The organism is Acinetobacter sp. MF4640 (assembly GCF_002018895.1).
GTDB classification, from domain to species: domain Bacteria; phylum Pseudomonadota; class Gammaproteobacteria; order Pseudomonadales; family Moraxellaceae; genus Acinetobacter; species Acinetobacter johnsonii.
In genome coordinates this window covers 1-57,671 of sequence record NZ_MVOM01000017.1, presented here as the reverse complement: position 1 = coordinate 57,671, position 57,671 = coordinate 1, and the positions used below count along the sequence as shown (strand labels likewise).

Below are 57,671 nucleotides of genomic sequence, written 5' to 3'. Positions count from 1 at the left end.
GCCTTATCTCTCCCTTATGCAACTTTACCGACTTTTTACAAACGTCTCGGTTTTGGTCAGCGTTCTGCGGTTAAATTCCCCGGTGAAAGTGGTGGTTTAATTCTTCCACCAAGTAAATGGAATGTATCGGAAGTCGCGACCATGGCATATGGCTACGGCTTAAATGCGACTGTGCTGCAAATGGTGGATGCTTATGCCATGTTGGCTAACAAAGGTGTGAAAATGCCTTTGAGTTTGTATAAGTTAGATGCGCCGCCCCGTGGTGAACAAATGATTGATCCAAAAATTGCGGATCAAGTTTTGTTGATGATGGAAACGGCAACTTTACCGGGTGGTACCGCGACTCGTGCAACCATTCCGGGTTACCGTGTGGGGGGTAAAACAGGAACCGCACATAAATTACGTGCTGACCGTAAAGGCTACTCAACCAATGAATATCGTGCACTTTTTGCTGGTGTAGCACCAGTCAGCGACCCGCGTTTAGCGATGGTGGTTGTGGTCGAAAACCCGCAAGGGACCTACTATGGTGGTACGGTGTCTGCGCCTGTATTTGCCCGTGTTATGCAAGAATCCTTACGTTTAATGAACGTGCCTTTAGATAAACCTTTAGATGCTCCTGTAATCAAGAAATAGGTGATGAATGTCCATTACATTTCAACAACTCTACACCGCTAACCAAAACGCTGAATGGATGGCACAGCCATTTCAAGGTTTTGTTCTTGATAGTCGTAAAGTACAGGCAGGGCAAATTTTTATTGCGCTGACATCACTTTCACAACCTGAGAAAACAGAGCAGTTTGCACAAATAGGCTTGGACAAAGGGGCTTTAGCGGTGGTGAGTGAAACTGAGCTTGGGCTTGAAAACAGTATAGTGGTGCCGAATGTACGCCACTTGATGGGGGGCTGGCAAAAGCAATTTTTGTTGGCCACTAGCCAAGTACAGCCTGCTCGTATTTTAGCGGTGACAGGAACCAATGGTAAAACCACGATTTCTCGTTTGGTTGCTGAGCTGTTGATGTTGCAAGGTCAGTCTTGTGCTGTGATGGGCACGACAGGTAATGGCATTTTACCCAATTTAGAAGCATCGTCGCATACCACTTTGGATGCGCTACATTTACAAAATGCATTACATAGCTATGCCAAGCAAGGTGCTGAATTTGCATCGATTGAAGCCTCTTCACATGGTTTGGAACAAGGCCGTTTAGCGGGTAGTGAAATTGAAATTGCTGCATATAGCAACTTAAGTCGTGACCATTTGGACTACCATGGCACGCTTGAGTCCTATGCCGAAGCTAAATCTCGCTTGTTTCAATTTCCATCATTGAAAGTTGCAGTCATCAATCTGGATGATGAGCATGCTGGAGTCATGATTCAAGCGGCACAAAATAATCCAGCTCGACCGAAAATTTTAACCTATTCAACCACGCAGCCTGCAGACTATCAGGTGAAGAATATTCAATATAGCCTGACGGGTGCGAACTTTAGCCTGTGTACGGCACAGGCCGAATATCAGGTACAGAACCCATTATTGGGTCATTTTAATATTGAAAATTTGGTCGCAAGTTTAATTATGGTTGAACAAGCGGGTTTTGATTTAGCCGATGTGGTTACTACGACAGCACAGCTGAAGGGTGCACCAGGCCGTATGCAAGTGATTTGTGATGATGCGCGTTTGTTTGTGGTTGATTATGCGCATACGCCTGATGCTCTGGTGCAAGTCTTAAGTACGTTGAAGCGCCATGTGGAACAGCAACTCTGGGCAGTATTTGGCTGTGGCGGAGACCGCGACCGTGGCAAACGCCCACTCATGACCCAAGCTGCTTTAAATGGAGCGGATGTAGTGTTGTTGACTTCAGATAACCCACGTACAGAAAATCCTGAGCAAATTTTTGCCGATATGAAAGCGGGGATTGATTTCTCAAACCGTGTGGTTCATGAAATCCATGATCGTCGTGAAGCGATTAAATTTGCAGTCCAACAGGCCCAAGCGGGTGATATTGTCATGATTGCAGGCAAAGGTCATGAAAACTATCAAGAAATAGAGGGTGTTCGGCATTGGTTCGATGATGTCGTTGAAGTGCAATCCGCGATTGATGCACAGCACCACACTACTGATTCTGCTTATCCTGCACACTAAGGAAGTCGTATGCATACCTCAACAACCAGCACAGTGCCTTTAGTGTCATGGACCGCCGCACAGTTGCTCGAAGCTACCCAAGGTTATTGGCTAAATGATCAAGCGCCAAATACTGAAATTAAGCGTATTTTGACGGATTCGCGTGATGCAGAAGCAGGAGATGCTTTCTTGGCACTCAAAGGCGAACGTTTTGATGCACATGCTTTTATTACGCAAGTTGCTGAACAAGGTTGCCAAGTGGCCATTGTGAGTCAGCCTATTGATGCAGAGATTTGTCAGTTGGTGGTGCCTGATACACGTTTGGCATTGGGACAACTGGGGGCTTATCGCCGTGCACAAAACCCACAGCTAAAAGTGATTGCGCTGACGGGGAGTAGTGGTAAAACCACCACCAAAGAAATGTTAGGCAGTATTTTGTCACGTATAGCACCAACGTTGGTGACCCGTGGCAATCTGAATAACGACTTGGGTGTGCCAGTCATGTTATTGGAATTACGTCCTGAGCATCAATATGCAGTGATGGAATTGGGTGCAAGCCATCAAGGTGAAATTGACTATACCTCGAATTTGGTCCAGCCCTTGGTTGCAGGCATTATCAATATTGGTACAGCACACTTGGGTGAGTTTGGTGGACGTGATGGTATCTGCCGTGCCAAATCTGAGATTTATGCGCATATTGCTCCAAATGGCACATCAATTGTTCCTACAGCCGATGATTTTGCTGATAGCATTCGTCAAGCAGTGCAAACTGAACAGGTGCTCAGCTTTGGTGCGGGTGGTGAAATCTTTGCCACTGAGATTGAACTACAGGCGCAATCTGCAACATTTAAGTTGAATACCCCGCAAGGCGTGCGTCAGGTGAATTTACCATTTGCTGGGGAGCATAATGTTCAAAATGCAACCGCTGCGGCAGCTTTTGCTTTAGCGATTGGTATTAGCTTGGATGATATCGTGCTTGGCCTTGAGCAAGCGGTCGGTGCAAAAGGGCGTTTGAACTTTATTCAACAAGGCCGTCATTTGTTAATTGATGATACCTACAATGCCAACCCAACCTCTATGCGTGCCGCTGCTGAAGTGCTTACACAGCAAGAGGGGGTTCGGGTGATGGTGATGGGTGATATCGGTGAGCTAGGTAGCTCTGCTGCACAGCAGCACTATATGCTGGGGCGTGATTTGGTCTCAGTGAAAGGGCTGAACTTCGTGGTGGCTGTCGGTGAATTTGCACCTGCGGCACAAGAAGGCGCACGCAGCACCCAATATGGCAAAAAAATGCAGGCTTTTTTGAATCAAGAGCAGGCTTTGCCGTTCTTACTCAGTTTAATTGAAACACATCAACCCCAGTCTATGAGTTTCCTGTTTAAAGGTTCTCGTTATACCCATATGGAAACGTTGATGGCTGATTTGATGGAGAAACTCTAAATGTTGTTATGGTTATTTGAACAACTGGCGGGCTATCATAGTTCGTTTCAGGTGGTTCGTTATTTAACATTGCGTTCTTTGCTCAGTGTTTTAACCGCACTGACCATTGGTCTAGTGCTCGGTCCTGTGATGATTCGCAAGTTGCAAGCACTCAAATATGGTCAAGCCGTGAGTTCATATGCTCCTGAAAATCATGCCAAAAAAATGGGTACACCAACCATGGGTGGGGTGCTGATCTTACTCTCAATTGGTATCTCCACACTGTTGTGGGCAGACTTATCCAACCCTTATGTATGGATTGTCTTGGCAGTGATGGTGATTTTTGGTGCAGTGGGTTGGGCCGATGACTGGATCAAGATTCGCTATAAAGACAATGCAGGTTTACCTGCCCGTAAAAAGTTCTTTTGGACCTCGCTTGCATCATTGGGCGCAGGTATTGCGCTATATGTAATTGCACAGCAACAGACTAATCCTGTACATACCGCAAATATGCTGGATCTGCTAATTCCATTTTTTAAAGATTTAAGTATTCCTTTGTCGGTGATTCCGTTGGGTATTGGTTTTATTATTTTCACCTATTTGGTGATTAATGGTGCATCAAATGCCGTGAACCTGACCGATGGTTTGGACGGTTTAGCGATTATGCCTGTAGTACTGGTTGCTGCGGGTCTAGGTGTATTTGCATATCTGGCTGGTGATGTCCGTTTTGCCAATTATTTACATATTCCTTATGTACGATTTGCCTCTGAATTGGTGGTGATTTGTGCAGCCATGATTGGCGCAGGTTTGGCCTTCCTTTGGTTTAATGCACACCCAGCACAGGTCTTTATGGGTGATGTGGGTGCATTATCATTGGGCGCAATGCTTGGTACAATTGCGGTCATGGTTCGTCAGGAAATTGTCTTTGCCATTATGGCTGGTGTGTTCTTGGTCGAAGCGATTTCAGTCTTCTTGCAAATTGGCTCCCTCAGAATGCGCAATAAACGAGTGTTCTTGATGGCGCCATTACATCATCATTATGAGAAAAAAGGCTGGCGTGAAACCCAAGTGGTGATTCGTTTTTGGATTATCACAATTATGCTGGTAGTTTTAGGGCTAATGACTTTAAAATTGCGCTAAGCAAAAGTATGAAAAGAGTCGGTATTTGCCGGCTTTTTTTATGCGTGAGGTAATGTCTTGGAGAAAATAATGAATCTGCTCATGTGTCCTGTGTGTCGTGAGACTCTAACTTTAAACGAAAGAACATGGCGCTGTGCGAATTCACATAGTTATGATGTGGCGAAACAAGGCTACGTCAATCTGCATGTCGTCCAACATAAGCACAGCAAAAATCCGGGGGATACGCCTGAGTCGGTACAAGCCCGCCGTGCCTTCTTAAGTGCAGGTCATTACGCGCCTTTACAGCAAGCAGTTGTAAATAAGGTGCGTGATTTACGTATTGAAAATTTACTCGATATTGGCTGTGGTGAAGGCTATTACACAGACGCGATGCAGGCTGAAGTGCTGCAATGTGTTGGTGTCGATATTGCGAAAAATGCAGTGCAAGTGGCTGCGAAAATCAATAAAAAGATTACTTGGGTTGTGGGTACTGGAGCAACTTTACCTGTACTGGATCAGTCAATTGATTTATGTAGCAGTTTATTTAGCCCGATTCCAAAACAAGAGATTTTAAGGGTGCTCAAGCCGCAAGGATATTTATTTGTAGTGACGCCTGCGCCTCAGCATTTGTATGCCATGCGTGAAGCTCTGTTCGAAGAGGTGAAGCCGCATGAACCGAGCAAATTTGTAGAACAGTTGAATGATGCGTTTGATTTGGTGAGTGATGATGTTGTTGATGCTGAATTTAAGCTTAATCAGCAGGACTTAAAAAACCTGATTGCGATGACGCCTTATGCCTATAAAGCAAAACAAGAGCGCCGTGAAGCTTTAGAGGCTCAAACAGCTTTTGAACTACACGCCCAGTATCAAATTTTACTGTTTCAGAAAAAAGCATAAGTATAAAAAAGCCCGCAAATGCGGGCTTATATTATTGGACTTGATCAATCAAATGATCGAGCGCATCCGATTTAGGTTTCGGTTGTTCTTTGGGTGCTTGCATGGTGGGTGGGGTGCTATTCTTTGGAACCAACGTTTCCTCCTCACCCGGCAAATCATCAAAGTCACGCTCAGGAGCACGTGGAACCACCACTGGTGCAGGGCGATACAACGGCTGCGCCAAAGGTGGGGTTGGTCCTAAGTTGCTCTGAGGTGTTTCTTTCTGATGGCGTTGAATCGGTGCTTTGGCTTTAGCGTCGAGTTGAACCCAAGCCGAAGGCGTGCCTTGTAAGGCTTTGGCCATGAAGTCTGTCCAAATCGGGAGCGCAGCCACACCGCCGTATTCGCGGCGTCCCAAAGTTGTTGGTTGGTCGAAACCGACCCACGCTACGGTCACCAATTTGCCATTAAAGCCGGCAAACCAAGCATCTTTTGCATCATTGGTGGTTCCTGTTTTTCCGCCCAAGTCATCTCGTCCAATACGCAATGCAGCACGGCCTGTACCATGTTGAATCACGTCTTTTAAAATATTCGCCATATCATAAGCAGAGCTGGATTTTAAAATACGTTGCGCTTGACGATAGTCACTGTTGATCTCAACAGGATTTGCCGATTTTTCAGCAGGGTTTAGATCTTGGTTGGTGACTTCAATTACTTCATCATCAGGCGTGATGGTGTCAGCAGACTGAGGATTTGATTCTAATTGAGAGATACAACTGATACATGCATATTCAGGGTTGTTCTGATAAATGACTTTGCCATAGGCATCTTCAATACGATTGATGAAATGTGGTTGAATGCGATAACCGCCATTGGCAAAGGCTGAGTAACCTGTGGCCATTTGAATCGGTAAAACCTGAGGTGTTCCGAGGGCAATGGTGTAGTTACGCGGAATCTGTTCATCGGTTAAGCCAAAGTCCATGAACAATTGACGTGTACGTTCAATGCCCACGGTTTGCAGGAGTCGAACTGACACGGTGTTGCGCGATAAATATAGTGCACGACGCAGGGGAATCATACCTAAATAGCGACCATCGGCATTACGTGGTGACCATTTCCCAATGGTGATCGGGCTGTCATTGACCATGCTATACGGTGTCATACCGCGCTCTAAAGCGAGTGCATAGACAAAGGGTTTAATAATCGAACCTGGTTGGCGCCAGCCTTGTGTGGTTCGGTTAAATTTAGATTGATAAAAATTATAACCACCAACCAATGCTTCTACAGCGCCATTGTTTGGGTTAAGTGCAATCAGCTGACCCTGAACTTTAGGCAGTTGCACCAAAGCCCATGAGGTTTTGTTGTCATTGGGGCGCAGACGTACAATGTCTTTTACTTTAACAATCTGAGATGCTCTTGATGGTGCACCGCCTACGGCATTCGCGTTGCGATAAGGACGTGTCCAAGACATGCCAGACCATGGTACGGTTACCGTTGAGCCATCTTGCATTAAGGCATCAAAACTATTTTGATTGACACGGGTAACTTCGGCAGGGAAGGTGTTGGCAAATGCACTAAAGCTACTTAAGGGTTTGTCATGAGCTTCCGCACCACGCCAACCATGACGACGGTCATAGGCTTCTAAACCATCTTGTACCGCTTGTTCGGCATAGGCTTGGCGTTCACTGTTGATGGTGGTGTAAACCTTATAACCAGAGTCAATCGCGTGCTCGCCGAACTTTTCAATCAGTTCGCTACGGACCATTTCACCGATGTAGGGAAATCGGTTGCTTACCCCGCGGTCAGGCATATCGAGGTTAATTGGTTCTGCAATGCCTTTTTCATATTGGCTTTGGTTAATGTAGCCTAGCTGGAGCATACGACCCAAAATCCAGTTACGACGTTCTAAAGCACGTTCGGGGTTGACCACTGGATTGTATTTAGAGGGCGCTTTAGGCAGACCTGCAATCATTGCCATTTGTGCAATGCTGAGTTCGTCTAAGCTTTTGTTGTAGTAAATTTTAGCTGCCGCTGCGATACCGTAGGCATTTTTACCCAAGAAAATCTTATTGACGTAGAGGGTTAAGATTTCCTCTTTCGTTAAATTTTGTTCAATTTTTCGGGCTAGAAAAACCTCAGTCAACTTACGTTTTAACGTACGCTCGGGACTGAGATAATAGTTTTTTGCCACTTGCATGGTGATGGTCGAGCCACCCGTTTGGACGTTTGACCCAGTAATACTTTCACTGACTGCACGTCCTAAACCTTTAAAACTGATACCACTATGCTCAAAAAAAGAAGAATCTTCCGCCGCTAAGAAGGCATGAATAAAACTTCGTGGGATCTGATCGTAATCTACGGGTACAGATAGCTTGCCACCGTATTCCGAAATGAGTTGGTTATCCGCACTATAAACTTGTAAAGGTTTTAGTAATGGCGCCTTTTTTAGAGTTGTCATTTGCGGCAAAGATGGGGCAATATAGAGATACATGCCATAAAAACCCATTGGAATTGAGACCAACATTATAATAATGATCAAAAAAAATGGATGAACACGGCCCGAACAAGATAGCTTTTTCATAACAAGTAAGTTTTAATAAGAGCTAATGGCAAACTAATTAGCGGTCAGTATATCCTGTACACATACGGAATGTTAGATGAGTTATTGTATCCGTATAAAATTATAGACGCGGACTAATTAGTGGGTTACTTTTTTTGGGGATAAAAAAATAATAGGAATGATACTGTGCTCAGGTTATATCGTAAGCCAAGTAAGGGGTTAATAGGAGTAGATATTAGTTCGACTTCTGTTAAGGTATTGGAACTTTCTGTTAAAAATAATCGGTATTGGGTGGAGAGCTATGCACTAGTCCCATTACCAGAAGGAAGTGTGGTCGAAAAAAATATATTGAATCCAGAAGCAGTTGGTGATGCCCTTGAGCGTGCGGTAAATTTGGCCAATGTTCAATCGACAGACGTAGCACTGGCAGTTCCGACTTCCATGGTGATTACTAAAATCATTGAAATGGATGCCGATATGAACGATGACGAACGTGAAATTCAGATTCGTGATGATGCTGAGCAATATATTCCATTCCCATTAGATGAAGCGAGTTTGGACTTTGAAGTCCTTCCAGACCGTTTAGCCAATCCCAATCGTGTCAATGTACTCCTCGTTGCAACCCGCATTGAAAATGTAGAGGCACGTGCCGAAGCATTGGAATTAGGTGGTTTAACGCCTAAGATTGCCGATGTTGAAAGTTTCGCCATTGAAAATGCATTCAAAGTCTTTTCAGATACGCTTCCAATGGGTGTAAACACCGTTGGGATTCTGGACATTGGTCACACCATGACGACCTTATCTGTCATGCAGAATAATAAAGTCATTTATACCCGTGAACAGGTGTTCGGTGGTAAACAACTGACGCAAGAAATTCAAAACCGTTATGGTTTGTCTTTTGAAGAAGCTGGACGTGCCAAAAAAAGCCGTACTTTGCCTGACGACTATGATATTGAAGTACTTGAACCTTTTCTTGAAGCTGTGGTGCAACAAGCAGCACGTTCTTTGCAGTTCTTTTTTTCGTCCTCTCAATTTAATGAGATCGACCATATTTTATTGGCAGGGGGGAATGCCAATATTCCAGGACTGGCGAAGTTATTACAACAAAAATTAGGTTATCGGGTCACCATTGCCAACCCATTTTTACAGATGGGCTTTTCTCCACAAATCGACATTAAAAAAATTGAAAATGATGCTTCATCACTCATGGTGGCATGTGGATTGGCATTGAGGAGTTTTGATTAATGGCAAAAATAAACCTACTCCCTTGGCGTGATGCGTTAAGAGAGAAACGAAAAAAAGAATTTATTGCCTATTGTGTTGGGGCTGCATTAGTTGGGGTTTTAGCTGTTGCTTTGGCTTGGTTCTTTTACAGTCAAAAACTTGAAGATCAAGAACAGGCCAATCAGTTGGTGGTGAGTACCAATCAAAACTTAGATGTTCAATTAAAGTCATTGGAAGGTCTGCAAGAACAGCGCAATGCGATTGTTGAACGGATGAAGTTGATCCAAGGTTTGCAAGGTCAACGTCCTGTAGCTGTGCGTTTGGTCGATGAAATGGTACGTGTCACACCAAGTAATATGTATATTACTAAGTTTGTGCGTACGGGTGATAAATTTACCATTGAAGGTAAAGCGGAAAGCCCGAATACAGTTGCGGAATTCTTACGTAATCTCGAAGCATCGGCATGGTATCGCAATGCCTTTATGAATTCATTCTTGGTTGCTGAAGAGAAAAAAGATAAAGCACCAAGTTCCATCGTGCCACGTGTTGAAGAAACCTATGGCACCTTTGTGGTCACGGCAGATTTAGATGAGATTGCTCAGCCAGTAGCGCCTGATGCGAGCACACCTGAAGCCGCAAGCACAGTTAATAATTCAACAGCGGGGGCAGCACAATGAGTCGCGATGAATTTGAAGAATTAACATCAGAAAACCATGCTGTAACTAAGAAGAAAATGACGGTTGATAAATTTTTTCAACAATTCAATACCTTAGATCCAAACAATTACGGCAGTTGGCCCTTTTCAGTCAAATTGACTTGTTGGATCTTTATCATTTTAGTGATTGCGGCATTGGGTTATTTTGTCGTGATTAAGCCGAAGCTTGATGCGATTTCAAATGCACATGCACAAGAACAAAATTTACTGAATGAGTTTCGTGAAAAAGATTCAAAATTACGTAACTTGCAGCAATATCAAGCGCAATTGCAAGAAATGGAAGCTAATTTCAATCAGCAGTTAGAGCAGTTGCCGAAAGAAACTGAAATTCCTGGTTTGGTTGAAGATATCAACGTGAGCGGCGTAAATTCTGGATTAAAGTTTAAAAATATTCGTTTAGAGCCAGAAATTCGCCAAGAGTTCTTTATCGAACAGCCGATTTCCATTGAAGCGACGGGTGATTATCATTCTTTTGGTTCATTTGTCAGTGGAATTGCAGCTTTGCCGCGTATTGTGACCTTGCATGACTTCGATATCTCAGCATCAAGTAATAATGAGAAAAAGACGGATATTCCGCAAATTTCATACAGTGTAAAGGCTAAAACTTACCGCTATGTCGGGGCGACAGCTGCTGCAAGTGTGGAAAATACAGCTAAAGCAGATGCAGGAGGTGCTCAGTAATGAAATATCAAAATCTCATGCTTAGTCTCTGCGTTGGACTATTCCTTGTCGGTTGTGATTCACGTATTGATGCGGTCAATATGCAAATGGCTGAAATTCGCAATCAGCCACCATTGCCGATTGAGCCTGCGCCAGATTTTCCACCTGTACCGACTTTTAATTATGCAGCGCATCAATTAAAGAGCCCGTTTATGCCAAGCTCGTTAGCCGCTGAACTGAAAATTATGGCTGGAAAGCGTGTCTATCCAAACTTATCTCGCCAATTACAACCTTTGGAAAGTTATGCGATTGAATCGCTTAACATGAAAGGTAGTATGCGCGGGCAAAATGGACAAATTTTGGCGTTAATTCAGACACCTGATGGTGAAATTGAACGCGTACAGCGCGGTAGTTATTTGGGGATGAATCATGGTCGTGTGATTAATATCACCGCCACACAAATTGATTTGGTTGAAATTATTCCGGATGGGCGTGAGGGCTATGTCGAGCGCCCGAGAAGCCTAGTATTAATTGGGCCGGCGCCTTAAAAAAGGAAAAGGAATAAAAATGAAAAATAGTGCTAAAGATTTTATATTTGGGGATGGCAATACGATGAACCATATGTTCCGTCAGTTTTCAATGGGCGCAATTGCAATGGCGGTGATGCAGGCTGCAAGTGCGCAAGTCAGTATTACGAATATTGTGCCGATGCAAATTCCGGGACAGGGAACAGAAATTCGTGTCATGTTCAACGGTTTGCCACCTCAGCCGCAGGCCTATCAGTTGGAACAGCCATCCCGTTTGGTTTTAGATTTTGATAAAGCACAGCAGAGCTTAAAACAAGGTAGTATTGCGGTTGCAACGGCTGAAGCAAGTACTGTGGATGTAACTTCAGATGCACAGCGTTCACGTTTAACTGTAAATTTGGCGGATGCAGGTGCATTTACTACACGTGTTGAAGGCAATACCTTTATTCTGAAAATTAACTCAGCGAATCCAGCGCTAGCAACACCTGTTGCTGCAGCGCGTTCAGAGCAAGGTATTTCAAATATTGGATTCCAACGTGGTTCAGACGGCGAAGGCCAAGTTGTCATTGATTTAAAAGGTAGCAATACCCCTGTTGATGTGAAACAGCAAGGCAGTAAAATTGTGGTTCGTGTTTTGGGAAATAAAATTCCTGTCCATTTATCACGTCGTCTAAATGTGAATGATTTCGCAACACCAGTCTCGACCATTGATGCACAAAACGATGGTAGTAACGGCCTGATTACGATTCAATCGAACGGCAGTTTTGAATATATGGCTTATCAGGCAGAAGATAAGCTCACCATTAGTTTAAAGCGTCCTGAAGATAAAAATCCAATGAAGCCTAAAGCACCAAGTGCTTATACGGGCAAAAAGATTTCTTTAGATTTCCAAGATATTGAAGTACGCCGTGTATTACAGCTCTTGGCTGATTTTACAGGCATTAACATGGTGGCTTCGGACACGGTACAAGGCAATATTACCTTGCGCCTGAAGGATGTTCCATGGGATCAGGCGCTTGATATCATTATGAAAACCAAGAACTTGGATAAACGACGTAATGGTAATGTAATTTGGATTGCTCCTGTGGCTGAACTGATCAAATCTGAGGATGATGAAGCTAAAGCCATTGCACAAAGTATTAAACTTGCACCGATTCAAACCGATTATATTCAGTTGAGCTATGCGAAAGCTGCTGATATTTTAAAATTGCTAGAAGATTCTCGAAATAGCAAAGGGGCGGCATCCAACGGTACGGCTGGCACAGATTCACTAGCTTTAGAAAGCTTATTGAGTTCACGCGGTAGTGTGGTTGCCGATTTACGAACCAATACTTTAATCGTAAACGACACATCGCAGAACATTGATAAGATCCGCCGGATGATTGACTTACTTGATGTTGCAGTGAAACAGGTGATGGTTGAAGCCCGTATTGTAACTGCACAAACAGATTTCTCTCGCGAATTGGGAATTCGTTGGAGTGCGCAAAAACTCAATAACAATCCTGTGTGGGGTGGGGATTTCCAACCGAGTTTTGATTTAGGAGTAGATTTGGCAACGGGTACGGCGGGAACGTTTAACTTTGGTTTGTTAAAAATCTCAGACTATATGTTGAATCTTGAGTTAACTGCGCTACAAGCAGATGGTCATGGTGAAGTTTTGTCGGCGCCTAAAGTACTTACTGGTGATAAACAGAAAGCCTATATTCTACGTGGAGATCAAATTCCTTATCAAACGTGGAGTGCGGATACAGGAACAACAACTAGTTTTGTTGATGCGAATTTAAAGTTGGAAGTCACGCCAAGTATTACACCTGATGGTCGCGTACAAATGTCGTTGAAAATTGAAAAAGATACAGTTGGTACACTAACATCAGCAGGATATTTAATTAATACCAATGAACTTGAAACTAATGTTTTGGTTGATGATGGTGAAACAGTCGTACTTGGCGGTATTTTTGATGACATTAAGCAAAATCAATATGAGAAAGTTCCATTTTTTGGGGATTTGCCTGTAGTGGGTGCTTTATTTAAAAATAACACCAGATCTAGTGCGCAAACTGAGTTATTGATTTTTGTGACACCACGAATTGTTAATGACAGTGTTTCAAGAAATCATTAATATATTTTTAATTTGAACAAATCTAAAAGGTGACTCCTTGCCAAGCAAAGAGTTTGAAACCCTACCAAATATTTATTTGGTAGGGCCTATGGGGGCTGGAAAAACAACGGTAGGACGACATTTAGCTGAACTGTTAGGACGTGAATTTCTTGATAGCGATCATGAGATTGAGCGTAAAACAGGGGCAACGATTCCATGGATCTTTGAAAAAGAGGGCGAGCTTGGATTTCGTAGTCGTGAAACGGTTGTGATTGATGAGTTAACCTCTCGACCCAACTTGGTCTTGGCCACAGGTGGTGGGGCGGTGACTCAGGCTCCAAATCGCGCATTTCTCAAACAACGTGGTATTGTTGTTTATCTTTATACTCCTGTAGAGATTCAACTACAGCGAACCTATCGTGATAAAAATCGCCCACTGCTTCAAGTGGAGAATCCTGAACAAAAGTTAACTGACTTGCTCAGCGTTCGAGATCCTTTATATCGTGAAGTTGCCCATTATATTATCGAGACCAATCAAGGGGCTGCACGTGATCTTGCGCAGCGTATCTTAAACTTGATTCTTTTAAAGTAGTTTTGATTCAGTTTTGAAGTGATTTGATCCATGCAAACCTTATATGTTGAACTTGGCGAACGCCGTTACCCGATCTTTATTGGTAGTGATTTAGATCCGAACGCTTTACTTGAGCCGTATATTCATGGTCGCCAAGTGATGATTGTGAGTAATGAAACGGTCGCGCCTTTGTATTTAGCGCGTTACGTGGCAGCAATTGAAGCGTTGGGAAAAACAGTTGCAACCTGTATTTTGCCTGATGGAGAAAAATATAAGAATATTGAGCACCTCAACCTGATTTTTGATGCATTGCTAGCGTCAGGCTTCAACCGTGATTGTACAGTTTTAGCTTTAGGTGGTGGTGTGATTGGAGATATGGCGGGCTTTGCTTCAGCATGCTTCCAGCGTGGGGTCTATTTTATTCAGGTGCCAACGACACTTCTTTCACAGGTTGATTCGAGTGTTGGTGGTAAAACAGGGATTAATCATCCGCTGGGTAAAAACATGATCGGGGCATTTCAACAACCGCAAGTGGTCTTGGCGGATATGTCTCAACTTAAAACGCTGCCAGCACGTGAGTTATCCGCAGGTTTGGCAGAAGTGATTAAGTACGCACTCTTGGGGGATACAGACTTTCTCACTTGGTTGGAACAACATATAGATGATTTGGTGCAGGGTGATGAAGCTGCACTGGCTGAAGCTGTGTATCGTTCTTGTGCCCATAAAGCGCGTATTGTTGCCAATGATGAAAAAGAGCAAGGTGAGCGTGCCTTATTGAATCTTGGGCATACCTTTGGACATGCGATTGAATCTTATCTAGGCTATGGTGAATGGCTCCATGGTGAAGCTGTGGCAACAGGTATGGTGATGGCAGCAGATTTATCGCAGCGTATGGGATGGATCAGTGCAGAAGATTTGGCGCGTACAAAAAATATCATTCAACGCGCGAATTTACCGATAGTATGTCCGCAGATTCCCCTCGATGACTTTTTGGCGTATATGGCTCATGATAAAAAAGTCTTGAACGGGCAACTGCGTTTGGTTTTGATGCAAGCGGTAGGACAGGCCATCATTACCAAAACATTTGATGTAGAATTGATGAAACAGGCGATTTTAGCCAACCAAGAGCAGGCATAACTTTATTATGGCAACAACCCTTCGAACCCAGTGGCAGACAAAGCAAAATTATATTTGGCTTGCATTCGGAGGGGTATGCTTGTTTGGCGCCTTAGTCTTTTGGGCCATTACAGATCAAGAGACTGTGGTTGAAGTTGAAAAAAAAGCTGAATCTGAAGTTGAGTTACAAATTCAGCCAGAAAAAGTCGCAACAACCGCACATTTAGGTTCATTCCTCGATGAAGTAAAACCTTTGGATATGACGACACGTGTTGTAGCAATCGCGCAGCATGAAGCTGAATTCCGTGGGACCAAATTTATTCAGGAAAATAAAAAGAACAGTGCAGTTGAGTTGTTTAGAGTTTCAGAAGAGGCGATTATTAAGCGCTTTTTGCAAAGACAATCTGATCGTCAAGCGTTTAGTTACTTAAGACTGACGGGTGAAAACCAAATTGAGCAATATGTGCTGATCTATGGTGTGTATAAAAATGCCAATGAGGCGCAAAAGGCATTGGCGGATTTAAAACTGACGTTGCCGAAGTCGGTGCAACCCAAAGTTGAAAAAATTGAAAGCTATGCTGAATATGTCAATGATCTCGGTTCTGATGAACTTGGACTTAGCAATAAGCTCTATGCCGTGCAGTTGAAACCAGCCGCTGTGCCTGTGATTGATGAAGCTACGCTTGCTGCGCGTCAACAAGCGGCACGTGCAGCAGTTGAACAAAATAAACAATCGACCACATCGACAACGGTTACTCGTCGTGATGCGGATGGAAATGTGGTTGATGTGCAAAAGTCACAAACGACCGTAGAGAATGCGCCACAAAATAAAACAAATGAACCTGAAGTGACCGACCCATTTAATTAAAATTGGATCATTATGGCGCATCAAAAAATGTAAATTCCATATGTGCACAGATATGGTGCAATAAATGGATTATCCTCGAACTAGTTTTTTACGTAAAAAACACAAACCTAATAAAACTAAAGCGCTTAACACACAAAATAAATAATTGGCATAAAACTTGCTTTAATGGTGCATGAATTGAGTTGATGTCACTGTTTTGGCGCAAAAAAGATTCGATTTATGAGCGAAATAGTAGCGGCCAAGTGCCTTATAAAAGTGCGTGACTGCTGCATACATTTTTTCAATTAAGACATGCATAAAGACGAAAATCAGTCTATCTTGGGTGTGAAGAAAAAATGCTGTACTTCAATCAGAATCTGAATATGAGTCAATTGAACGAATCGGCAAGAAGTAATTAGATTGTTAGACGCCCGACAGGGCCTGTAGAAAGAAGGGTACGCTATGCACATGCCATCGCCTAATACTGTAGCTCCCGCTCAAGGTTTATACCAACCGGATGAGTTTAAAGATAACTGTGGTTTTGGTTTAATCGCCCATATGCAGGGTGATGCAAGTCATGATCTTGTCAAGACTGCTATGCACAGTCTGAGCTGTATGACCCACCGCGGTGGTATTGCTGCAGATGGTAAGACAGGGGATGGTTGCGGTTTACTCTTAGCAATGCCAAAACAGTTTTTCCGTGAAGAAGCGAAAAAACTCAGTGATATTACACTCAGTGAAGTTTTTGCTGTCGGCACGGTGTTTTTAAGCCTCGATCCAGCAATTGCAGCACATGCAAAACAAATTCTAACTAAAGAAATTGAATCTGAAGGCTGTCGAGTATTGGCGTGGCGTGTGATTCCGACCAATAACGATGCTTTAGGTTCGATTGCGATGCAGTCACTTCCTGCATTTGAGCAAATTATTGTGAACTGCCCAATGGGTGTGTCTGAAGTTGAGTTTAACCGTAAACTCTTCTTGGCACGCCGCCGTGCAGAACAGCAGCTTACTAATGACCCTTCATTTTATGTAACCACATTATGTTCAACAGTGATTAGCTATAAAGGCTTGATGATGCCTGAAGCGATTGCTGACTTCTACACAGACTTGGCAGACCCACGTCTTGAGTCACATATTGTGGTGTTCCACCAACGTTTCTCGACCAATACATTGCCGCGTTGGCCTTTGGCTCAGCCATTCCGTTATCTTGCACACAATGGTGAAATTAATACCATTACTGCGAACCGTAACTGGGCGATGGCGCGTACGCCAAAGTTTGAAAACCCATTATTGCCTGGTTTAACTGAGCTCAATCCAATCGTGAACCGTACTGGCTCGGATTCTTCAAGCTTAGATAACATGCTTGAAATTCTTGTGGGCGGCGGTATGGACTTGTTCCGTGCATTGCGTATGTTGGTTCCTCCAGCATGGCAGAACGTGGAAACTTTAGATGCTGATTTACGTGCATTCTATGAGTTTAACTCGAAGCATATGGAAGCGTGGGATGGTCCTGCTGGTCTCGTGATTCAAGATGGTCGTCATGCGATTTGTATGTTGGACCGTAATGGTTTACGTCCAGCACGTTGGGTGATTACCAAAAATGGTTACATCACACTGGCGTCTGAAATTGGTGTATGGGGCTACGAGCCTGAAGATGTAATTTCTAAAGGTCGTGTCGGTCCAGGTCAAATCCTAGTGATTGATACCTTCACAGGTAAAATGCTCGACACTAAAGATGTCAGCACGCATTTGAAAAAAATGCGTCCTTACCGTGAATGGTTACGTGAAAACTCAGTTCGTGTACAAGGTAGTCCAGAGCTTGAAGAATATTTATGTGATCAAGGCTTAAAAGGCGACGACCTGAAAGCATCACAAAAAATGTTTATGGTGACCTTTGAAGAACGTGATCAATTGCTTCGTCCAATCGCTGAAAGTGGTCAGGAAGCAGTGGGTTCAATGGGTGATGATACGCCAATGGCAGTTTTGTCTCGCCAAGTACGTCATGTGTCGGATTACTTCCGTCAACAGTTTGCTCAGGTCACCAACCCACCAATCGACCCATTACGTGAATCGATTGTGATGTCATTGGAAACGTGTTTAGGTCGTGAGCAAAACGTTTTTGAACAAAGCCCTGAGCATGCGGATCGTTTGATCATTTCAAGCCCAGTGTTGTCAAATTCGAAAATGCATCAAATCCGTACGCTGGGTCGTAAGGGTTATGAGATTGCAGATATCGATTTAAATTATGCGGAAGATGAAGGTCTAGAAGCTGCAATTGCGCGTATCTGTGAAGAAGCAGCGCAAGCGATTCGTGACGGCAAAACCTTATTGGTGTTGTCTGATAAGAAAATTCGTCAAGGTTTCTTGCCTGCCAATGCATTGATGGCAACTGGTGCTGTGCACCATTATCTAATTAATGTCGGTTTACGTACCGATGCCAACATTATTGTTGAAACAGCACTGGCACGTGACCCGCACCAATTTGCGGTTATTCTCGGTTTTGGTGCAACTGCGATTTATCCATACCTTGCTTATGATGTGATCAATGACTTGGTTGCCAAAGGTGAGCTATTGGGTGACCCAATCCAAGCGCAAGTGAATTTCCGTAAAGGCATTGAAAAGGGCTTGTTGAAAGTGCTTTCAAAAATGGGGATTTCTACGGTCGCATCTTACCGTGGTGGTCAACTATTTGAAGCTGTGGGTCTGTCTGAAGAAGTGGTTTCAAAATGCTTCACTGGCGTACCGAGCCGTATCAAAGGTGCAACATTTGTTGATCTTGAAAATGATCAGAAGAAATTGGCCGATACCGCTTGGAAAACACGTAAACCAATCGATCAAGGTGGGTTGCTGAAATTTGTTTTCGACAAGGAATACCATGCATTCAACCCAGACGTGATCAATGCTTTGCATAAATCAGTGCGCTCTGGTCAATATGCAGACTTTAAAGAATATGCTGAGCTGGTGAATAACCGTCCAGTGGCAACAATTCGCGACCTATTAAAGTTAAAAACTGATAACTCGATTGCTCTAGATCAAGTGGAGTCTGTAGAAGCGATTTTACCGCGCTTCGACTCTGCAGGCATGTCTTTAGGTGCATTGTCTCCTGAAGCGCATGAGGCGATTGCGATTGCGATGAACACCATTGGTGGCCGTTCAAACTCTGGTGAGGGCGGTGAAGATCCAGCGCGTTATGGCACCATTCGTAACTCGAAAATCAAACAGATTGCATCAGGTCGTTTCGGTGTAACACCTGCGTATTTAACTTCTGCTGAAGTCTTGCAGATTAAAGTAGCGCAAGGGGCTAAACCGGGTGAAGGTGGTCAATTACCAGGTGGTAAAGTGAATGGCTTAATTGCACGTTTACGTTACTCAGTACCGGGCGTGACCTTAATTTCTCCGCCACCGCACCATGATATTTATTCAATTGAAGATTTATCACAATTGATCTTTGACTTAAAACAAGTCAATCCTCAAGCGATGGTTTCAGTAAAACTGGTGTCTGAGCCAGGTGTAGGTACCATTGCAGCAGGTGTGGCAAAAGCCTATGCTGACTTCATTACCATTTCAGGTTATGACGGTGGTACAGCAGCCTCTCCATTGTCTTCAATTCACCATGCAGGTTCGCCTTGGGAGTTGGGTCTTTCTGAAGCGCATCAAGCACTTCGTGTCAATGACCTGCGCGGTAAAGTTCGTGTTCAAACCGACGGTGGTTTGAAAACCGGTCTAGATGTGGTAAAAGCTGCGATTTTAGGTGCAGAAAGCTTTGGCTTTGGTTCTACACCAATGATTGCTTTAGGTTGTAAATACCTGCGTATTTGTCACCTGAATAACTGTGCAACGGGTGTTGCAACTCAACAAGATCATTTACGCCAAGAACATTATATTGGCGAGCCACAAATGCTCATCAACTTCTTCACCTTCATTGCTGAAGAAACACGTGAGTGGTTGGCAGCGTTGGGTGTTTCAAGCCTCAAAGACTTGATTGGTCGTACAGACTTGCTTGAAATGCTTCCAGGTGAAACGGAGAAACATGCACACCTTGATTTGAGTGCATTACTGGAGTCACATCCTTCTGCGCAAGGTAAGGCGCAGTACTGCGAAGTTGAAGGTAACGCACCGTTTGATAAAGGCTTGCTTGCTGAGAAAATGGTGGCAGAAATGTTGCCAGCAATTGAAGCTGGGACCACTGGTGAATATCACTTCACCATTGGCAACTGTGATCGTTCAATTGGAGCACGTATTTCAGGTGAGATTGCGCGTCGTTATGGCAACCTCAGCATGGAAGCGCACCCAGTGAAGATGAACTTAGTGGGTACTGCGGGTCAATCTCTCGGCGTTTGGAACGCAGGTGGTTTGCACATTCGTTTAGAGGGTGATGCGAACGACTACGTGGGTAAAGGTATGGCAGGTGGTCGTGTGTCGATCTTCCCGCCAAAAGGTTCACCTTTCCAAACCCAAGAAACTGCAATCATTGGTAACACCTGTTTATATGGTGCAACGGGTGGTAAATTGTTCGCAGCAGGTACAGCAGGTGAGCGTTTTGCAGTACGTAACTCGGGTGCTTTCGCTGTAATTGAAGGTGCGGGCGATCACTGCTGTGAATATATGACGGGTGGTATCGTGACTGTACTTGGTAAAGTGGGTCACAACTTCGGTGCAGGTATGACAGGCGGTTTTGCTTACGTTCTTGACCTTGATAATGACTTCGTTGATCATTACAACCACGAGCTGATTGAGCTGAATCGTATTTCTACAGAAGCAATGGAAGAACACAAAGAGTTCTTGAGCCGTATCTTAGATGAACACATTGCAGAAACTGGTAGTGCTTGGGCATACAAGATCCGTAACGAGTTTGATTTCTACAGTCGTAAATTCTGGTTGGTGAAACCGAAAGCAGCCAATTTACAGACCTTGTTGAAAACCACTCAAGCTGATCCACAATAATTCCACTACTGCTGATACATAGGCAGGTGCAGACGATAAATAAACGGTACTGCACCTACCCACGGAGAGAGACATGGCAGAGCGCCTAAACAATGACTTTCAATTTCTGGATGTAGCACGCCAAGATCCAGAGAAAAAAGAGATTCAGGTCCGCAAAGCAGAGTTTGTGGAAATTTATAAACCTTTTACAGCGGAAGTGGCAGCAAACCAAACCCACCGTTGTTTAGGGTGTGGTAACCCATACTGTGAATGGAAATGCCCAGTACATAACTACATTCCAAACTGGTTAAAGTTAATTGCTGAAGGCCGTATTTTCCAAGCTGCAGAATTGTGCCACCAAACTAACACGTTACCAGAAGTGTGTGGTCGCGTATGCCCACAAGACCGTTTATGTGAAGGGGCTTGTACCTTAAATGATGGTTTTGGCGCAGTAACGATTGGTAATGCTGAAAAATACATCAATGACACCGCTTTTGCACTCGGCTGGCGTCCAGATATGTCAAATGTAAAGTGGACTGATAAAAAAGTCGCGATCATTGGCGCGGGCCCCGCAGGTCTAGGCTGTGCTGATATTTTGGTGCGTAACGGGGTGAAACCTGTTGTATTCGACAAACGTCCTGAAATTGGTGGTCTATTAACCTTTGGTATTCCAGAATTTAAAATGGAAAAAGATGTAATGAAGCGTCGCCGTGAAATCTTCACTGGCATGGGCGTGGAATTCCGTTTAAATACTGAAATTGGGACAGATGTCACTATTGATCAACTGCTTGCAGAATACGATGCGGTGTTTATGGGTATGGGTACTTATACCTATATGAAAGGCGGCTTTGCAGGTGAAGACCTTAATGGTGTCTATGATGCATTGGATTTCTTGATTGCCAATGTCAACCGTACTCAAGGTTGGGAAAAAGACCCAAGTGAGTACATTAGTGTTGAAGGTAAAAAGGTGATTGTCCTAGGTGGTGGTGACACTGCAATGGACTGTAACCGTACTTCGATTCGTCAGGGTGCAGAAGTGGTGAGCTGTGCATACCGTCGTGATGAAGAAAATATGCCGGGTTCACGTCGTGAAGTGCAAAATGCCAAAGAAGAAGGTGTAAACTTTTTGTTTAACCGTCAACCGATTGAAATTGTAGGTGAAAATGGTAAAGTCACAGGCATAAAAGTGGTTACGACTCAACTTGGCGAGCCTGATAGCCGTGGTCGTCGCAGCCCAGAACCAATTCCGGGTTCAGAAGAAATTTTACCTGCAGATGCAGTTTTATTGGCATTTGGTTTCCGTACCAGCCCTGCGGATTGGTTTACAAATGTGAATATTAACCTTGATGGTTCAGGTCGTGTAGTTGCGGCTGAACAGCAAACCTATAAATTCCAAACCTCAAACCCGAAAATCTTTGCGGGTGGCGATATGGTTCGTGGTTCAGACCTTGTTGTCACAGCGATTTGGGAAGGCCGTCAAGCGGCTGAAGGTATTTTGGATTATTTAGACATTTAATCTAAATCGTTCAACACAAAAACCCGCTTCGGCGGGTTTTTTTATGATCACTATTTGACTGAGATGATATGAAAGAGGTGGATCGGGATAAATCGAAAAAGATCTGGTGGAGAGTCTGATAAAAATGGACGAATTTGCAAATGCACTAAGCATTTTTGCCATATGTGAATGGCCTCTAAATTCAGATACTGAAGATCGCTCGGTTAAATGTTAGGAAATGGACATGACTCAAGTGACGACAGAAAAACTATATCAACATCGTCCAAAAGCTCAGGATATTACGATTCGACGTTTGCAATTTAACCCCAAAGCCATCCGTCGGCATTATTTTGCCAATTCACCGGTCATGTCGCATTTACTGACGGCGTTGTCTTCGACTTTTCCCATCGGTGAGCAGTTCTTTGTGCATAGCGTGCGTAATGTACGTGACCAAGTGAAGGGTGAAAATCTTCAAGCGCAGATTGCGGCATTTATTGGTCAAGAGGCGATGCATTCTCAAGCACACACGGCATTTAATGCGGCATGGCGCCGTGATGATTATAATCTCGACCGTTTTCAGGCGTGGTTGGCGCGTAAAGATGATTATGTGAAAAACTTGCATCCTAAAATTCAGCTCGCAATCACCTGCGCTTTTGAGCATTTTACGGCACTGCTAGGCGGCTATATTTTAAGGCATCCTGAGGTATTGAGCACCTTGGATGATGATGCGGTTAAACTCTGGGTGTGGCATGCCATTGAAGAAATTGAGCATCGTGCGGTTGCCTTTGATGTTTATCAAAATGTGTATGGTGATGACAAGATTCGCCGTTTAATTATGCGCAGTGTAACGACAGGTTTCGCCAGTTTAACTTTTTACTCGGCCAGTCGATTATTTTTACAAGACCACAAAAAGAGCATACCTAAATTGGGCGGGAATCTGTTTGGATTGTATTTGCTGGCGAAGATGTTTGTGCAATTGCTGCCTGAATATCTGTCTTACTACAAAAGCAACTTTCATCCCTCAGATATTGATTACAGCCAACTGTTAAAATACTGGAAAACTCGTTTGGCAGAGGACTATCAACTCGAAGGTTTTCAGCAGGAATTGCAGGCGGTTGTTTAATGTTAAGTATAAGAAATGAGCAATAAAGACCGAGTGAAGATCACTCGGTTTTTTCACTTTTAGATGCTTTAACTAAAAGCAACAAAAGGATAATCAAATGTGTTTACAATCAGGTTATTGCAATAAATACAAAAGAAAGAGGATAGCTGAATGAATTTTATGAAAAAAACTGCTGTCGTTGTTACCCTTGCGAGCACTTTAACGCTATCGGGCTGTGGTTATAATACCTTGCAGGTTAAAGATGAGGCGGTTACAGCTGCGTGGTCGGAAGTACAAAACCAATATCAGCGCCGCGCAGATTTGGTGCCGAACTTGGTGAATGTGGTGAAGGGGTATGCTAAGCATGAAGAGCAAGTTCTAACCGAGGTCACACAGGCTCGTGCCAATGTGGCAGGTTTAAAAGTCGATAAAGACGTATTAGAAGACCCTGCATTATTCCAAAAATATCAAGAAGCTCAGGCGCAAATGACAGGTGCTTTGTCGCGTTTAATTGCGGTCTCAGAAAACTATCCAGATTTAAAAGCCAATGAGCAATTCCGTGATTTGCAGGTTCAGCTCGAAGGTACCGAAAACCGCATTGCGGTGGCGCGTAATCGCTATATTACTACGGTGCAAGACTTTAACTCCTATTCACGCCAGTTCCCACAAGTCATGACTGCCAAGGTGATTGGGATGGATACTAAACCGAACTTTAGTGCGGAGCAAAGTGCGCAAAAAGCACCAACAGTGTCATTTAACTAGCGGTGACTTAAAGTAATTGTAACCATAGGTGAATGAATGATAGGACAGCAGCAGTTCGTAGACTTTCCGTATAAATGGGTGCTTGCATTCGTTTTATCAGGACTGTTGTGTCTAAGTTCGTTAACATGGGCAGAGGTTGCTACAGCGACAGATAGTGCTGCGGAAACAGTCGTTGCTGGAAAAATTATTCAAGGTCAGCAAGCGGCAAGTTCGAATAATGTAAGCTCTACCAATGGTGATGCCGTGTCACAACCGCTCGTTGCTAATGATATGGCAGAAGGTGAATCGATACGGGTGTTACCAACCTTAAATGAACCTGTGATCGATCAAGCACATATTTTAAGTACTGAAGATAAGCAAGCCATTGGCCAAAAAATCCGTGCCTTGCATGACGCAGGAAAAGCCCAAATAGGCGTGGTGATTGTCCCGACCACAGGTCAAGAAGATATTTTTGGTTTTGCCATGCGTATTGCAGACCAATGGCAACTTGGTTCAGCAAAACAGGACAACGGTTTGCTGATAGCAATTGCCGTTAATGACCGACGTATGCAGATTCTTACGGGTTATGGTTTGGAAGGCGTCATCCCTGACATTGTTGCGAATCGCATTATTAACCAACAAATCACACCGTATTTTAAGCAAGCTCAGTATGCCCAAGGAATCGATGCGGGACTTGTTGAAATTGAACGTATTTTAAATCTTGATCCTGAAGTTGCAGCTCAAGCGGCGCAACAACTACAAGAACGCCAAGACCAAGCCATTCGTGAGCAGGAAGCCAAAAGTAAAACCTTTAGTACTGCTTTATTTATCTTAATTGCTGGCGCAATTGGCTCATTTGTGGTGGGCAAGCGTTTAAGTGCCTCGACTGCAGCAGTTGCAGGCATCGTGGCTGGTTTGGTGAATGGAGCAGGCTTAATCACCAGCTTACTGATTGGTGGTGGGATTTTCTTTTTACTCATCACGACCTTAGCCCAAACGATATTTCAGCTCTTTCTCTCTTCTGGCGGCGGAGGTGGGCGCGGAGGTCGTGGCGGCAGTGGTTTTGGTGGGGGGGGAGTGAGTGGCGGGGGCGGCGGCTTCGGCGGTGGAGGAGCATCAGGGTCATGGTAACAATAACTGAAACGACGGAAATCGTCACTAAACCAAAGCTAGATGAAGTTGTAGAGCCGAGTATTAAGCGTTGGCTAAAGCATTTACTGCATATGCCTGCGAGTAAACGCTTTTTTAATCAGCAAGATCAACATGCGATTGCACAAGCGGTAGCTGCTGCTGAGCATGGGCACATTGGGGAAATTCAAGTGGTGATTGAAGGGCATATGCCTGCTCGAGAAGCCTATTATTTAGATACTCGTGGACGTGCGAAACAACTGTTTGCTGAGCTCGGTGTGTGGGATACCGAGTGGAATAGCGGGATCTTGCTGTACTTAAACTTGTGTGAGCGTAAAGTCGAGATTGTGATTGACCGTGGGATACAGGATGCCACTACACAGCAAGTGTGGGATGAGGTTTGCCAAAATATCATTGCTAAAATGCAAGCTAAAGACTATCGCAATGCGCTGACGAATGGTGTTTTTGAAATAGGTTTAGTCTTGAATCAGTTTTATGCTGATAAAACGCAAGACCGTGTTAATGAAATAGCCAATTCGCCAATAATACTACGTTAATAAACAGGTTTAAAAGTGACACAAATCGTCACTTTTAAACACAAAAAGAGACGAAATGATTACAAAAAATAAAAATATTTTTTTAAAGTGCTGTTTTTTCTGTTAATTTTATTATAATCAGTTTTGGCACAATTAGTGCTAACTATAAATTAAGCTAAATTAGCTTTACAAAGCTTATAAATAAACAAAAAACATTTGTGGAGAATGTTATGAAATCTATACAAAAGGGTTTTACTCTTATTGAATTAATGATCGTTGTAGCGATTATTGGTATTTTGGCGGCAGTTGCACTTCCTGCATATCAAGACTACACCGTACGTTCTAAAGTGTCTGAAGGTATTCTTGCAGCGTCTTCTTGTCGTACAGCGGTAACTGAAGCAGTTGATTCAGGTTCTATTCCAACTGGTACAAATAAGTGGGGTTGTGAACAAGGTGATGGCTCAACTAAAGCAACAAAATATGTTCAAAGTATTGGAGTTTCTACCGCTGGTGCAACAATTGGACAAATTACAGTTACATTAGCTACAGATAGTTCTCTGAAAGCTGCATCTGGTCAAAAAATTATCATGACACCATACATTAATGATACAACACCATTGAATACCACTGCTGCATCTGGCACTACTGCTGCTACTGATGCAACAAGCGCATTAATTAAAGAATGGAAATGTGGTCCTGAAAAGTCTGCTGTTGATAAAATGCAAAAGTATTTACCAGCTACTTGCCGTACTGCACAATAATGTAAGAATGTAAAAAGCTGACTTCGGTCAGCTTTTTTTAGTCATGATAAATATGAAAATTATAATTGCTGCTATTTTAGTTTTTTTCTCTCTATCCTATTTTATAGGCATATCTCCATTTCCATGGACTTCATTTTCACAAGACTTGCTTTGGTTTTTAGGTCTTATATTATGCATTACACTTTTTTATAAAAAAAATGTGAATTTCCCAAAATTATTGTTCCCTCTATTCATTATTTGTTTAGTACCATTTGCACAATACTTATTTGGTCAAATTTATTATTTTTCGACAGCCTTTTTTAGTTTCTTATTTTTATTCGGTTTATTAGCTTCAGTTATCTATGGGTACAATAGTATTCAGATTGCTGAAAAGGAAAAAGTAATTAAATATACTGCATATTTTTTTATTTTGGTAGGATTTGGCAGTAGTGTATTTGCAATAGCGCAGTGGCTTCAAATCTCTCATCCTTATATTTTAAATTTAAGTCACAATCGCCCATATGCAAATTTAGGCCAGCCAAATCAATTGGCAACACTACTCATGCTTAGTATCTGCAGCATTTTGTTTTTGTATGAATATCAACGGTCTAAAAATATATTATTAATTTTGCTACTCCCCTTTGAGGTTTTAGCGCTTGTATTAACTCAATCACGAACGACATGGATTGTTTTATTTATATTATTTCTGATTTTCATCATTAAAAAAAATCACTTCGAAAAAAAATCGACGGTTTATATCGCTTTAATATTGGTATTTTCTTACGTATTTATTTTTATATTCAATACTGAAATTTCAGAATATTTAAATCTATTAAAGCCAATTTCAATAGAAGAGCGACTGAATGGTGGATTGGGTCGTATTGAAATTTGGAAGCATATGTTCTATGCATCAATGCAAAAACCTTGGTTGGGTTATGGTTGGTTTCAAACCACAATCGCACAATTAGAAGGGGTGGTTTTATTTAAAAATGAAGGTAATCTTACTAGTGCGCATAATATCATGATTGATTTAGTGTTATGGGTAGGTATTCCATTCGCAGTTCTTATTATTGGATATGGCTTATATCTTATAAAACTGGTTTTTCTAAGTATCCAAGGTTTGCCACAGCTTTACTTATTTATGATGGTAGCGTGTATATTAATACACGCCCAACTTGAGTACCCATTGTATTATAGCTATTTTTTATTTCCATTAGGTTTTTTTATTGGTATATTACTTATTGATTGTAACTGTAAATATTTTTTATTAAATGAAAAATTTAAGCATATAATTTTTCTTATTTCCATATGTTTTTACGCTTTAATATTTAAACAGTATGATCAGTGGCTCAGTGATTTGGGTTATGCATCTGGTATGGAAAATACAGGAAAATCAAAGCATAAAAAGTCTATATTGTTTTCTCAATTTTCAGATCGTGCAGATTTTATTGTTGCAAGGATAGATCAAAATTATACTCGATCAGAATTTGAGTTTTTTGAGTATTACGTGAAAACCCAACCTACTGAGTACAATTTATATAAAATGGCTCAAATTTTTTATTTTAATGAAGATATGAATAGAGCAAATTATTATCTCGAAGTACATAATTCTCTTTATAATAAAAAAGCATTGTTTAACGATTTGTCTAAAATTAATACGAATCAGGGTATTGGTATTTCATCACTATTTGAAAAAAATAGTAGTAAACCAAATCTAAATATGAAGTAACTACTTATGTCTAAACGTTTAAAATTTTTTATCAAACATTTAACTTTGTCATTAGTTTTTAGTATAATTTTACTAGGATTGTTATTAAGTTTTTGGTATCAAATGCCTCTTGCGAAAGCAGTTGGTGTGACGAGCATTATTTTAATATTGTTTTTCATTGATATTACGCTTGGTCCCTTATTAGGATTATTAGTATATAAAGAGCATAAAAAATGTTTGAAATTTGATCTTTCAATTATCATTATTATTCAAATTTTTGCTTTACTTTATGGTGTTTATACACTAGAACAAGGTAGACCAGTCTGGATTGCCTATAATGTTGATCGTTTTGAATTAGTAAGAAAAAATGAATTAATTATAGAAAATTTAGACCAAGCGAAAACTCAATTTCAAAAAACCTCATTTTTAAGACCTCAATATGTATCTGTTGAATTTTCTAAAGATAAATTACAACGCGAAAACGACATGTTCGCTGAAGCATTAGGTGGAATTTCAATTGCTCAAAAGCCTGAACGTTATGTGGATTTTATTCAAGCTATACCTCAAATTAAACAACAAGCAAAAAATGTAAAAGAGCTTGAGCAATATAATGATCAGATGCTTGTACAACAAATTTTAGAAAAATATCCTGAAGCTACAGGGTATATTCCACTAAAAGCCAATGCAGTTGATATGACGGTATTAGTCAATAAAGAAACTGGTGCGGTTATAAAAATTGTTGACCTTCGCCCATGGAAATAAATTGATTCAATAAAAAACCCGCATCTGCGGGTATTTTAATAAATCAATATTAAATCTGACTCTGAATATAATTCTCTATACCCACAGTCTCAACTAAGTCTAATTGGGTTGTGGTCCAGTCCAGCCATTCTTCTTCTTTCTCTAAAATTTCTTGCACCAAATCTCGAGTGACATAATCTAACTGTTCTTCTGCTAGTTTAACTGCAGTTTGAATGGCTTCAATGTTCTCTTTGACTTTACGTATATCACAATTTAAGACTTCAACGGTATGCTGACCGATATAGAGTTTACCGAGGTGCTGTAAATTTGGTAAACCTTCTAAAAAAAGAATGCGCTCAATAATTTTGTCAGCATGCTTCATTTGGCGAATCGATTCTTTATATTCGGCAGAACCGAGTTTCTCAATCCCCCAGTCATTAAACATACGAGAGTGTAGGAAATTTTGGTTAATGGCAGTTAAATGATGATAAAGCACCTGATTTAACTGATTAATTACATCACGATTGCCTTTCATGAGAAAGCTCCATTCAAACTGTGGCTTAAAAATAATATCAATAACTTATGAGAAATATCTTAAGCAACAAAGTGGTTTTTGGCGAGTAATTTATAGAACAGCAAATGAAAATCGCAATCAAAAGCATGCGGGATAGAAATTGTATTTTTAGATATTTAAAAAAGAAAACCCGCCTAGAGTCATAAGCGGGGGAGGAGCTACTCATAAAGAGTAAGTTTATAATTATGATTATTCTAAAAAACGAATCAAATACCTAGGCAGCAATGGCTAAGCGTGAGGCAATGGCAGAGACTTCAGCACTGATGATTGAGCGTGCTTCTGGTGCACAACGACCACAGCATGTGCCGAGGTCGAGCATCTCGCGAACTTCGCGATAACTACCCGCACCATTTTCAACAGCGTCTATAATATCTTGATCTGTAATACCACGACATAAGCACACGTACATTTCAGCAAGCCACATGAATGAAATAAGATAAGTGATATTATTGATAATTGTTATCGTTTGTCAATAGAAATCATTTGAAATCTCATTTGTCTTTATTGGAGTTTTGGATAAAAAAAAGCCACTCAATCGGTGGCTTTTTCTTAAAAAATATAACTTATTGATTAATAATCACAATACCATCCATTTCCACCAATGCATTTTTGGGTAGGCTTGCCACACCGAGTGCTGCGCGTGCAGGGTAAGGTTGTGCAAAATATTCACCCATAATTTGGTTGACCAACTGGAAGTTTGAAAGATCGGTTAAGAAAATATTCAACTTCGCGATATCGGCCAGCGTTCCACCAGCGGCTTCACATACAGCTTTTAAGTTATCAAACACACGGCGAATTTGTGCTTCAATGCCTTCAACCAACTCCATACTGTATGGGTCTAAACCGATCTGACCAGAAAGGTAAAGTGTATTGCCGACTAAGATTGCTTGCGAATAAGTGCCGATCGCAGCAGGGGCATTTTCAGTATGAATTACTTGGCGGGACATCGTGTTCTCCTATTATATTCACCGTCAATCATAGCCTAGATCGGCATTAAAATGTGCGGATTTAAACAATTAACTCGCAATCGATGTTTCCGCAATGCTCACTGGTTGAGCTAATCGACTGATACGTGGGAAGCCAAAATGCATGCGTAGATCGCGAATGATTTTTGCAATTTGCTTACGGTTGTGTACCACAACATTGACATAAGTCTTATCGTCTTGATTACGTACCATTTCGACCCCAATTTTTTCTTTACGACATTGATAAATCAGGTCGGAAATTTGTTCGTCATCCATGGCCATGTTAATCAATAAATATGCAGTGAAACTAATTTCTTCTTCGTTCTCATTGGTCCACTGCAATGGCATGATGTTTTCAGGGTGCAGATGTTGTTCATGCAGGAGGTTGTGACAACGCGCACGATGCACGATAAGACCGCGGCGTGATAAATGCCCTTGAATTGGGTCACCCAACACAGGGTTACAGCAATGCGCGTATTTGACATCGACACCTTCAGTACCTTGAATGAGTCGGTCAGATTCCTGTGCACTTTGGTCATGCGCAAACAAATGATTCGCGACCAACTGCGGCAGTAAATCTCCCACGGCAATTTGCTCGAATAATTGGTCTTTATTTTCGATATGTCGCCATTGTAAAAGTTCTAACCAGTCTGATTCGGTTAAATCTTTAATGGATACATTGAATAGCTTTAAAGCGCGATTTAAAGCTTGTTGTCCAACAAGGCGTTGTTCTTCGATGTCTTGCTCACGCAGTATATTTTGTAAGGCACGACGGGCTTTTTGCGTATTGACGAAGCTGAGCCAATCCGGGTTTGGGGTGGCCAAGACATCGGTAATAATTTCAATCACCTGACCGCTGTGCAATGGCGTAGAAAGTGGTTTAGTTTCCCCATTGATTTTCGCACCTACCGCATGGTTCCCTAAAAATAAGCTAGCAGAGTAGGCAAAATCGACCACTGTTGCCCCTTGTGGTAATTCGTGTAGATGACCTTGTGGGGTATACACCCAAATTTTCTCTTGGTGTAAATAATCGAGCAGTTCGCTAAAAGTGGTTTTAGCACAGGCACCATCAATTAAGACATTCAAGTTCTGCATCGAGGCTTGAATCGCAGAGCGGCAAGCTTGCGGAGCACTGTCGCCTAGGACTACACCAAAACGCGCAGCTTTACGCATGAGCTCGGTTTGAATGGTCACTGATAAGGTTGTGTTTTCACCTTTTAAGCGCAGCAGCAGTGATTGGTTACCACCTGGGAGGGGTTTACGAATATGGTCTGCAAAATGTAAAACTTGAAAACTCTCTCGCAACACATCGGCTAAGCGGTCACAGTCAGCAATGCTATTTAGAATAATTTCAAATGCGTGACTATGCGTGAGTTCGTGTAGATCAATGTCATTTTTCACAAAGTGTCGTAACAGTTCGATATTGTTATTTTTCTTTTTAATTCGACCTGAGATTTGATGGGTTTTTAATAGCTCAGTAAGATTATTTTCCCATTTGCTTTGATATTCACAGCGTTTAGGTTTGGTTTGTAGGAGGGCTTCTTGGACATTGTTATACATGTCCAGATCGAGGTTTTGATAACACAGATGTTCGAGGTTATCGCCCATCTCATTCATGCCAACAATACGTGCCATTGGGACAAAAATATCAAAGGTTTCTTGGGCAATACGCGCACGTTTGTCGGGACGTAGTGCATCCAAGGTAGTCATATTGTGATAACGATCAGCCAGTTTAATAATAATGACACGTGGGTCTTGTAGTGTGGCTTGCAGAATTTTTCGGAAAGAAGCGGCTTTGTTATATTCTTTATCGCTGGATTGGCTGAGTTTGGTGACGCCATCGACCAGTTCGGCGACGGTTTTGCCAAATTTTTCTGCAATATCTTCTTTGCTAAAGTCTGTGTCTTCAATGACATCATGTAAAAGTGCCGCCATCAGGGTTTCGGCATCTAGACGCATATGCGCTAAAATACAACTGACCGCAATCGGGTGTAAAATATAGGGTTCGCCACTTTTACGGGTAATACCATCATGGGCAATATCCGCATAATCACAGGCCGCAAGCACTCTCTCGACGTCGCTTTCAGTTAAGTAAGCATCGATAATAGTTCTGAGCTGTTGTTTAGCTTGGCTGACCAATGGGCCTGGCATAAAACACCTTTAAGACGTAGCAATGACAAGAAAATTTTACTGATCCTCTAATGAAAAACATATTGCATGAGTTGTCAAATTTTTCATTGAGAGAAAAGCAAAAAAGATACACCTAAACCACGATGAATCTTATCTTCTAGTTATAACGTGTATTGGATAAATATAAAAGTTATCCAATAAAAAAGCCTAGTTAAAAACTAGGCTTTTAAACGATAAATTTTTCTTATTGGAAAGAAAAACCATCTAAATTCAAATTGTTTGCAGACAGTGCAAGATCAAGACTCGAAGTTTGGTAGTCTTGCTCACGTTGTTTCAAAATATCTTTAGAAACATGACCGATTGCGATTTCACGTAATGCAACAACAGTCGGTTTGTCATTGTCCCACTCAACTGTAGGTTCAATGCCTTGACGTGCCAATTGACGCGCGCGTTTGCTTGCCACTAGTACAAGCTCAAAGCGGTTGTCTACATGGTCTAAACAATCTTCAACGGTTACGCGTGCCATAAGAGTTCTCGTTATGAATGGGAAAATAAAACAGACTGTGCAGTATAAGGCGCTTTGTGTGTAGACTCAAGTTTTAATCACTTCTCTACAGGGGTGATCAGTTCAGAAATCATTTTTTGATGACGATTGGCTTGCTGAGAAAGAACAAGACGATTGGCAATAATCACAGACTCAAGATCGTGCAAAGCTTTATTAAAGTCATCATTAATAATGATATAGTCGAAGTTAACATATTGTTGCATGTCTTCAACCGCACAGCCTAAACGACGCTCAATCACTTCAACCGAGTCTGTGCCACGGTTAGACAGACGTTGACGCAGATCAAACTGGCTTGGTGGTAAAATGAAAATTTGTTTAGAGTCAGGAAAAAGCTTACGAACTTGCTGTGCGCCTTGCCAGTCAATTTCTAGTAGAACATCATGACCTTTCGCCAGTTGTTCTTTTACTGTGGCTTGCGCTGTGCCGTAGTAATTACCAAAGACTTCGGCGTATTCAATAAAACCGCCTTGTTCAACCAAGGCCAAAAACGAGTCTTTTTCGGTAAAATGGTAATGTACACCATCAAGTTCGCCGGGACGTTGCCCACGTGTAGTATGAGAAACAGAAACGTGAAGATTCGTTACACGGTCAAGGAGGGCTTTTACGAGGGATGTTTTGCCTGTTCCTGAAGCTGCAGAAACGACAAACAAGAGACCCGACATGATATTTTTCCTGATATGATAAAATATCTTCTCTATTTTAGAGCAGACAAGGTTTAAACGAAATAGCAAGGCGTCACTTTGTTTGCATTTATTTTATTAGTTTCCGCTGATTGAAAAGTGGTATCGAGGAACATATGGAAATTGTATTGGCCAATCCACGTGGTTTTTGTGCAGGTGTTGACCGTGCGATTGCCATCGTAAATCGTGCGCTCGAGTGCTTTAATCCCCCCATTTATGTACGACATGAAGTGGTACACAATAAATTTGTTGTGGACGATTTACGTCAACGTGGCGCAATTTTTGTCGATGAGTTGGATGAAGTACCCGATGACAATATTGTAATTTTTAGTGCGCATGGGGTTTCTAAAGCGGTACAGATCGAAGCCGAGCGTCGTGGTTTAAAAGTTTTTGATGCAACCTGTCCATTGGTGACCAAGGTTCATATTGAAGTTACTAAATATGCCCGTGAGGGGGTTGAGGCCATCTTAATTGGTCATGAAGGCCACCCTGAAGTTGAAGGTACCATGGGGCAATATGACCTGAAAAATGGTGGTGCGATTTATTTGGTTGAAGATGAACAAGACGTGGCTGAGCTTCAAGTGCATCATCCTGAGCGCGTGGCTTTTGTGACTCAAACAACTTTATCGATCGACGATACTGCAAAAGTGATTGATGCTTTACGGGCGAAATTTCCTGAGATTCAAGGGCCGCGTAAGGATGATATTTGTTATGCAACTCAAAACCGTCAAGATGCAGTGCGTGATTTAGCAACCCAATGTGATGTGGTGTTGGTGGTCGGTTCACCAAACTCATCGAATTCGAATCGTTTACGAGAATTGGCCGAGCGAATGGGTAAAACCGCTTATTTGGTCGATAATGCAGATGAACTTCAACAGGCATGGTTTGAAAATATTGCTAAAGTTGGCGTCACAGCGGGTGCATCTGCACCTGAAATTTTAATTAAGCAAGTGATTCAACGATTACAAGATTGGGGTGCAACACCACCACAAGAGCTTGCTGGAACGGAAGAAAATATTACCTTTAGTTTGCCAAAAGAGTTACGTATTGCGGTAACTCAAGTCTAAAAGGTGGATTGGTTAACATTCTAATTTTATTGAAAAATTGACAGATGATTGTAAATTGGCAATCATCTGTTTTTTTATGCCTTTTATCCTGTATTGTGCTGATTGTGTAAAGAATTAGAATATGATTTTAAATAGGGTAAAGTTTTGTTGCCTTGGGGAGGGAGTATGCAAAATAAACATAAAGGGTTCACCTTAATTGAGCTGATGGTGACGATTGCTGTTATGGCAATTATCGCGATGATGGCCGCTCCTTCTTTTATGCAGCAGATAAGAAGAATGCAACTCAACAATGATGCTCAAGAGGTTGTTCAGCTTGCTATTGAAACCCGCTCAGAGGCTATTTTCCGAAAACAGGATCAGCAAATTATTTTGACTTCTAGTAGCGGTGCTGGATTTAAAAATTGGCAGCCTTCTGAAAATACAAGTTGGACAACATCTGCGAAGCCTTCGGCAGCTATGACTTATAATTTTTTTGGTTATTTAACAGGTAACAAGGCGTGTGTGATCTTAGAGCATGCAAAAGATGCGACTTTAAAGGCAGTGATTCATTTCAATAAAAACGGGTCTGTTATTTATGACAAAGTCGCAACAAATTGTCCTTAGTGAGAAAATGAAAATGATAAAAAAAACTCAGACAGGGGTTGGTTTGGTTGAAGTTATGGTGGCTTTATTGTTGTTGGCAGTGGCAGTTCTCGGATTTGTTGCGCTGCAAGTGAGAGCTATTGCGGCAAGTGAAGAGGCAGGGCAAAACGTTCAGGCTATGAATCTGGCGAGAGACCTATCAGAGCGTATGCGTATGAATCGAGAAGGGCTTCTATCTTATAAGGCCTCATCAGGTACCCCTACAGCTTGTGATGGAGAGCAATACTGTAACTCAGCAGATATGGCACGCTTTGAATATGCACAAATAGAAGAAAGAGCAGAACAGCAGGGAATGCGAATCAATGTGGTGGATTGTCAGGGCGTAAACAATACCTTTAAGCGTAAATGTGTCTATGTCGCTTGGGGGAAAACACAAGCAAACGATGCGTCAGAAACATCTTCTGCTTCTGATGCGTCAGATGATGAAAGTACGGCATGCACCAATGGGACATCTTATGAACCCAATGCTCAATGTGTAATTATGGAGGTTTATAACTATGAATAAATCTTCTCAGCAAGGTCTAACTTTATTAGAGCTAATGGTTGCATTGGTTTTAGGTTTACTTATTGTGGCAGCTGGATTGGCTGTTTTCTTGAATGCACAACGAGCTATGGGTTTTCAAACCAGTATGGGTGACATTCAACAAAATGCTAACTTTGGTTTATCTATGCTTACTCAGGACTTGCGGCATGCAAATCTAAATACGCCTTCGGCACAACGAGTGAATAATAAGCTTGTCGGTTCTGGTATTGCTTTTGATGGTGTGAATTTTCCTTCTAGTGTTAATACAAATACTGATGATAGTTTTACTGCACAACGCGCAAGCGATGATGCAACAAAGGGGAAAAGTGATCAAATTACTATGCAATTTATGCCCGATGTAAGAGGGGCTGACCAGTTTGATTGTGAAGGAAATGCGATGGTTGCAGGCCGGACTTATGTCTATCGCTACTATGTAGATAAATTGCCCGATAACCAGCAAATTGCAGGAAGTTTGGATCGCTTCGGGTTGTACTGTGATGCTGGGTTCTATGTTGATAGTTCTAATAGTGTTGTGGGATTAGGTACAAATGGTCAGCTGATTATCCAAAATGTAGATGCATTTAAAGTTCGCTTGTTGGTTAAAAATCCTAATGGAAATTTGCGCTATACAACAATTGATGAATATTTAGCGTTAATGCCTACATCTGTTGTAGATGAAAAACAATATGTGAATGTGATTGGAATAGAGTTGGGTTTGTTGGTTACTTCATCGCAATCTATTGGCGCAGATGCTTCATTTAATACAACTACTAAATATACGATTGCAGGTCAAGAAGTTGAATTACAAGATAATGTCAATAATGGCAAATATCTTAGACAGGCCATTACTCAGTTTGTTGGACTTCGAAATACTTTGGGGGGAGTGTGATGAAAAAACAACTAGGTTCGGCCTTAATTATTGTACTTGTGATTTTGGTGCTTGTTACGTTAATTGGTACATTGGCTATACGCACAGGTATTTTGGGCTTAAAACTTGCGACCAATAGTCAAATTCAGGCTTTATTGCTTGAAAATAGTAACTCTGCATTATTTAACTTGGAAGACCCTTCTCAGGTTGCACGTCAGTTGGCGGGAGATGGAATGTATAGCTATTTTAATGATAGTGCCAATGCAACGGATGAGTTAGTTTTTTGTTATAGAGCTTCACAAGCTCAATTTTTCTCAATGAATAATGCAAGTGTAATTGATCAAGCAGGTGGAATTACAAAAAATGGTGTGATGGGCTTTTGTAAAAAAAATCAATTTGCAACTGGTCGTTCAGCCATACTTTCACAAGTCTACTTGCAAAAAAATAGCGATACTGATGAGCCTTTTGCTTCCGCTGCACTTAATACCAGCTTAGGTGTGACTTCATCGAATTTACCCATTGTTTCAAATAGTATTAGTGCAACTGTTATTTCGGTTTTGCCAAGTTTTGCGAGTGCGACTGATGCTCAAATAGAAAATTGTTTTAGACAGAGAGCTTCACAGGTGTCGACCTGCTTTTCTAATCTTAATATACCATTTAATACGCAACATGCTGACTATGTTGTCGGTGCACAACCTAAGCTTAAGTCATAAATACGAATGAGGAATAGTTTAATGAAATCATTTAATAAAAAAGTTCTTTCAGCTAGCGTATCTATGACGATGACATTAGCTATCTGTAGTGCTATACCAATGAGTTCTGCAAGCGATATTGAAATTTATAGTGATTCTACTAAAGGAAAAACATCAATTCTTTTAATGTTGGATACTTCAGGCAGTATGGGGATTAGCTCGCTGGTACTGCCGAAAAACAATGCGTATGGCAGTTCTGGGGATGTAGACAGTTCGTTGTGTGAGCAGAAAATGGTGAATGAAGCAGGCGGGAATTTTCCTCGTAGTTATAAAGAATGGTCATACAATTTAAAAGATACACGAAATGGCAGTTCGACAAAAGATAAAACATCGATCAAAAAAAGTGTCACCATAGGCAGTACGCCGATTGATTATTATGTACGCGGCTGCGGCACCAGTACTATTAATGCTGACGGTACAATTGCTGATCCAAGTCGGGGGCAGTTAGATCGTTTGTCTCGCTTAAAAGATGCGATTTTACCGTTGCTTGCGAGCAATGAACTTAGTAATGAGACGATAATGGGTTTAGGGCAATTTTCTGCTAAAACCGAACTTGGGATTGGTAATGGTACGGCAACAAACATATTAGTTGATGGCCACTCTGGACGTATTGTGGTTGCTAATAATAAGTTGGATACAGTCCAGCGTATTGCGATTGCCCAAGCCATTGCCGCAATCAAATCATTGGATACGACCACCAATGAGGATGGTAGTACCAACGATAAATTAAATATGTCGAGTAAAAAGTACCCCAATATTATTAAGTCATCCAGCGGTACGCCCACTGCTCACGCTTATGCTGAAGCAGCGGCTTATATGATGGGCACAGGTACAGGAGGTAATACGACTGAACCAAGCGTTTCTTGGTTATATGATGGCACGATTATTAAGCGTAATCAGAATGGTGAGCAAACCTACTGGTTGTGTGTGGCACTTGGAGGTGAGCGAACAACAGCATTAGGAGCCTCGGTTAAACAATGTCCGAGTGATTGGGCTGCTACGAATATCATGGTAAATTCTACCTCAAAGAGTACGAATACTAAAGTCTACCGACCAGAAGGGGCAAATTGGGTTAAAGTTAGCCCTAGTGAACTCAATATAAAAGTGGGGCGACAACTCACTTCTGCTTGGGATGTTTATGCTAATCTTCCAGAAGGATGGCGTATTGATGGTTGGATGAAGGTAGCAAATGAGCCGATGGATATTGAACCAGTTGTTGGTGTGTCTTGGGATGATCCTGCCAATAAGCCTCAAATTTCAAATCTTGTTGCATATCGAACCAACCCTTTTGCACTCACAGAAACTTCGGGTGGTTATACCGATAATCTTAAAGGTGGTTTTCGTTATTCTGTTGCCGCAGCTAAAAAAACTATAGGTAATGTGAATGAATATCAAGCAGGTGGCTCAATCAGTAGTTGCGACGGAAACGGGATTTACTTTTTAACCGATGGTGCTCCTAACTCGACCAAAGACACGATGGCGCAAACCATTATGAACACGACCTTAAATAATGATAATAGGTATAAATTTACTGCAAAGCCATCTGATTTAAATAAATTAGTATCTCCTCCCTTAAAATCAAACTTATTCGCTGATGAAACAGGCGGTTGGGAGTATATTGGTGAGTATGCCAAAAAAATACTCGACCCAACCAAAAACCCTGCCAACATGAAAATTAAAACTGCTGTGGTTGGTTTTGGCTCGTCTTTCGCAGGTATTCCAAAAAATGCAGACGGCAGTTATGACTGTGAAGTTGTGAAAGATATCAATAAAGATGCCTATAATGCATGTAAATGGGGTAGTTCTGAATTTGGAGATGGTGGATTCTATTATGCAGAAAACGCTGTTGATATTAAACAAAGTATTATTGACTTCGTTAAAAAGGCAGAAGTTAAAATTGTTCCTGTATTAACAGGTAATCCAACAACTCCTGTGGATAGTTTGAATCCAACTCAAATACAGAAAAATGCATATTATGCATCTTTCACCCCAACTGTATCATCCTCTAGCCAGTTGTGGATTGGGAATCTTAATAAATATCAAGTATTAAATGGTGAGTTATATTCTGCGGATGGATTGCAACGCCTTATTGCTGCAAATGGCTCATTAAATAAAGCTGCAGCAGGTTTTTGGGCAGACGGCACACTCGGTCAATTAAATATAGGTGCGTTGATTGGGAGTGATAATACGGTCACTACAAATCGTAAAATTTATACAAATCGTGTAATGAATGGAGCAACCGCTAGTTCTGGTTCATCATTACAAGTTTTAGACCTTGCTGCGTTGTTTGGTGGTTCGTTTAATTTAGCTAGTGATAAAAACTACTGGTTAAATGCGCTAGGTTATAATGTTCCAATAGCACAAACAGGTGTCACTTTAGCTAATTTATCAACGTATTCTACGTTTAAGCAATTAGGTGCTGTAATGCACTCGACCCCTATTTTGTTAACTCAAGAAGGCAAAATAAAAGTTGTGGCAGGTGAGTTAACTACTACTGATCGTAAAGACTATTTACTCTATGGAAGTACACAAGGTGTTTTACATGTTGTAGATGTTGCTACAGGAAAGGAAGTATTTGGCTTCATTCCTGATGAAGTAATGAAAAATCAACCAAGCGCATTTCTACCTGAGGATAAAACAGCTGGGGGATCATCGAACTTGTTTTATGGCATTGATGCACCTTGGGTTGCACATACAAAATATACAACTAAAACATCTGGTTTGTTGACGGTAAATGCCTCAGATCGCACATTAACTGATGAAGACGATAGCGAAAAATTAAGTGGCTATCAATGGGTCTATGGTGGACTACGAATGGGAGGTAAAAGCTATTATGCTTTAGATCTTTCAGATATTCAGAATCCTAAACTTAAGTTTCATATTAATCCAGACGCAATTGATGCTAGTCAGCCTTTAAAACGTATGGGGCAAAGTTGGTCTAAACCTACGCTAGCTTATGTCAACTGGGGAGGTGCCAAAAAGTTAGTTATGTTTGTTGGTGGTGGGTATGATGCAAAAGGAACTGTAGTATGTACTGCTGATACAACAAAAACGAACAAAGGCTATGAGTGTCCGACATATCAACAAAATAATAAGGAGGGTGCAGGGGTTTATATGTTCGATGCCAATAATGGTGAATTGCTATGGTGGAGTAGCGTAGACAATAATTCGACACCAGTAGATAGCGATATTCGTTTTACTGAAAATGCGGACTTAAAATACAGCGTAGTAAGTCAGATTAATACAATTGATCGAAACTCAGATGGTTTGGTTGACCATTTGTATTTTGGAGATCTTGCGGGGCAAGCTTTCCGAGTTGATATCAATAATGCACCTAAATTGACAGGGACCCCAACTGTAGGTGATTTAAAAAATAATTTTGTAAAGAGAGTTGTTACATTATTTTCGGAACAAGCATCTAGTGGTTTAAGCCCTCGTTTTTATGAAATGCCGAGTGTTTCAATCCATGTTGATCCAGTTACAGGAAAATCCTTTGCAGCAGTAGCGTATAGTTCTGGCAATAGAAGTTCGCCTTTAATCGGGACGGTAACGGCTGGTGAGAGTACAATTACAGCAAGTGCTAAAGATGGAGTATTTGTTGTCTACGATAATGATGTGGCAAGTAAGAATTTATATGATGCGACATATACCCCTGTAACTGTTAAAAAATCATTAGAAGTTTTAACCTTAGCAAATGGCGTTTCCCGTTCGAATGAAAATGCTCTAAATGGTGGTTGGAAGTATTTGTATTCAAATACACCTGGTGCATACAAAGGTATGAACGACTTATATGCACTGGATGGTATGCTTTATGTGAATGTATATCATAAAGATGGTGTAGGTATTCAGGCCGACTGTGGCGGTGGTGTTAAGGGTGATTCTTATCTTTATCAATTTTGTTTGCCTTTTGGTAAGTGCAGTTTTTATGGCTCAACGACCACTGAACCGAATAAGGTTAAATTAGGTACGGGTATTTTAGGTACAGGAATTGGACAAGGATATACAAATCAAAAGAATACATTAGGTTTAGTTGTCAACAGAGATGACCCAACAACATTGGATTGTACTAAAGTTGAGCATAAGAATAAGCCTCAATGTCAGTTGTTTGATAACTCAACAAAATTAAAACAAATGCGCTGGTATGAGACGCAGTAGGTAAAGCTTATGAAAAAAAGATCAGGTTTTACCTTAATTGAATTGATGATCGTTTTGGTGGTAATCGCAGTTTTTGCTGCGATTGCTGTACCTAGTTATCAAGCATATATTCAGAAAAAGGACTTAGCCCTGGCGAAACAAGAAGCTCTGAAAATGGCCAGTGAATTAGAACGTTTCAAAAATAAGAACTTTAGTTATAAGGGCTTTAATGCAACCTATATTTATCCAAGCTATAAAAAAGCAACGGGTGAGCTTTATTTACCAATAGGTCTGGCTGAAGGTGATGCTAAATATAAATTGACAGTAGTTGATTTGGCACAAAAGAAAAGTTTATCTGATGCATCAACTGCAGTATTGGGTTTAAATTGGGCAATCTCTGTAGAGCGTGCAAAAGATGGCACAGAGCCTAAACAGCCTCGTAACTATGATTTGTTACTGACGAGTACAGGAATACGCTGTATGACTAAAGTGAAAAATACAGTCACTACTTATAGTAGTTGTGGTGGGAGTAGTGAGTCATGGTGATGAATAAGAATTTAGGCTTCACGCTCATTGAATTGATGATTGTAGTGGCAATTATTGCCATTTTGGCAGCGATAGCCTATCCATCATATACGCAGTATAAAATTCGCACTAATCGTGTAGATGTACAAAGTGAAATGATGAATATAGCCCAGCGTTTACAGAGTTATCATGTCATTAATCATAATTATACCAATGCAACATTAGATAATAGTAATTTAAGTAAAGATTATCCGGCGTCTAATGCTGTATATACCATCACACTTACACCCAGTGTACAATCATGGGTATTAGTAGCTGAACCTAAATCAGCCACTATTCAATCAGCCAATGGAAATGTAATTTTAAATAGCCAAGGTCAAAAATGCTGGACCAAAGGTGCTTCGACATGTGCCCTAAGTGGCACATCCAACTGGGACGGCAAATGAAAACCAAATTCAAAACTGTGGATAAACAAATTTTAATCTTTCTTTCGCAGCAAAGATAACGTAAAATATTGCCCTCTATGAAAGGGGTTTGAAATGTTCCGGTGGTCGGGGCAGGGATAATCCGTAAAAACTATAAGGTTGTATCATGGTAGTTATTCGTCTTGCACGCGGTGGTGCTAAAAAACGTCCGTTCTATCAAGTTATTGTAACTGATAGCCGTAATGCACGTGACGGTCGTTTCATCGAACGTATTGGTTTCTTCAACCCAACAGCTCAAGGTAAAGCAGAAAAACTTCGTTTAGATGCTGACCGTTTTGCACACTGGGTTGCTCAAGGTGCTCAACCATCTGAACGTGTTGCTTCTTTAGCTGCTCAAGCTAAGAAAGCTGCAGCTACTGCATAATTTTTGCTAATTAAGTAGTAGGTAGCCCATGACACCAACACAGAATGTTCCCGAAGATCGTATTCAGATTGGACAGTTACGTTCAGCATATGGATTAAATGGGTGGCTCTGGATCTATTCCAATACAGAACCGATGAGCAACATCTTTGACTATCTGCCTTGGTACATTGAAACCAAAGCAGGTTGGCAAACAATAGATGTAAAACGTTGGAAACCGCATGGCAAAGGCTTAGTTGTTTCGCTAAAAGGCGTCATTGATCGTACTGCAGCAGATAACCTAGTTGGCGCAAATGTCTGGATTTCGAAAGCGCAACTTCCTAAAGCAGGAATGGATGAGTTTTACTGGTCAGATTTGAAAGGCTTAACAGTGTTAGGTTTGGATGATGAAGAACAAGAAGTAAATCTCGGAAAAATCCATGAAATGTTTGAAACAGGTGCCAATGATGTGATGGTGGTTCACGCAACACCAGACAGCGTTGATGCTGAAGAGCGTATGATTCCATGGCATAAAGATGTGGTGCAACGCGTTGATCTCGAAGCTGGTCGTATTTACGTGAATTGGGGCGTAGATTACTAATTATTTTTGGAAATACGGGAGTCTGCGATGTTTTTTGCAGTCATTACGCTTTTTCCTGAAATGTTTGAAGCGATTACAGCCTACGGTATTAGCGGGCGTGCAGCAAAAAGTGATTTAGTACAAGTGACTTGTATTAATCCTCGTGATTATGCTGAGGGCAACTACAAACGAGTGGATGAACGTCCATTTGGTGGTGGTCCAGGTATGGTGATGATGGCTGAGCCTCTGGCAAAAGCAATTCAACATGCCAAAGCGCTTGCCATACAAGCAGGTGCAGTTCATGTTCCTGTGGTGTATATGTCACCGCAAGGAAAAACCTTAAATGAGCCTGCAGTACAACAGTTTGTCGACTATGATGGATTGATTGTATTGTGTGGTCGTTATGAAGGGGTTGATGAACGTTTGATCCAAAAATATGTTGATCAGGAATGGTCCATAGGGGATTACGTTTTATCGGGTGGCGAGCTTCCTGCGATGGTTTTATTAGACAGTATTATTCGGAGACTTCCGGGTGCGATGTCTGATGAACAGTCTCATGTGCAAGACTCATTTGTGGATGGTCTTTTGGACTGCCCACAATATACCAAGCCAGACCATTTTGAAGGTTTGGATGTCCCTGAAGTCTTAAAGTCGGGACATCATGCCAATATTGAGAAATGGCGGTTTTTGCAGCGTTATCAACGAACACAACAACGCCGACCTGAGTTGGTGGAAAATGTGGAGTTGACGAAGCAGCAAAAGAAATGGCTAACAGATTTGAATACTTAATTCAGAGTATTCTTTTAATAGGCTCTTTGTGCATTGAAGTGGTCAAGCATAAAGAGAAAGATAATCGGGTCTATGCGATTTAGCCTCTATACCCAGCGGATATCAGACCTCTTCTGACCCGCACATATTGGAGATACCCCATGAGCGGTAAGCATCCTTTAGTACAAGCTGTTGAAAATGCACAGCTTAAACAAGACATCCCAGCTTTTGCACCAGGCGATACAGTTATCGTTCAGGTTAAAGTAAAAGAGGGTGACCGTGAGCGTCTTCAGGCATTTGAAGGTGTTGTAATCGCGAAGAAAAACCGTGGCTTGAACTCTGCGTTCACAGTACGTAAAATTTCTAGCGGTGTTGGTGTTGAGCGTGTTTTCCAAACTCACTCTCCAATCGTTGCTAAAATCGAAGTGAAACGTCGTGGTGACGTTCGTCGTGCTAAACTTTACTACCTACGTGAATTGTCTGGTAAAGCTGCACGTATTCGTGAAAAGTTACCAGCTCGTAAAGTTAAAGCTTAATTTTAAGTTTTATACGAGTAAAAAAATGCGCCCAATGGCGCATTTTTTATGCCTAAATTTTAGAGTCCTTGAAGCTTCAAACGGTTGGCGTGTTGACGATAAACATCCACAGGGTCTGGAGCAAAAATAGAACGTAGACCAAAGAACTGGTTAATCACATCTAAATGGTTCCAATTATAGTTATCGCGCACGGTCTTGCCATATTTGGCACTACAACGTGAGACTAAGCCATCATTATCATTTGGCGCTTGCATGAGTAAGCCTGTTGCACCTAATAATGAGTCTGGATCAAGCACGTTCGTCAACGTTGAGTTGCCAGAGAAAGAGTAAAAATAAACTCCATTTTCTTTCGCTAAACCTTCACCACAGCTTGTTTTTGGCATACCCAATGGATATTTTTGTGCAAAAGCTTTAGACCCAGCTTGACTTAAACTTTTACCCGCACCGAGTGCATCATGTGGAAGTGAGTTCGGATTTTGCTGTTGTGCCCAAACAATAGCTTTGGACCCAAAGTTGATTAAGCCCACCAGCGGTTGTTCTAGCGGCGTACCTTGCGCGGAAATAATCAAATCCGCCACAGGAGAGCCTTTTAAAGGACTAGAAATGGCTGTTGCAGATGCGATTTTATTGGGCATAACATTTGAGACATAGGCAATACTATGTCCGCCGTGACTATGACCAAGCAAATTGACTTTGGGTGCTCCTGTAATCGCTAAGATTTCATCAACTTGTTGCAGTAGTTGTTCACCACGAACTTCAGATGTGTTGAATGGAGAAACGCGTGTTGCCCATGCGTTTGCACCGTTACGGGCTAAATCTGGCAAGATTTGATACCAGTAATCCACACCAAGTTCATCGGTTCCTGCTCGAATCCAGCCACCCATACCATGTGCAAAAACCAAAGGGTATTTGGTCTTTGCATAATTAGAGGCAACGTAGTTTGATTTAATTTGTGAAGCGGCTGCTTTCGTTTGTGTAGCAGCAAGTGCGCAGGTCGACAGCAGTCCAGCTATCAATAATCCATATTTCATTGATCATCCTCATTTTTTATTTTTTATGACGACAATTTAAGTTGTCAAAAATGAGTATAAAGGTGAGAAAGGAAGAGCGTAGAGAAATCCGATTAAATTAAATACAGTTTGTAACTGGATAATTCTAGGAGGCATCCCTCCGAAACGTTAAAGATTCGAAGGGAAAGACAGAACTAGAGTCCTTGCATTTTTAAGCGGTTGGCATGTTGGCGATAGACATTAACAGGGTCTGCGCTAAATAGACCACGTAGCCCCATAACTTGGTTGACCTCATCTAAATGGTTCCAGTCATAGTTGTCACGGATGACTTTACCGAAGTGTGTACTACAGCGCGCCACTAAACCACCATTGTCGAAATGGCCGTAGGCCAATGGCCCTAACAGTGAGATCGTACTATCTGCGACATCGAGAATGTTCGTGACTTGAGACGTGCCTGTCCACGAATAGTAATACACGCCATTGCTGGATGTTGCACCGCTCTTGTTACAGTCGGAAGCCAGTGCTGGTGTTGGGTATTTCTGATTAAAAACACGGGAACCTTGCTCGCTAATCGAGGTGAGCGATGCCGTTAAATTGCTTTTTAATGCAGGGTTGTTTTGCCCATAAGCAAGCATAGGGCCAATAATATAATCTGCTGCTAGGCTGAGTAGTTGTGTTCCGCCTTGATTGGCAAGAAGCTGATCAGCCACTTTTGAACCTCTAAACGTTGCCCCCACACCTGTCAGTGAGGCCACATATTGCGGTTTAACTGCTTCTACATAGCGGATGGTTGGTCCACCATGGCTATGCCCAATCAAATTGACTTTAGGTTTATTTGTTAGGGCGATGACCTCTTCAACTTGTTGTAGTAACTGTTCACCTCGTACTTCAGTTGATTCAAGCGGGGAAATTTGTGCTGCAAAGGTGGTCGCGCCATTTCGAGCCAAGTCGGGTAAAATTTGATACCAGTAATCTAGTCCAAGTTCGGCAACGCCCACTCGACTGAATCCAAACATGCCATGGGTAAATAGCAACGGATATTTGGTTTGAGCATAATTACTTTTTACGCTTGCAGTCACCGTCTGCAATCCAGCTGTGGCTGTGGTTGCGCTGAGTCCAAGGCTGGTCACCAGACCTACGAGTGACATTGTTTGTATCATTCTTTTCGTTATAAACATTTTTTTCATCCTGAAAAAGTCAAACACGGTATAGCTTTAATCTGCGAACGGAAGTTTTCCTCCCGTGTCATGCGTGGTTTCAAAGGCTCCTAGTCGAAGTTGTTCTTGTGAATTATTAAACTGTTGATCACGTAGTTTTTGAATGGCTTGCTGCTGCGCGTCTTGACTCATGTTGCTGTTGAGAATGCTGTCGCGTTGTTCTAAGTAAGTATTGACCCGAGATTTCCAATTGTTTCGATCTTGGTCGAGTTTTTCTAGGCGTACGGTCGCTTCGGCACCGACAAGATTCTGGCGCATTTGGCGAATTTCTTCGGCAGAGCCGCCGCGCGCTTTAATATCTGAGGTCAGTTTACGCAGATCTTCGAGTTTGGAGAGCTGTTCTAGGTTTTCTTTCCAATCTTCAGGCAGTTGAGCAAACAGTTCTTTCAGTTTCTGCGCTTTTTGTACTTCAGTTAAGGATTGATCTGCCATGATGCTCATACGGTCTAAGGTATATTCATGGTAGGTATTTTCAGCGCCAAAGAGACCTTCGATTTCATAGTCGGAAAAGAACTGGCTACGTAGGTTTTTCATCAAAGTAAAAATTTTACGATAGTACTCAGGGTCTTCTTTATTTAGGTTTGGTTCCTTCAGGCTACCCAATTGCACACGATAATCTAAATAACGAGTCCACAGATCTAAAATTTGCTTAAGCGCAGGTTCTTGATAACCTTGCTGGATATAGGCTTTAAAATCTTGCTTGATCTGGTCAATATTTTTTTCACCATATTGGGTGATAAAATATTCAAAACAGTTACGTGTTTGTTCATTAACAACTAAGCGATTACCTTGGTCGAGCACCAGTTGGCAGTTGACTTCGGTGTCCTGTTGGCTGTTACTGACAAAAGGCAACCCTGATGCATGTGGCAAGTCTGACGCTGCGGGTAGTAAGCCTGTAGTATTTGGAGAGCTAGAGCGAACCGGCCCTTGGTTTGAGCCGACAGTTGCATTGGGTGCGAGCCAAATGAGAAAACCAAGAATGACAACGATGATCACGGCGAAAATGAGCCATAATTTCTTTTTTTGCATATCCTATGCCTAACATCCCTATTGTATTTTTATTTGGTTCATATGACTGAACTCGATTTATTCTGAAACAATAGGGCAAATAAACAACAGAAAAGTTGTAAAACTAGACAAGCGGTTGATAGTATTGCGGCAGCTTTAAGACGTGTCTATGTTATGAAATCATCTGCTTCAAAAATCCAGCGCCGTGCAGTGAATGGTGTATTTTTATTGAATAAGCCATTGGGAATCAGTTCAAATGCGGCATTGCAAAAAGTGCGCTGGTTATACCGTGCGCAAAAGGCGGGGCATACAGGAGCGCTTGATCCATTGGCATCGGGACTGCTGCCGATTTGTTTGGGCGAAGCGACCAAGTTTTCGCACTTTTTGTTGGACTCGGTGAAGCGCTATCAAACCATCATTCAGCTAGGGCACAGTACCACCACAGGTGATGTGGAAGGCGAACGGTTGTTAGAGCAGGCTGTACCTGAGTTAACCAAAGAGTTGATTGAAGCCGTTTTGGTTCAGTTTATGGGTGATATTCAGCAAGTGCCACCAATGTATTCCGCTTTGAAGAAAGATGGTCGTCCTTTATATGAGTTAGCCCGTAAAGGGATTGAGATTGAGCGTGAAGCACGCCCAATTACCATCTATGCGATTGAGCTACTTTCATTCACAGCAGACAGTATCACCCTTGATATTACCTGCTCGAAAGGCACATATATTCGTGTTTTAGGTGAAGATATTGCGAAGGCATTGGGTACTTATGGCCATTTGACTTATTTACACCGCATTAAAACGGGTCATTTTGATCTGATTCCAAGTTATACCATTGAGTATTTGGAAAGTTTGTCGGAACAAGAGCGCGAAGCACTGTTGTTACCTGTGTATGCACCTGTAGATCATTTTCCTAAAGTACAAGTTCCAGAAGGGCGCAGTGAATACTTTAGTCGCGGTATGGAAAGTAATATTGAGCATACAGCGGAAGTACAGGTCTTGGTTTTCGATGGGGAAAAATGCTTAGGCTTGGCTGAAATTACCGATAAGAAAAGATTGGTTCCTAAGCGGGTTTTAAATCTATAATCGAAATATATCACCCGGTAAAAAAAGGATAAGGCGTGGACATTGACATTATTATCAGTCTGATCTTTTTTGCCTTTTGTGCAGGCGCAATTGACGCTGCCGTCGGTGGTGGTGGGCTGATCCAAATTCCCGCTTTGATGAATGCATTTCCATCGATGGCACCTGCCACTTTATTTGGCACCAACAAATTAGCGGCAGTGGTGGGTACAGCCACTTCAGCCATTTCCTTTGCCCGCAAAGTTCGCTTTGAATGGAAACTTTTGGCTGTGGTCGCAGTATGTGCCGCCATCAGTTCATTTGGGGGCGCGGCCAGTGTTACCATGATTCCAAAAGAAGTCCTCCAACCCTTTGTCTTGGTCATGTTGATTGTGATGGCAGTCTATACCCTCATGAAGAAGCAATTTGGGCAAGTACATATGGCGCAAAGTGTGACGCCTAAAATTTTGCTGTTGGCGGGAATCGGAAGTTTAGCCATTGGCTTTTACGATGGTTTGTTTGGCCCAGGTACGGGCAGTTTCTTTATTTTCTATTTTATTCGCTATTTACGCGTTGATTTTTTGCATGCGGCGGCATTGGCTAAAATTGGCAATGTGATGACCAATCTTGCAGCGCTAAGCTTTTTCATTCCCTCGGGGCATGTGCTTTTTGCAGTGGGAGGCACGATGGCCGTCGCAAATATGATCGGGTCTATTTGTGGGGTAAAAATGGCGCTGAAATACGGCAGTGGTTTTATCCGCATTTTATTTCTTATTTTGGTGACGATTCTGATTGTAAGATTGAGCTATCAAATGTTTTTGATGTAATCGGCTACACCTTTAAAACTTCATTACAAAAAACGCGCAGTCTGTGACCTCATTTCTCGTTTATTGCATTTAAGATCAATACAGCGCACTCAATGCTGTGCCAAGAAGCTTTTCAATAAAAAATGATGTTTTAAGTTGAACGGAACTGGAGCATAGAATGAATATATTTGAAGCCTTAAGAGAAAGTCACGTTATACAACGAAATTTGGCTGAACGATTACTCCAAACTTCAGGGGATACGCCTGAGCGCCGTGAGCTATTTGAACGGCTTAAAAATGAATTATTTGCCCATGCTGTGGCAGAAGACCGTTATTTTTATATCCCGTTAATGATGACTGATTCGGGCCTCAACATTACCCGCCATGCTTTGGCAGAACACCATAAAATGGATGAGTTATTGGAACAGTTGACGGAGATGGAATTCTCCAATCCGGGTTGGTTGGCAATTGCAAAAAAATTATCGGAAACCGTACATCATCATTTGCAGGAAGAGGAACATGGTTTCTTTCAGCAAGCAGGAAAAATTTTACTCGATGCTCAAAAGACTGCGCTCGCCAAGCAGTATCAGCAGGAATATAAAAAATACAAAAAAATTGAAAAAGACAGTTTGGTTTAAGTCCATTTTAAACAAAAGATGGCGAGTGCCATCTTTTGTGATTTAAAGCGCGTCATCACTTTGCGGTTTGGCTCTAAAGGTAACACCAACGGAGGCAATCATAATGCAAACTAGCGCCAACGTTTGCCACATGCTAATTTGTTCTTTCAGTAGTAACCAACCTGCCAAGGCTGCTAAAGCCGGTGACAAACTTGAAAGCGTCCCATAGCTGAGTTTACTTAAACGTTTCAAAGCCATGAGGTCTAGAGCATAGGGAATGGTTGTGGCGAGTAGTGCAATCAATAAGGCTTTGGGCCAGTATTCCGTTTGCATTAGCGCTGTAGGGGTATGCGTGGCGCTAATGGGCAGAAGCACCAAGGCTGAGATCACAATAGCAATACTAAGGGCATGCATGCCGATATTTTGACGGACGACTTTTTGCCCAAAATATATATACAGCGCCCAGCAAGCACCCGCTGAAACCGCAAATGCGGCTCCTAAGAAGGAGAAGTTGGTTGCATTGGCTTGATGCCACGGCACCATCAGTGCAATGCCTAAAATCGCTAATCCGACCCAAATATAATCACGACGTTGTTTGATCGAGAGTAGCGCTAAAGTTAAAGGGCCTAAAAACTCTAAACCTACGGCAATACCTTGCGGCAGTTTACCCAGCGAAGCGTAGAATAAAATATTCATGAGGCATAAAGCTGCTGTATAACTGAGTAAATCTTTCCACTTTAAACGCGGTAGGCGTTTGATGATGCTCCATGAGCGGAACATCAGCACAATTAAAATTGCCGCAAAGCACAGTCTAAGGGTCACCACGGTTAGCGGGTCAAGGATGGCAATCAACTGCTTGGCAAAAGAAGCACTGATTTGATAGGACAGCATGGACAAGACCATGAACATCACTGCCATCAGTTGAGAATTAGGCATCATGCACACATCAGGTCATGGCGACCTGTTATTTTAAGACGGTGGATTAGTATAACGATTCAGCACCCAAGTTGGCTGCTGAATAAGCTGAATTTTTTTAATGCAATGACATGAATTTAAAAGTAATTGATATAGCCTCTGGATTTGAAAGCTAAATTCAAACGCTGGATTACATCGTTTAAACTGCAGCTTTTCGGTTTTTCTGGGCTGTATAAGTACAACCAATAGACGCCATGATAATCACGCTGAGCGCAAGCCACTGTGACCACAATAGTTGCTCGCCTAGAAAGACAAAACCGGATAGTGCTGCGATAGCAGGTTCAAGACTCATGAGCGTCCCAAAACTTAAAGCGGTTAAATTGCGTAGCGCAATCATTTCCAAGCTAAAAGGCAAAGCGCTGGCCAAAACTGCCAAAGCTACGAAATAGATCAGGTTTGAGGGTTCAAACACATTTGTGGGTAAACCACTGAATACGGCGAGCGGCATTAATATCAGCATGCCGACAAACATACCTAAGCACACGGTATGATTGCCCGAAACACCCGATGGGCGCTGCCCCGCCACGATATACAAGGCCCAACATGCACCTGCACCTAGTGCAAATGCAATCCCAAGAGGATCTAAAGGTTGAGCTGCTTGGTCGAAAGGAAACAGTAAAACTAAGCCTAGAATCGCCAGCCCGACCCAAACAAAGTCAAAGCGTTGTTTGGCATAAAACAGAGCAACACTGAGTGGGCCAATAAACTCAAACGACACTGCAATGCCGAGTGGCAGGCGAGCAATGGATAAATAAAACAATAGGTTCATGCCTGCCAAAGCAAAACCATAGCTGAGAATGGCTTTATATTTAACTTGCTTAAAATCAACCTGCCAAATTTTAAACAGCACGGCCAAAATGATTGATCCCAACAGCAAGCGCATGGCGGAAACGGTTAAAATGGGAAATTGATCAAACAAAACTTTGGCCAGTGAACCACTACTTTGCAAGCTAAGCATTGCAATCAGCAATAAAAAGGTTGCCTGAAGGTGGGGAGTACTTTTTAGATTTGGCATTATTAGAATACTAGATAGGGAAGTGAATACTTGCGAAAAGTAGCGGAGAATGTGCTTAGGTCGCACATAAAATTTTAACAAGTATTCAAAAATAAAAAAACCACAGCTTAGCAGCTGTGGTTTTTAAATAGAGTCGAATTAGAACAATACGCGAACGCGGATTGTGCCTTCAACGTCTTGTAGAGTATCTAAAGCTTCTTGAGATGCTGTTGCGTCTACATCCATCACCAAGTAACCCACATCACCTTTAGTCATGAGAGACTGACCTGAGATGTTGATGCCGTGTTCAGCAAACAGGTTGTTGATTTTTGACAACACGCCTGGCACGTTTTTGTGGATGTGAAGTAAACGGTGTTTGCCTTCGGTCAACGGTAACGCAATTTCTGGGAAGTTCACCGCAGATAAAGTCATACCTTTATCTGAATAAGAAACGAATTTCTCAGCCACTTCTAAACCAATGTTCGCCTGCGCTTCCATGGTCGAACCACCCACGTGAGGAGTTAAGATCACGTTTGGAATATTACGTAGTGGAGAAATGAACTCTTCACCATTGGCTTTTGGTTCTTTCGGGAACACGTCAACCGCAGCACCAGCAACATGACCTGATTTCAAGGCATCTGCTAAGTCTTCAATCACCACACATGTACCACGTGCAGCATTGATGAAGATTGCACCTTCTTTCATTTGTGCAAATTTTTCTTTGGTCATGAAGTTACGTGTAGACGGAACATCAGGCACATGCAAAGAAACAACATCAGCATTGGCTAAAAGTTCGTTTAAGCTACCGACTTGACGTGCATTACCTAATGGTAGTTTCGTTACTGTGTCGAAGTAGATCACTTTCATACCTAAGCTTTCAGCAAGCACAGAAAGTTGTGAACCGATTGAACCGTAACCGACAATCCCTAAAGTTTTGCCACGAGTTTCGAACGAACCAACCGCTGACTTGTTCCAACCGCCTGCATGTGTATCTGTCGATTTTTCAGGTACACGGCGAAGAAGAAGAATAGCTTCAGCAAGTACAAGTTCAGCCACTGAACGTGTATTTGAGTATGGCGCGTTAAATACTGGAATACCACGAACCATCGCAGCATTTAAGTTCACTTGGTTGGTACCAATACAGAAACAACCAACAGCGATTAATTTATTCGCTGCTTCAAACACTTCTTCAGTGAGTTGTGTACGGGAACGAATACCAATGAAATGTGCATCTTTAATCGCTTCTTTCAACGCTTCACCTTCAAGCGCAGTTTTACGATAATCGATGTTGGTGTATCCGGCAGCATTTAGTGTGTCGATTGCGTTTTGGTGAACGCCTTCTAACAACAAGAAACGAATTTTATCTTTAGGAAGTGAAAGATGTTGGCTCATTACGGCTCCGCTACAAAGGCCAAATTTAGTGGCGATATAATAGCACGTACCGCGCCCGATATACATTTCCTTTATGCGGACTCTGCTGGGTATTTTTAGCCTCTATGGTGCGTAAAAAAGTCTTTTTGGTCTAATTAAACTAATCATTTCAAAGGCATCCTGAATAAAACAGCTTTTTCTGCGGGAAACAGAAAAAATGCCTTATAATATGACTCCGTGAAAATAAGCCAGTTGCACACTGCTGCTTAAATCCTCACGAACTGCCTGAGCCTTAGGGCATGGAAAGACTGAAATGAAGCGCTTTTCATGCAGAGAACCCTAGCGCCACAAACAACTTGTTTACTTCTTGCAAGGTCTGAAAACGATGAATGCTCCAGTCGCTTTAACCCCAGAGTTATTGACCCAATTGACAGCAATTGTAGGTGAAAACCGCATTAAAACCGATGCGGATAGCCTTGAAAATTGGGGACGCGATCATACCAAACATTTTGATCCAAACCCGTCAGTCATCGTTTTTCCATCGAGCACGGAACAAGTGCAAGCGGTTGTGAAACTTGCAAATGAGTTTAATGTTGCGATTACACCATCAGGTGGTCGTACTGGCTTATCTGCCGGTGCAGTCGCTGCCAATGGTGAAATTGTGGTGAGCATGGACAAGATGAACCAAATCTTGGAATTCTTCCCAGCAGATCGTATGGTTCGCGTCCAAGCAGGCGTGGTGACTGAACAGCTGCAAAACTATGCTGAAGAGCAAGGCATGTATTACCCAGTCGATTTTGCTTCTGCGGGTTCGAGTCAAATTGGTGGAAACATTGGCACCAATGCAGGCGGCATTAAAGTCATTAAATATGGCATGACGCGTAACTGGGTACTCGGTTTAACTGTAGTTACGGGTAAAGGTGATGTGCTGCGTTTGAACAAAGGCATGATCAAAAACGCGACTGGTTATGCACTGCAACATTTATTCATTGGTGGTGAAGGGACACTGGGCTTAGTGACTGAAGCTGAAATCAAGCTGGAACGCCAACCGCAAGACCTTCAAGTAATGGTGTTGGGCGTGCCTGACTTTGATGCTGTGATGCCTGTACTGCATGCTTTCCAAGCAAAAATTGACCTGACTGCATTTGAGTTCTTTGGTGAACTGGCAATGCAAAAAGTGTTGGCACATGGTCATGTACAACGTCCATTTGAAACCGAATGTCCATTCTATGTATTGTTAGAATTTGAAGCGCCATTTGAGCCAATTATGGACAAGGCGATGGAAATTTTTGAGCACTGCATGGAACAAGGTTGGGTACTGGATGGCGTGTTGAGCCAAAGCCTCGATCAAGTGGAAAGTTTATGGCGTTTACGTGAAGACATTTCTGAGTCGATTGCGCCATTTACACCATACAAAAATGATATTTCAGTCTTAATTACTCATGTACCTGCATTTATTAAAGAAATTGATGCGATTGTGGCAAGTAACTACCCAGACTTTGAAATCTGCTGGTTCGGCCATATTGGTGACGGGAACTTACACCTAAATATTTTAAAACCGGCTGACTTAAGCAAAGACGAATTCTTTGCCAAATGTCAGGTGGTGAATAAATATGTCTTCGAAACCGTGAAAAAATACGATGGTTCAATTTCTGCGGAGCACGGTGTGGGCATGACCAAAAAGCCATACCTTGACTACACCCGTTCGGCGGAAGAAATTGAATATATGAAGGCATTGAAGCAAGTTTTCGATCCAAACGGAATTATGAACCCGGGTAAATTATTCGACCTTTAAGTTCGAATTGAATTTTAAAAGCGCATCCATCGTGATGCGCTTTTTTATGGCTGAAGGAACTGAATTACATTTACTAAATAGTGTAATAGGCCTAAAAAAGGCATGATGGAGTGATAAATAATGAATTTTGGGTGGGATTTATGTTGCGTCTTATTTTAGCTTCAGCCGTATGTGTGGGATTATTGTCTGGTTGTGCGACGACCAAAGAGTTAGTAAATAAAGTCGGTTCGTCAGATACGCCGTTGGCTCAGGTACTCAAAGAGCGTCCAGATTTGCGTAATGAGTTGGCTACGGTTGAAATCCGCCAGTACTTTAATACAGTGGAGTCCCCGACTGCGGCAGAAGTCAAAGTGACTGAAACAGGGTTGTTAGATGATTCGGTGAAGTCGGTGCGTACCGTGTATAACTTTAAGTTGGTCGATGGCGACTGGGAAAAAACTGCGACGAAAACCTCTTACCAGTGTGCGCGCGGTAAAAATACCAAAAACTTCCAAACAGCGAAGTGTGCATAATAAATCTTTGATTTATGGTTGAAATGTAAGCGAGTCTGCCTCATAAAAAGCGTATCAGTTGATGCGCTTTTTTGTTTTTGGGGTTTTATAAAAATGAATATTTTGATTGTTGGGAACGGTTTTGATTTGTCGCATTATTTGCCGACGAAGTACGACCATTTTATGGTCGCAATGGAAGCAATAGAAAATTGGGATGTGTCAAAAGGTGAAATGAACTTTGATGATCTATTTGGTGCTTTATATGAAAAAGAAAGCTACTTTTTTGGCTATACAAAAGCAATGTATAAAACGGATGAAATAAAAATATCAGTTGATCAAATCAAAGATTTACAAGAACAGTTGAAAGATAATGTTTGGTATCAGTATTTTTCAGATCATGTGAAAGAAGTAATGACATGGATTGATTTTGAAACTAAAATTGAGGAAGCGCTAGAAATTGTTTGTGATTTTATGGATGAAATAGAAATATATTCAAACAAAAATAATTCATTAGAAAAAATAATTTCCTTTTTGGAAGGAGGAAAAGCGAAGGATTATTTTTTAAGTCAAAAAAGTATTAGAGTTTTAGGGTTATTAAAGATACTGGATGTGGAATATAAAAATTTGGGGATTGATTTTAGTTCACAAGTTGTTGGTTTTGATGGTGATTGGAATCATAGTTTTTCGAGTCTGTCTGAAAGTTTTTTGGCCAAATATAAAGGTTACGATGATTTTTTATATAAAAATGTAACTAAATTTTTATATAAGGCTTTACTCAATTTTAGTTCTATATTTTGTGACTATTTAAAAATATTAGATGGATTAAATACCATCAATAATAAATTGTATGTACCTGTATTAGAAACTATAAATAGAGTTTACTCTTTTAATTATACTTCAACATTTCTAAAAGTTTATAGATCAGATGTCCAATCTTATTTTTTACATGGGAAAATTAATGACCAGAATAAAATTGTATTGGGGGTTTCAGATTTAAATAATCAAATTTTACGTAAGTTTGATTTATGGGGGTTTACAAAATATCATCAAAAGTTACTTTTAAATACTAGACCTCTTGCGAAAGTAAAAACCACCTCAATATAAATTTCATGAGATATCAGAAATTAAATCGTTTTTCAGATTCTGAATTCAAACGCTTGGTTGGCGTACCTCGACATGTTTTTACTGAAATGGTAGAGGTTTTAGAAAAAGCAGAATCACTCAAAAAGAAATCAG

At 41.7% G+C, this 57,671-nt stretch carries 53 protein-coding genes and 1 pseudogene (1 of these 54 running past the window's edge); 41 read left to right on the top strand and 13 right to left on the bottom strand.

Translation table 11 applies throughout. From position 1 onward, the window contains the following. From ftsI to MF4640_RS07795, 5 genes are all read left to right on the top strand, one after another. A protein-coding gene (gene ftsI, locus MF4640_RS07815; protein WP_078389190.1) for a penicillin-binding protein PBP3 crosses the window boundary here: on the top strand, positions 1 to 633 show its 3' portion. It extends 1,191 nt beyond the left edge of the window; the window shows 633 of its 1,824 coding nt (coding positions 1,192-1,824); the start codon falls outside the window, past its left edge; it ends in the stop codon at positions 631 to 633. Between the two features lie 7 nt (positions 634 to 640). Continuing rightward, on the top strand, positions 641 to 2,137 hold the full coding sequence (locus MF4640_RS07810) for a UDP-N-acetylmuramoyl-L-alanyl-D-glutamate--2,6-diaminopimelate ligase (protein ID WP_078389189.1): 1,497 nt from the start codon (positions 641 to 643) through the stop codon (positions 2,135 to 2,137). A gap of 9 nt (positions 2,138 to 2,146) precedes the next feature. Beyond that, positions 2,147 to 3,556 (top strand): UDP-N-acetylmuramoyl-tripeptide--D-alanyl-D-alanine ligase, encoded by a 1,410-nt coding sequence (locus MF4640_RS07805; RefSeq protein ID WP_078389188.1) that lies wholly within the window; start codon positions 2,147 to 2,149, stop codon positions 3,554 to 3,556. Continuing rightward, positions 3,557 to 4,675 carry a phospho-N-acetylmuramoyl-pentapeptide-transferase gene (gene mraY, locus MF4640_RS07800; protein ID WP_058951625.1) on the top strand — a complete coding sequence of 373 codons (1,119 nt, stop codon included), beginning with the start codon at positions 3,557 to 3,559 and terminating at the stop codon, positions 4,673 to 4,675. 69 nt (positions 4,676 to 4,744) lie between these two features. Beyond that, positions 4,745 to 5,551, top strand: coding sequence for a putative RNA methyltransferase (locus MF4640_RS07795; RefSeq protein ID WP_078389187.1), 807 nt, complete (start codon positions 4,745 to 4,747; stop codon positions 5,549 to 5,551). A gap of 31 nt (positions 5,552 to 5,582) precedes the next feature. On the opposite strand, the gene ponA is transcribed toward MF4640_RS07795, so the two are convergent. After that, positions 5,583 to 8,111 (bottom strand): penicillin-binding protein PBP1a, encoded by a 2,529-nt coding sequence (gene ponA / locus MF4640_RS07790; protein WP_004978087.1) that lies wholly within the window; start codon positions 8,109 to 8,111, stop codon positions 5,583 to 5,585. A 165-nt stretch (positions 8,112 to 8,276) separates the two neighbouring features. On the opposite strand from ponA, the gene MF4640_RS07785 reads away from it, so the two are divergent. The 17 genes from MF4640_RS07785 (at position 8,277) to tfpZ (ending at position 28,983) form a co-directional block, all read left to right on the top strand. Further along, positions 8,277 to 9,335 carry a pilus assembly protein PilM gene (locus tag MF4640_RS07785; RefSeq protein WP_004978085.1) on the top strand — a complete coding sequence of 353 codons (1,059 nt, stop codon included), beginning with the start codon at positions 8,277 to 8,279 and terminating at the stop codon, positions 9,333 to 9,335. Next, complete coding sequence (locus MF4640_RS07780; protein ID WP_078389186.1) at positions 9,335 to 9,991, top strand: PilN domain-containing protein; 657 nt, start codon at positions 9,335 to 9,337, stop codon at positions 9,989 to 9,991. The genes MF4640_RS07785 and MF4640_RS07780 overlap by 1 nt, the downstream gene beginning before the upstream one ends. Beyond that, positions 9,988 to 10,710: a type 4a pilus biogenesis protein PilO gene (locus MF4640_RS07775; RefSeq protein ID WP_078389185.1), complete on the top strand. Its 723-nt coding sequence runs from the start codon at positions 9,988 to 9,990 to the stop codon at positions 10,708 to 10,710. Before MF4640_RS07780 ends, MF4640_RS07775 begins: the two co-directional genes overlap by 4 nt. Continuing rightward, positions 10,710 to 11,237 (top strand): pilus assembly protein PilP, encoded by a 528-nt coding sequence (locus MF4640_RS07770; protein ID WP_078389184.1) that lies wholly within the window; start codon positions 10,710 to 10,712, stop codon positions 11,235 to 11,237. The genes MF4640_RS07775 and MF4640_RS07770 overlap by 1 nt, the downstream gene beginning before the upstream one ends. A 19-nt stretch (positions 11,238 to 11,256) precedes the next feature. Beyond that, positions 11,257 to 13,335 carry a type IV pilus secretin PilQ gene (pilQ, locus tag MF4640_RS07765; RefSeq protein ID WP_078389183.1) on the top strand — a complete coding sequence of 693 codons (2,079 nt, stop codon included), beginning with the start codon at positions 11,257 to 11,259 and terminating at the stop codon, positions 13,333 to 13,335. 37 nt (positions 13,336 to 13,372) lie between these two features. Continuing rightward, positions 13,373 to 13,906, top strand: coding sequence for a shikimate kinase AroK (gene aroK, locus MF4640_RS07760; protein ID WP_005401350.1), 534 nt, complete (start codon positions 13,373 to 13,375; stop codon positions 13,904 to 13,906). A 30-nt stretch (positions 13,907 to 13,936) separates the two neighbouring features. Further along, positions 13,937 to 15,022, top strand: a complete 1,086-nt coding sequence (gene aroB, locus MF4640_RS07755; protein WP_005401349.1) for a 3-dehydroquinate synthase — start codon at positions 13,937 to 13,939, stop codon at positions 15,020 to 15,022. A gap of 7 nt (positions 15,023 to 15,029) precedes the next feature. Beyond that, complete coding sequence (locus tag MF4640_RS07750; protein ID WP_005401348.1) at positions 15,030 to 15,869, top strand: hypothetical protein; 840 nt, start codon at positions 15,030 to 15,032, stop codon at positions 15,867 to 15,869. A 447-nt stretch (positions 15,870 to 16,316) separates the two neighbouring features. Continuing rightward, the gene (gene gltB / locus MF4640_RS07745; RefSeq protein WP_171263867.1) at positions 16,317 to 20,792 is read left to right on the top strand and encodes a glutamate synthase large subunit; all 4,476 of its coding nucleotides are present in this window, start codon (positions 16,317 to 16,319) and stop codon (positions 20,790 to 20,792) included. 73 nt (positions 20,793 to 20,865) lie between these two features. Continuing rightward, complete coding sequence (locus MF4640_RS07740; protein WP_078389181.1) at positions 20,866 to 22,287, top strand: FAD-dependent oxidoreductase; 1,422 nt, start codon at positions 20,866 to 20,868, stop codon at positions 22,285 to 22,287. A 223-nt stretch (positions 22,288 to 22,510) separates the two neighbouring features. Continuing rightward, positions 22,511 to 23,389, top strand: coding sequence for a metal-dependent hydrolase (locus MF4640_RS07735; RefSeq protein WP_078389180.1), 879 nt, complete (start codon positions 22,511 to 22,513; stop codon positions 23,387 to 23,389). Positions 23,390 to 23,539: 150 nt separating this feature from the next. Continuing rightward, positions 23,540 to 24,130 (top strand): LemA family protein, encoded by a 591-nt coding sequence (locus MF4640_RS07730; RefSeq protein ID WP_078389179.1) that lies wholly within the window; start codon positions 23,540 to 23,542, stop codon positions 24,128 to 24,130. A 36-nt stretch (positions 24,131 to 24,166) separates the two neighbouring features. Next, on the top strand, positions 24,167 to 25,240 hold the full coding sequence (locus MF4640_RS07725; protein ID WP_078389178.1) for a TPM domain-containing protein: 1,074 nt from the start codon (positions 24,167 to 24,169) through the stop codon (positions 25,238 to 25,240). Further along, positions 25,234 to 25,794, top strand: a complete 561-nt coding sequence (locus MF4640_RS07720; protein WP_078389177.1) for a TPM domain-containing protein — start codon at positions 25,234 to 25,236, stop codon at positions 25,792 to 25,794. The genes MF4640_RS07725 and MF4640_RS07720 overlap by 7 nt, the downstream gene beginning before the upstream one ends. A gap of 209 nt (positions 25,795 to 26,003) precedes the next feature. Beyond that, positions 26,004 to 26,534: a pilin gene (locus MF4640_RS07715; protein ID WP_078389176.1), complete on the top strand. Its 531-nt coding sequence runs from the start codon at positions 26,004 to 26,006 to the stop codon at positions 26,532 to 26,534. 52 nt (positions 26,535 to 26,586) lie between these two features. Continuing rightward, a complete protein-coding gene (locus MF4640_RS07710) occupies positions 26,587 to 28,242 on the top strand; it encodes an O-antigen ligase family protein (protein WP_078389196.1) in 1,656 nt (551 codons plus the stop codon). A gap of 6 nt (positions 28,243 to 28,248) precedes the next feature. After that, a complete protein-coding gene (tfpZ, locus tag MF4640_RS07705; RefSeq protein ID WP_078389175.1) occupies positions 28,249 to 28,983 on the top strand; it encodes a TfpX/TfpZ family type IV pilin accessory protein in 735 nt (244 codons plus the stop codon). A gap of 49 nt (positions 28,984 to 29,032) precedes the next feature. Here tfpZ and bfr read toward each other — a convergent pair whose 3' ends face one another. From bfr to gmk, 6 genes are all read right to left on the bottom strand, one after another. Continuing rightward, entirely contained in the window at positions 29,033 to 29,497 is a 465-nt protein-coding gene (gene bfr, locus MF4640_RS07700) for a heteropolymeric bacterioferritin subunit Bfr (protein ID WP_078389174.1), read from the bottom strand. 253 nt (positions 29,498 to 29,750) lie between these two features. Beyond that, positions 29,751 to 29,945 carry a bacterioferritin-associated ferredoxin gene (locus MF4640_RS07695; RefSeq protein WP_078389173.1) on the bottom strand — a complete coding sequence of 65 codons (195 nt, stop codon included), beginning with the start codon at positions 29,943 to 29,945 and terminating at the stop codon, positions 29,751 to 29,753. Between the two features lie 154 nt (positions 29,946 to 30,099). Further along, complete coding sequence (locus tag MF4640_RS07690) at positions 30,100 to 30,483, bottom strand: RidA family protein (protein WP_004691470.1); 384 nt, start codon at positions 30,481 to 30,483, stop codon at positions 30,100 to 30,102. A 69-nt stretch (positions 30,484 to 30,552) separates the two neighbouring features. Beyond that, a complete protein-coding gene (locus MF4640_RS07685) occupies positions 30,553 to 32,652 on the bottom strand; it encodes a RelA/SpoT family protein (RefSeq protein ID WP_078389172.1) in 2,100 nt (699 codons plus the stop codon). A 223-nt stretch (positions 32,653 to 32,875) separates the two neighbouring features. Beyond that, positions 32,876 to 33,157 (bottom strand): DNA-directed RNA polymerase subunit omega, encoded by a 282-nt coding sequence (rpoZ, locus tag MF4640_RS07680; RefSeq protein WP_004978050.1) that lies wholly within the window; start codon positions 33,155 to 33,157, stop codon positions 32,876 to 32,878. Between the two features lie 77 nt (positions 33,158 to 33,234). After that, on the bottom strand, positions 33,235 to 33,858 hold the full coding sequence (gmk, locus tag MF4640_RS07675) for a guanylate kinase (RefSeq protein WP_078389171.1): 624 nt from the start codon (positions 33,856 to 33,858) through the stop codon (positions 33,235 to 33,237). 134 nt (positions 33,859 to 33,992) lie between these two features. Here gmk and ispH point away from each other — a divergent pair, with 134 nt between their 5' ends. The 12 genes from ispH (at position 33,993) to rplS (ending at position 45,096) form a co-directional block, all read left to right on the top strand. Beyond that, positions 33,993 to 34,943 carry a 4-hydroxy-3-methylbut-2-enyl diphosphate reductase gene (gene ispH, locus MF4640_RS07670; RefSeq protein WP_078389170.1) on the top strand — a complete coding sequence of 317 codons (951 nt, stop codon included), beginning with the start codon at positions 33,993 to 33,995 and terminating at the stop codon, positions 34,941 to 34,943. Positions 34,944 to 35,108: 165 nt separating this feature from the next. After that, complete coding sequence (locus MF4640_RS07665) at positions 35,109 to 35,546, top strand: Tfp pilus assembly protein FimT/FimU (RefSeq protein ID WP_078389169.1); 438 nt, start codon at positions 35,109 to 35,111, stop codon at positions 35,544 to 35,546. A gap of 16 nt (positions 35,547 to 35,562) precedes the next feature. Continuing rightward, the gene (gene pilV / locus MF4640_RS07660; protein ID WP_078389195.1) at positions 35,563 to 36,090 is read left to right on the top strand and encodes a type IV pilus modification protein PilV; all 528 of its coding nucleotides are present in this window, start codon (positions 35,563 to 35,565) and stop codon (positions 36,088 to 36,090) included. Continuing rightward, a complete protein-coding gene (locus tag MF4640_RS07655; RefSeq protein WP_078389168.1) occupies positions 36,083 to 36,997 on the top strand; it encodes a PilW family protein in 915 nt (304 codons plus the stop codon). Before pilV ends, MF4640_RS07655 begins: the two co-directional genes overlap by 8 nt. Continuing rightward, a complete protein-coding gene (locus tag MF4640_RS07650; protein WP_078389167.1) occupies positions 36,997 to 37,689 on the top strand; it encodes a pilus assembly protein PilX in 693 nt (230 codons plus the stop codon). The genes MF4640_RS07655 and MF4640_RS07650 overlap by 1 nt, the downstream gene beginning before the upstream one ends. Positions 37,690 to 37,710: 21 nt before the next feature. Then, a complete protein-coding gene (locus tag MF4640_RS07645; protein WP_101495479.1) occupies positions 37,711 to 41,883 on the top strand; it encodes a PilC/PilY family type IV pilus protein in 4,173 nt (1,390 codons plus the stop codon). A gap of 9 nt (positions 41,884 to 41,892) precedes the next feature. Then, entirely contained in the window at positions 41,893 to 42,408 is a 516-nt protein-coding gene (locus MF4640_RS18965) for a type IV pilin protein (protein ID WP_101495478.1), read from the top strand. Continuing rightward, positions 42,408 to 42,833, top strand: a complete 426-nt coding sequence (locus MF4640_RS07640; RefSeq protein ID WP_078389166.1) for a type IV pilin protein — start codon at positions 42,408 to 42,410, stop codon at positions 42,831 to 42,833. Before MF4640_RS18965 ends, MF4640_RS07640 begins: the two co-directional genes overlap by 1 nt. A 145-nt stretch (positions 42,834 to 42,978) precedes the next feature. Further along, positions 42,979 to 43,236 (top strand): 30S ribosomal protein S16, encoded by a 258-nt coding sequence (gene rpsP, locus MF4640_RS07635; protein ID WP_004718284.1) that lies wholly within the window; start codon positions 42,979 to 42,981, stop codon positions 43,234 to 43,236. A gap of 28 nt (positions 43,237 to 43,264) precedes the next feature. After that, a complete protein-coding gene (gene rimM / locus MF4640_RS07630; RefSeq protein ID WP_004978035.1) occupies positions 43,265 to 43,813 on the top strand; it encodes a ribosome maturation factor RimM in 549 nt (182 codons plus the stop codon). Between the two features lie 27 nt (positions 43,814 to 43,840). Beyond that, on the top strand, positions 43,841 to 44,581 hold the full coding sequence (gene trmD, locus MF4640_RS07625) for a tRNA (guanosine(37)-N1)-methyltransferase TrmD (RefSeq protein ID WP_078389165.1): 741 nt from the start codon (positions 43,841 to 43,843) through the stop codon (positions 44,579 to 44,581). Positions 44,582 to 44,721: 140 nt separating this feature from the next. Beyond that, positions 44,722 to 45,096, top strand: coding sequence for a 50S ribosomal protein L19 (rplS, locus tag MF4640_RS07620; protein WP_004691454.1), 375 nt, complete (start codon positions 44,722 to 44,724; stop codon positions 45,094 to 45,096). A gap of 59 nt (positions 45,097 to 45,155) precedes the next feature. Here rplS and MF4640_RS07615 read toward each other — a convergent pair whose 3' ends face one another. From MF4640_RS07615 to MF4640_RS07605, 3 genes are all read right to left on the bottom strand, one after another. Beyond that, complete coding sequence (locus tag MF4640_RS07615) at positions 45,156 to 46,127, bottom strand: esterase/lipase family protein (RefSeq protein ID WP_078389164.1); 972 nt, start codon at positions 46,125 to 46,127, stop codon at positions 45,156 to 45,158. Positions 46,128 to 46,300: 173 nt separating this feature from the next. Then, complete coding sequence (locus MF4640_RS07610; protein ID WP_227518632.1) at positions 46,301 to 47,254, bottom strand: esterase/lipase family protein; 954 nt, start codon at positions 47,252 to 47,254, stop codon at positions 46,301 to 46,303. Between the two features lie 66 nt (positions 47,255 to 47,320). Continuing rightward, positions 47,321 to 48,352, bottom strand: a complete 1,032-nt coding sequence (locus MF4640_RS07605; RefSeq protein WP_078389163.1) for a lipase secretion chaperone — start codon at positions 48,350 to 48,352, stop codon at positions 47,321 to 47,323. Positions 48,353 to 48,505: 153 nt separating this feature from the next. On the opposite strand from MF4640_RS07605, the gene truB reads away from it, so the two are divergent. From truB to MF4640_RS07590, 3 genes are all read left to right on the top strand, one after another. Further along, positions 48,506 to 49,411 carry a tRNA pseudouridine(55) synthase TruB gene (gene truB, locus MF4640_RS07600; protein ID WP_078389162.1) on the top strand — a complete coding sequence of 302 codons (906 nt, stop codon included), beginning with the start codon at positions 48,506 to 48,508 and terminating at the stop codon, positions 49,409 to 49,411. Positions 49,412 to 49,446: 35 nt separating this feature from the next. After that, on the top strand, positions 49,447 to 50,214 hold the full coding sequence (locus MF4640_RS07595; protein ID WP_078389161.1) for a sulfite exporter TauE/SafE family protein: 768 nt from the start codon (positions 49,447 to 49,449) through the stop codon (positions 50,212 to 50,214). Positions 50,215 to 50,371: 157 nt separating this feature from the next. After that, entirely contained in the window at positions 50,372 to 50,830 is a 459-nt protein-coding gene (locus tag MF4640_RS07590; protein WP_078389160.1) for a hemerythrin domain-containing protein, read from the top strand. A 42-nt stretch (positions 50,831 to 50,872) separates the two neighbouring features. On the opposite strand, the gene MF4640_RS07585 is transcribed toward MF4640_RS07590, so the two are convergent. The 3 genes from MF4640_RS07585 to serA form a co-directional block, all read right to left on the bottom strand. Further along, on the bottom strand, positions 50,873 to 51,745 hold the full coding sequence (locus MF4640_RS07585) for an EamA family transporter (RefSeq protein WP_078389159.1): 873 nt from the start codon (positions 51,743 to 51,745) through the stop codon (positions 50,873 to 50,875). Between the two features lie 178 nt (positions 51,746 to 51,923). Beyond that, positions 51,924 to 52,799 (bottom strand): EamA family transporter, encoded by an 876-nt coding sequence (locus MF4640_RS07580; protein ID WP_078389158.1) that lies wholly within the window; start codon positions 52,797 to 52,799, stop codon positions 51,924 to 51,926. A gap of 138 nt (positions 52,800 to 52,937) precedes the next feature. Beyond that, on the bottom strand, positions 52,938 to 54,170 hold the full coding sequence (gene serA, locus MF4640_RS07575; RefSeq protein WP_004691438.1) for a phosphoglycerate dehydrogenase: 1,233 nt from the start codon (positions 54,168 to 54,170) through the stop codon (positions 52,938 to 52,940). Positions 54,171 to 54,534: 364 nt separating this feature from the next. Between serA and MF4640_RS07570 the strand changes: the two genes are divergently transcribed. From MF4640_RS07570 to MF4640_RS07555, 4 genes and pseudogenes are all read left to right on the top strand, one after another. Continuing rightward, positions 54,535 to 55,944: an FAD-binding oxidoreductase gene (locus MF4640_RS07570; RefSeq protein WP_004978025.1), complete on the top strand. Its 1,410-nt coding sequence runs from the start codon at positions 54,535 to 54,537 to the stop codon at positions 55,942 to 55,944. A gap of 140 nt (positions 55,945 to 56,084) precedes the next feature. Further along, the gene (locus MF4640_RS07565; RefSeq protein WP_078389157.1) at positions 56,085 to 56,456 is read left to right on the top strand and encodes a hypothetical protein; all 372 of its coding nucleotides are present in this window, start codon (positions 56,085 to 56,087) and stop codon (positions 56,454 to 56,456) included. Between the two features lie 93 nt (positions 56,457 to 56,549). After that, positions 56,550 to 57,539 carry an AbiH family protein gene (locus MF4640_RS07560; RefSeq protein ID WP_078389156.1) on the top strand — a complete coding sequence of 330 codons (990 nt, stop codon included), beginning with the start codon at positions 56,550 to 56,552 and terminating at the stop codon, positions 57,537 to 57,539. A 5-nt stretch (positions 57,540 to 57,544) separates the two neighbouring features. Beyond that, positions 57,545 to 57,671, top strand: a pseudogene (locus MF4640_RS07555) (IS5/IS1182 family transposase); the annotation flags it as partial.

Excerpts from the sequence above, each read along its gene's own strand:
- MF4640_RS07695 (WP_078389173.1), bottom strand. The coding sequence starts at position 29,945 with ATGTACGTGTGCTTATGTCGTGGTATTACAGATCAAGATATTATAGAC.
- bfr (WP_078389174.1), bottom strand. The coding sequence starts at position 29,497 with ATGAAAGGCAATCGTGATGTAATTAATCAGTTAAATCAGGTGCTTTAT.
- pilQ (WP_078389183.1), top strand. The coding sequence starts at position 11,257 with ATGAAAAATAGTGCTAAAGATTTTATATTTGGGGATGGCAATACGATG.
- MF4640_RS07640 (WP_078389166.1), top strand. The coding sequence starts at position 42,408 with ATGAATAAGAATTTAGGCTTCACGCTCATTGAATTGATGATTGTAGTG.
- MF4640_RS07685 (WP_078389172.1), bottom strand. The coding sequence starts at position 32,652 with ATGCCAGGCCCATTGGTCAGCCAAGCTAAACAACAGCTCAGAACTATT.
- MF4640_RS07690 (WP_004691470.1), bottom strand. The coding sequence starts at position 30,483 with ATGTCCCGCCAAGTAATTCATACTGAAAATGCCCCTGCTGCGATCGGC.
- MF4640_RS07715 (WP_078389176.1), top strand. The coding sequence starts at position 26,004 with ATGAAATCTATACAAAAGGGTTTTACTCTTATTGAATTAATGATCGTT.
- rpsP (WP_004718284.1), top strand. The coding sequence starts at position 42,979 with ATGGTAGTTATTCGTCTTGCACGCGGTGGTGCTAAAAAACGTCCGTTC.
- MF4640_RS07740 (WP_078389181.1), top strand. The coding sequence starts at position 20,866 with ATGGCAGAGCGCCTAAACAATGACTTTCAATTTCTGGATGTAGCACGC.
- gmk (WP_078389171.1), bottom strand. The coding sequence starts at position 33,858 with ATGTCGGGTCTCTTGTTTGTCGTTTCTGCAGCTTCAGGAACAGGCAAA.
- MF4640_RS07730 (WP_078389179.1), top strand. The coding sequence starts at position 23,540 with ATGAATTTTATGAAAAAAACTGCTGTCGTTGTTACCCTTGCGAGCACT.
- MF4640_RS07610 (WP_227518632.1), bottom strand. The coding sequence starts at position 47,254 with ATGTCACTCGTAGGTCTGGTGACCAGCCTTGGACTCAGCGCAACCACA.
- MF4640_RS07605 (WP_078389163.1), bottom strand. The coding sequence starts at position 48,352 with ATGCAAAAAAAGAAATTATGGCTCATTTTCGCCGTGATCATCGTTGTC.
- MF4640_RS07565 (WP_078389157.1), top strand. The coding sequence starts at position 56,085 with ATGTTGCGTCTTATTTTAGCTTCAGCCGTATGTGTGGGATTATTGTCT.
- MF4640_RS07780 (WP_078389186.1), top strand. The coding sequence starts at position 9,335 with ATGGCAAAAATAAACCTACTCCCTTGGCGTGATGCGTTAAGAGAGAAA.
- MF4640_RS07655 (WP_078389168.1), top strand. The coding sequence starts at position 36,083 with ATGAATAAATCTTCTCAGCAAGGTCTAACTTTATTAGAGCTAATGGTT.
- truB (WP_078389162.1), top strand. The coding sequence starts at position 48,506 with ATGAAATCATCTGCTTCAAAAATCCAGCGCCGTGCAGTGAATGGTGTA.
- MF4640_RS07650 (WP_078389167.1), top strand. The coding sequence starts at position 36,997 with ATGAAAAAACAACTAGGTTCGGCCTTAATTATTGTACTTGTGATTTTG.
- ponA (WP_004978087.1), bottom strand. The coding sequence starts at position 8,111 with ATGAAAAAGCTATCTTGTTCGGGCCGTGTTCATCCATTTTTTTTGATC.
- gltB (WP_171263867.1), top strand. The coding sequence starts at position 16,317 with ATGCCATCGCCTAATACTGTAGCTCCCGCTCAAGGTTTATACCAACCG.
- MF4640_RS18965 (WP_101495478.1), top strand. The coding sequence starts at position 41,893 with ATGAAAAAAAGATCAGGTTTTACCTTAATTGAATTGATGATCGTTTTG.
- MF4640_RS07775 (WP_078389185.1), top strand. The coding sequence starts at position 9,988 with ATGAGTCGCGATGAATTTGAAGAATTAACATCAGAAAACCATGCTGTA.
- rpoZ (WP_004978050.1), bottom strand. The coding sequence starts at position 33,157 with ATGGCACGCGTAACCGTTGAAGATTGTTTAGACCATGTAGACAACCGC.
- MF4640_RS07645 (WP_101495479.1), top strand. The coding sequence starts at position 37,711 with ATGAAATCATTTAATAAAAAAGTTCTTTCAGCTAGCGTATCTATGACG.
- MF4640_RS07710 (WP_078389196.1), top strand. The coding sequence starts at position 26,587 with ATGAAAATTATAATTGCTGCTATTTTAGTTTTTTTCTCTCTATCCTAT.
- MF4640_RS07590 (WP_078389160.1), top strand. The coding sequence starts at position 50,372 with ATGAATATATTTGAAGCCTTAAGAGAAAGTCACGTTATACAACGAAAT.
- MF4640_RS07805 (WP_078389188.1), top strand. The coding sequence starts at position 2,147 with ATGCATACCTCAACAACCAGCACAGTGCCTTTAGTGTCATGGACCGCC.
- aroB (WP_005401349.1), top strand. The coding sequence starts at position 13,937 with ATGCAAACCTTATATGTTGAACTTGGCGAACGCCGTTACCCGATCTTT.
- MF4640_RS07615 (WP_078389164.1), bottom strand. The coding sequence starts at position 46,127 with ATGAAATATGGATTATTGATAGCTGGACTGCTGTCGACCTGCGCACTT.
- MF4640_RS07795 (WP_078389187.1), top strand. The coding sequence starts at position 4,745 with ATGAATCTGCTCATGTGTCCTGTGTGTCGTGAGACTCTAACTTTAAAC.
- MF4640_RS07770 (WP_078389184.1), top strand. The coding sequence starts at position 10,710 with ATGAAATATCAAAATCTCATGCTTAGTCTCTGCGTTGGACTATTCCTT.
- MF4640_RS07585 (WP_078389159.1), bottom strand. The coding sequence starts at position 51,745 with ATGCCTAATTCTCAACTGATGGCAGTGATGTTCATGGTCTTGTCCATG.
- serA (WP_004691438.1), bottom strand. The coding sequence starts at position 54,170 with ATGAGCCAACATCTTTCACTTCCTAAAGATAAAATTCGTTTCTTGTTG.
- MF4640_RS07665 (WP_078389169.1), top strand. The coding sequence starts at position 35,109 with ATGCAAAATAAACATAAAGGGTTCACCTTAATTGAGCTGATGGTGACG.
- mraY (WP_058951625.1), top strand. The coding sequence starts at position 3,557 with ATGTTGTTATGGTTATTTGAACAACTGGCGGGCTATCATAGTTCGTTT.
- tfpZ (WP_078389175.1), top strand. The coding sequence starts at position 28,249 with ATGTCTAAACGTTTAAAATTTTTTATCAAACATTTAACTTTGTCATTA.
- rplS (WP_004691454.1), top strand. The coding sequence starts at position 44,722 with ATGAGCGGTAAGCATCCTTTAGTACAAGCTGTTGAAAATGCACAGCTT.
- ispH (WP_078389170.1), top strand. The coding sequence starts at position 33,993 with ATGGAAATTGTATTGGCCAATCCACGTGGTTTTTGTGCAGGTGTTGAC.
- MF4640_RS07720 (WP_078389177.1), top strand. The coding sequence starts at position 25,234 with ATGGTAACAATAACTGAAACGACGGAAATCGTCACTAAACCAAAGCTA.
- MF4640_RS07810 (WP_078389189.1), top strand. The coding sequence starts at position 641 with ATGTCCATTACATTTCAACAACTCTACACCGCTAACCAAAACGCTGAA.
- rimM (WP_004978035.1), top strand. The coding sequence starts at position 43,265 with ATGACACCAACACAGAATGTTCCCGAAGATCGTATTCAGATTGGACAG.
- MF4640_RS07750 (WP_005401348.1), top strand. The coding sequence starts at position 15,030 with ATGGCAACAACCCTTCGAACCCAGTGGCAGACAAAGCAAAATTATATT.
- MF4640_RS07580 (WP_078389158.1), bottom strand. The coding sequence starts at position 52,799 with ATGCCAAATCTAAAAAGTACTCCCCACCTTCAGGCAACCTTTTTATTG.
- MF4640_RS07560 (WP_078389156.1), top strand. The coding sequence starts at position 56,550 with ATGAATATTTTGATTGTTGGGAACGGTTTTGATTTGTCGCATTATTTG.
- MF4640_RS07725 (WP_078389178.1), top strand. The coding sequence starts at position 24,167 with ATGATAGGACAGCAGCAGTTCGTAGACTTTCCGTATAAATGGGTGCTT.
- trmD (WP_078389165.1), top strand. The coding sequence starts at position 43,841 with ATGTTTTTTGCAGTCATTACGCTTTTTCCTGAAATGTTTGAAGCGATT.
- MF4640_RS07570 (WP_004978025.1), top strand. The coding sequence starts at position 54,535 with ATGAATGCTCCAGTCGCTTTAACCCCAGAGTTATTGACCCAATTGACA.
- MF4640_RS07735 (WP_078389180.1), top strand. The coding sequence starts at position 22,511 with ATGACTCAAGTGACGACAGAAAAACTATATCAACATCGTCCAAAAGCT.